Source organism: Nocardioides sp., assembly GCF_044226765.1.
GTDB lineage: Bacteria > Actinomycetota > Actinomycetes > Propionibacteriales > Nocardioidaceae > Nocardioides.
Window position 1 is genome coordinate 54512 of the sequence record NZ_JBGAGJ010000013.1, and the last position, 54483, is coordinate 108994.

Consider the following 54483-nt stretch of genomic DNA (forward strand, 5'->3'; position numbering starts at 1 on the left):
CGGCGAGCAGCTCCTCGACCACCTCGCGGGTGCGGGGGTCGGCGGCCCACTCGTGGTCCGACCGACCGCCGAGCACGGCCTCGCGCACGGAGTGGGTGTCCTCGAGCCGGTCGCCCTGGTGGAGGTAGCCGACCAGCAGGCCGCGCTGGCGCGAGACCCGTCCGGAGTCCGGCTCCTGCAGCCCCGTCATCACCTCCAGCAACGTGGTCTTGCCGTCGCCGTTGCGGCCGACGATGCCGATCCGCTCGCCGGCGCCGATGCCGAGGGAGACATCGGTCAGCAGCGGGCGGATGCCGAACGACTTCGACACCCGCTCGAGGTTGACCAGGTTCGGGCGGACCTCAGGCATAGGAGACCAGATGGGCGCCCGCGACAGGGCCGTTGGCGGCGAGCACGACCGGGTGCGCCGGGTCGGTCAGGTCGGCGGCGAGCGCACGGGCGTGGTCGGCCGACCCGCAGAGGAAGACGCAGGTCGGACCGGAGCCGGAGACGATGCCGCGCAGCGCACCGGCCGCCTCGCCGCGCTCGATGAGCTCGCCCAGCTCCGGGCGCAGGTCGACGGCGGGCGCCTCGAGGTCGTTGTGCAGGGCGTCGGCCAGCGCCCAGGGGTCGCCCTCGGCGAGCGCGCGCAGCAGAGCGTCGGCCGGCACCGGCTCCGCCGGCGCGTCCGGGAACATCTCGTCGAAGTGCCGGTAGACCGACGGCGTCGACAGCCCGGTCTCGGCCGGGACGACCACCCACCACCAGGTGCCGCGGTCGGTGACCGGCTCGACCAGCTCGCCGCGCCCGGTGCCGAGCGCCGTGCCGCCGAGCAGCGCGAACGGCACGTCGCTGCCGAGCTGCGCGGCCAGCGCCAGCATCTCGTCGTCGGGCGTGTGGAGTCCCCACAGCCGGTCGAGCGCCACGAGGGCCGCGGCGGCGTCGGCCGACCCACCGGCCATCCCGCCGGCAACCGGGATGGCCTTGGCGACGTGCACCTCACCGGACCGCACGACGCCATGGTGCTCGGCGAGCAGCGCGGCCGCGCGGTCGACGATGTTGGCGCCCCCGGTGGGTACGACGCCCGCCGGCATCCAGTCCGGCAGGTCGACGCCGAGCGCCCAGCCGGGCGCGGCGCGGACGGTCAGGTCGTCGTACAGGCCGACGGCCTGGTAGACGGTCACCAGCGGGTGGAAGCCGTCCGGGCGCGGAGCACCGACACCGAGGTGGAGGTTGATCTTCGCAGGAGCGCGGACGGTGAGCTCCGTCGTCACCACGGCAGCCCCTCCGCGATCCGCACGAAGTCCTCGATCGCGAGCGACTCCCCCCGTGCGAGCGGGTCCACGCCCGCGGCGGCGAGGGCGGCGTCGACGGCGTCGCCCGGGGCGAGGACCCGCAGGGCGCCGCGCAAGGCCTTGCGACGGTGGGCGAACGCCGCGTCGACGACCGCGAACACCTGCTGTCGGCTGGCAGCCGTGGCCGGGGGCTCGCGCCGGGTCCAGGCCACCAGGCCCGAGTCGACGTTGGGCGCCGGCCAGAAGACGTTGCGGCCGATGGCGCCGGCCCGGCGAACGTCGGCGTACCAGGCGGCCTTGACCGACGGGACGCCGTACACCTTGGAGCCGGGCACGGCGGCGAGCCGGTCGGCCACCTCCGCCTGGACCATCACCAGCCCGCGCTCCAGCGAAGGCAGCAGGGCGAGCAGGTGCAGCAGCACCGGCACCGACACGTTGTAGGGCAGGTTGGCGACCAGGGCGGTCGGCGGCGGTCCGGGCAGCTCCTCGACGCGCATCGCGTCGGCGAGGACGACCTCGAACCGGTCGGCCTGGGCGGGGGCGTGCTCGGCGATGGTGGCCGGCAGCAGCCCGGCGAGCTTGTCGTCGACCTCGATCGCGACCACCCGCCCCGCGACCTCGAGGAGCGCGAGCGTCAGCGAGCCCAGGCCGGGCCCGACCTCGACGACGACGTCCTGCGGCCCCACACCCGACTCGCGGACGATCCGGCGGACCGTGTTGGCGTCGATGACGAAGTTCTGGCCGCGCTGCTTGGTCGGGCGCAGGTCCAGCTCCGCCGCCAGACGACGGACGTCCGCGGGCCCCAGGAGGCGGGGACCCGCGGACGTCGACATGACGCTCAACCTATCGAGGCAGCCCCAGCGACGCCGCACAGGCGGGCCAGGCGCCGTAGCCGCCGGACGCGTCGCGGATCTTCGTCGCGATGGCGATCTGGGTCTCCCGGCTCGCGTTGCTCGGCAGGCCGCTGCCGCCGTACGCCTGCCAGGTGCCCAGGCTGAACTGGAGGCCGCCGTAGTAGCCGTTGCCGGTGTTGGTGGCCCAGTTGCCGCCGGACTCGCAGCCGGCCAGGGCGTCCCACACGGTGCTGCCGCCGGCGAAGTTGCTCGCCGGCGCCTGGGTGCCGACCTTGACGATCTCGGAGACGGGGGCGCGCAGGACCTCCTGGTGCAGCACCTTGCGGACGCTGACCTGGCCGTTGCGGTAGACGATCCGGTAGGTGACGTCCCGCAGGCCGGTGCGGCCCTCGCGGACCACGCTCGTCTCACCCTCGGTCATCGAGTCGTCGTCCTGCTCCTGCGTCGCGTAGTCCACGACCTCGCGCGGGACGCGCTTGGTGACCACCCGGACGTCGGTGAACACCAGCCGTTCACCGTCCTCCAGCACGTGCTTGCGTCCCGGCTTGGTCTGGTCGTCCTGGTCGACGCGCACGCCGAGCTCGCGCAGCGCGTCCTCGGCGGTCAGCGCGGTCACGGTCTTCGTGACCGGCTTGTGCCCGGCGATCACCACGTGCAGCGTCTTGGGGGTGACGACCTTCAGGGTCATGCCCTCACGGTCGATGCTGCCGCCGCGGCTGGCCGAGAGCTCGGCGCCGCGGTAGGTGTCACCGATCGACTCGAGCGCGCGGGAGACGGTCGTCGCGGTGACCCAGTAGGTCTGGCTGCGGCCGTCGACGTCCAGGGTCAGCGGGCGGGCGAAGCGCACCGCGATCTTCGTGCCGTCCTCGACCGGCGTGGCCAGCGTGGGGGCGACCACGTCACGCGACGTCACCTCGACGCCCTGCGCCTCGAGCACGTCGCCGACGGTGCCGCCGAACGCGGTCACCTCCTGCGGCTTGCCGTCCAGCGAGAGGGTGACGGTCTTGCTCAGCGCGCTGTAGCCCCAGGTGCTCCCGGCGACCGCCAGGACGACCACGCCCGCGAGGGCGATCATCAACGGGCGGCTGCGCAGCGCGCGGGCGAGGCGGCCCGGCTCGGCCTGCGGGGGGCCGTCGACCGGCGGCAGCTGCTGCGTGTGGTCAGGGCTGAGCTGGTGGTGCTCCTGCGTGTGCTCGAGGTCGGGCACGATTCTCCGAACGTCGTTCTCCCCGGGCCTCGGGAGCCAGCGCGCCCCGACGCGCGCGGCTGTCACGCTTCGTGCGGGGGATGTCCTGCGGGGCCCAGCGGGCCACCAGCACTGGCGGAATCAGTCCCGATCCCGGCCGTCAAGTCCTTCCAGGGCACCAGCCTTCCCTCTCGATTGCAAACCGAACCTGCCACATCGACCGCCTCCGTGAGCAGGATCTCGTCGGTAAAGTCGCCGCGTGACCGCACCCCGTCGCGCCGACTTCTCCGCTCTGACCTGCGGAAACGGGGTCTCCCTGATGGCGGCCGTGCCCGGTCCAGACCTCGCCGCCCGCGGCTACCTCGAGGAGGAGCTGCGCGCGACCGGCCGCGCCACGGCGTACGACGGCAGCGGGGACGCGCCGTACGCGACCCGGGTCGTCGTGCGCCGCCCGGCCGACGGGGGCAGCGGCACCCTGGTCGTGGAGTGGCTCAACGTGAGCAGCGGCCAGGACGCCGCCCCCGACTGGACCTACCTGGCCGAGGAGGTCGTGCGGCGCGGGCACGCGTGGGCCGGCGTCTCCGCCCAGCGGGTCGGGGTCGAGGGTGGCACACCCCGGGTCGAGACCGGCGTCGCGCTGCAGGGTCTCCGAGCGATCGACCCGGAGCGGTACGGCGACCTGGCCCACCCCGGTGACGCCTGGTGCTTCGACATCTACACGCAGGTCGCGCGCGGGCTGGCCGTCGATCTGGGCGCGACGTGCGTACTGGCGATCGGCGAGTCGCAGTCGGCGTACGCGCTCACGACGTACCTGGACCTGGTGCAGGAGGAGGCGGGGCTCTTCGACGGGTTCCTCGTGCACAGCCGGGGTGGTGGCGCCCTGCACACCGACCGGCCGACGACGATCCGCGACGTCGGCGTGCCGGTCGTCGTGGTGCAGACCGAGGGCGACCTGTTCGGCCGGCTCGCGTTCCTGCCGGCCCGTCAGCCCGACACCGACCTCCTCCGGGTGTGGGAGGTGGCGGGGTCCGCGCACGCGGACCTCTTCCAGATCGGTGCCTTCGAGTCGTTCCTCGGCTGCCCCGACCCGGTCAACCGCGGCCAGCAGGCCTACGTCGTGCGCGCCGCCCTGCGGTGGCTGGAGTCCTGGGCGCGCGGCGGCCCGGCCGCCCCGTCCGCGGCGCGGCTGGAGGTCGACGGCGACCGGTTCGTGCTCGACGAGCACGGCAACGTCCGCGGCGGCGTGCGCACCCCTGTCGTGGACGCGCCCGCCGACGTGCTGTCGGGGTACGCCGCCGCCGGCGCCTCGCCGATCTGCGAGCTCTTCGGCCGGACACTGCCGCTGGCCCGGCCGTGGTGGTCGTCGCCGGAGGAGTACCTCGCGGCGTACGAGCACGCCACCGACGCCGCGATCGCCGCCGGGTTCGTGCTCGCCGAGGACCGGGCCGCGGTGCTGGCGGAGGCGCGGCCGGTGGCGCCCTGACTTGTCGGCCAAAACCGTTGCTTGTCGGCCGAAACTTTGGCCGACAAGCAACGGCTTACCCGGTCGACCGGGTAAACCGACAGCGCCGACCTACCAGCGCCCGCCGAAGGCGACGTCGGTGTTGGCGTCGATCGCCGCGCAGAGCTCACCGAGGTCGTCGCCGCGGACCTCGGCCATCGCGCGGACGGTGAGCGGGACGAGGTAGGACGCGTTCGTCCGGCCGCGGTGCGGCACCGGGGTGAGGTACGGCGCGTCGGTCTCGACCAGCACCCGGTCGCGGGGGGTGAGGGCCAGCGCCTCGCGCAGCGGCGCCGCGTTCTTGAAGGTGACGGTGCCGGCGAACGACAGGTGGGCGCCCCGGTCCAGGCAGCGGCGGCCGAACTCGGCGTCGCCGGAGAAGCAGTGCATGACCCAACGCTCGGGCGCGCCCTCCTCGTCGAGCACGGCCAGCACCGCGTCGTGCGCGTCGCGGTCGTGGATGACCAGCGTGCGGTCCAGCCGCTTGGCCAGGTCGATGTGCCGGCGGAACGACTCGACCTGCACCGCGCGACCCTCCTCGCCCGTGCGGAAGTGGTCGAGCCCGGTCTCCCCCACCGCGCGCACCCGGTCGTGGGCGGCCAGCCGCTCGATCTCGGACATCGCGTCGTCCAGCGACGCCAGCCGGGGCGCCTCGTTGGGGTGCAGCGCGACCCCGGCGACCAGCGCGTCGTGCGCCTGCGCCGCCTCGACCGCCCACCGCGCGCCGGGCAGGTCGCAGCCGATCTGCACGATCCGGGTCACCCCGACCGCGGCGGCCGCGGCGACCGCCTCGTCCACGGCGACCGGGTCGTCGTCGCCGTGGCGCACCACGTCGAGGTGGCAGTGGTTGTCGACGACCGGGTGCGGCAGCGGCTCGGGGGCCGGCGGGCGGGTCATCCGCGCACGCGCGCCAGGATCGCGGCGGACAGCTCCTCGGGCGCCTGGGTGGGGATCCAGTGGCTCACGCCCTCGAGCACGACGAGCTCGTACGGCGCCGACACCCACTGCTCGGTGCCGTCGACCCCCTCGCGGGTGATGGCGATGTCCCGGGTGCTCCACACCATCGTGGTGGGCACCGTCACCTGGAAGTCGGTGCCGCCCCGGCCCGACAGCGGAAGGGCGCGGTACCAGCCCAGGGCGTGTCGCAGCGCGCCGTACTCGACGATCTCGCGACGGAACCGGGCGACGTCGTCCTCGGTCATGCCGGCCTTGAGCATGCTCGTGTCGAACCGGCCGCCGCGGCGGCGGGCGGTGAGCTCCGGCACGAACGGGACGTTGAAGAAGGCCATGTAGCGCGACTTGTGTCGCTGCGCCGGGTTCTTCAGCGCGCGGGCGAACGCGGCGGGGTGCGGCACCGAGACCGCCGTCCAGGTCCGGACCCGGTCGGGGAAGTGCCCCGTCACGGCCCAGCCGACCGCCGAGCCCCAGTCGTGGCCGACCAGGTGTACCGGCCCGCCCACCGCGTCGATCAGCGCGACGACGTCGCCCGCCAGGTGGTGCATCCGGTACGCCGACCGGCCGCGCGGCCGCGCGCCGGGTGAGTAGCCGCGCTGGTCGAGCGCGAGGGTGCGCAGCCCGGCCTGGTGCAGCACCGGGGCGACGTGCCGCCAGGTGGTGTTGCGCTCGGGGAACCCGTGCAGCAGCACCACCGGGTCACCGTCGATCGGCCCCTCGTCGAGCACGTCGAACGTGAGGCCCTCGTTGCGGACGGTGGTGATGCGGTCGGTCATCGGGCTCCTTCAGGAGATCAGGTCGCGGAGTCAGGTTGCGTGGATGAGGTGGTAGACGTCGCGCTTCGGTACCCCCGCGAGCCGGGCGACCTCGGCGATGGCGTCCTTGCGGGTGCTGCCGGTCGCCTCGAGGTCGGCGACCGCCGCGCGCAGGCTGTCGGGGTCGTCGTCGATCGCCGCCCGGGGCTCCGCGCCCTGGACCACGATCGTCACCTCGCCACGCACCCCGTCGGCCGCCCAGGCGACCAGCTCGGCGAGCGGCCCCCGGCGTACCTCCTCGTGGGTCTTGGTGAGCTCGCGGCACACCGCCGCCGGCCGGTCGGCGCCGAACACCTCGGCCATCGCGGCGAGCGCCGCCTCGGTGCGGTGGGGTGCCTCGAAGAAGACCAGCGTGCGCGGGTCAGCGGCGACGTCGGCGAGCCGGCGGGCTCGCTCGCCGGCCTTGCGCGGCAGGAAGCCCTCGAAGCAGAACCGGTCGACGGGCAGGCCGCTGACCGCCAGCGCGGTGAGCACCGCCGACGGGCCCGGGACGGCGGTCACGACGACGTCGTGCTCGACCGCGGCGGCCACGAGGCGATAGCCCGGGTCCGAGACGCTGGGCATGCCCGCGTCGGTCACGAGCAGCACCCGCTCGCCGGCCAGCAGCGCCTCGAGCAGCACCGGGGTGCGCGCCGACTCGTTGCCCTCGAAGTAGGAGACCACCCGGCCGGTGACCGTCACGCCGAGGTCGGAGGTGAGCCGCTTGAGGCGGCGGGTGTCCTCCGCAGCGACCAGGTCGGCGGTCGCAAGCTCCTCGGCGAGCCGGGGCGGCGCGTCCGCGACACGCCCGATGGGGGTCGCGGCGAGGACGAGGACGCCGGTGCGGGAGGCCACGACCGTAGAGTCTCCCATCGTGACGACCGCCGCGCCGCTCGAGGCTCCGTCCCCGGCCCCGCCCGAGCGCGTCGGACTCTCCCGCACGGCCACGGGGCGGCCGGTGCCGTCGGCGTGGGACCGGGCCCGCGCGCGGATGCGGCTCGAGGACCCGGTCGTCGGCTGGACGGCCTGCATCGCGGTCGCGCTGCTGGCGCTCGGGCTGCGGTTGTGGCACCTCGGGACGCCGCACGTCTTCGAGTTCGACGAGACCTACTACGCCAAGGACGCCTGGTCGCTGCTCAACTTCGGCTACGAGCGCGACGGCACCGCCGACGCCAACAAGCTGATCCTGGACGGCACCACGCTGCACGGCGTCTTCAAGGACAGCCCGGAGATGATCGTCCACCCGGAGGTCGGCAAGTGGCTGATCGCGCTGGGGATCAAGGCCTTCGGCATGGACCCCTTCGGCTGGCGGGTGTCGGCCGCGGTGGTGGGGTCGCTGATGGTCCTGGTGATGTGCCGGTTCGCGCGCCGGATCACCGGGTCGACGATGCTCGGCGTGGTCGCCGGCCTGCTGCTGGCCTTCGACGGCCTCCAGTTCGTGCTGTCTCGCCTGGCCCTGCTCGACATCTTCGTCGCGTTCTTCGTGCTCTGCGGCGTGCACTGCATCGTCGCCGACCGCGACTGGCACCGCGGTCGGCTGGCCCGGCTCACCCCGACCCAGGTGAGCCACGGCTGGGGGCCGGTCCGCGGGCTGCTGTTCCGGCCGTGGCTGCTGGCCGGGGGCGTCTGCTGGGGGCTCGCGCTCGGCACCAAGTGGGAGGCGATCTATCCCCTCGGGGCCTTCGGTCTCCTCTGCTGGGTCTGGTCGGCCGGTGCCCGGCGCTCGTTCGGGGTGCGGTGGGCGCTGCCCAAGGCGGTGCTGACCGACGGCGTACCGGCGTTCGTGCACCTGGTGCTGGTGGCGGGCGTCGTCTACACCGCCACCTGGACGGGCTGGCTGATGCACGCGAACCAGTACGAGGAGCACCTCTCGGCCACGCAGTACACCCACTACCAGGGCGGCAAGGACTGGCCGACGCGCACGGAGCCGGACGCCTCCGGGCTGGGCGAGGTCACCCAGTCGCTGCGGTCGCTCTGGTACTACCACCAGGACGTCTACACCTTCCACACGCACTTCCTGAACGGGTCGACGCACACCTACGCCTCGAAGCCCTCGGGCTGGATGTTCCTCAACCGGCCGGTCGGGGTCGCGGCCGACACCGGCATCAAGCCGGGCACGCGCGGCTGCGGGGCGCCGGCCGGCAGCGACTGCCTGCGGCAGGTGCTGCTGCTGGGCAACCCGACGATCTGGTGGGGCGGCTGCGTGGCCCTGCTGCTGGCCTGCGCCATGTGGGTCGGCGCGCGGGACTGGCGCTGGGGGGTCGCCGTGGTCGGCGTCGCCTCGACCTGGCTGCCCTGGCTGCAGTACGACGACCGGCCGATCTTCAGCTACTACATGATCGTGGCGCTGCCGTTCGTCGTGCTGGCGCTGGTGCTCGCGATGGGGACGCTGATCGGCTCGGGGCGCGGCCCGTCGTTCCGCCGTACGGTCGGGGTCGTGGTCTCCGGCGCCTTCTTCGTGCTGGCCCTGGCCAACTTCGCGTGGTTCTGGCCGATCTGGACCAACCAGCTGCTGACCCACGGCGAGTGGCTCGACCGGATCTGGTTCTCCCGCTGGATCTGAGCGCCGTCCTGCCTGAGCCTGCGAAGGCAGGGATCCCGGTGCCAGGTCGAGTAGCCGCGCGGCCGAGGAAGCGAGCCCGCGACCGGGGTATCGAGACCGCGGTCAGGCGCGCGTGGGCGTTCAATTGTCGGCAGAAGTCCCCGGCGGACGCGCGATCAGGGGACTTCTCCCAACAATTGAACGGAATCGGCACCTCGACCGGTCGTCGTCCCAGGAGTCACCGGTGGGACCAGCGACCGTCAGATCTCCGTCTGCGCGACCACCCACGCCCACAGCCGCTGCCGCTCGGCGTCGCCGGTGCGGGTCCGCGGCAGCAGGTGCGTCGGCCGCGGGCGGCGGTCGTGCCAGAGCCGGCCGCCCTCTGGCGGCGGCTGGGTGGCCGCCAGCCAGACGGTCGTGTCCGCGCCGCCGGCGGCGTCGCGCAGCAGCGGCCCGGTGACCCGGCGGAAGGTCGGGAGGGAGTCGGCGACGCCGGGGGTGTCCGCCCACCCCGGGTGCGTCGCGTGCACGGTCACACCGCGGGCACCCCAGCGCCGCTGGAGGATCGGCAGCAGCTCGACCTGGGCGCGCTTGCTGCGGGCGTAGGCGGTGGTCGGCGAGTAGTCCCCGACGAGGTACTCCGGGTCGTCGTCGCGCAGCCGCTGGGCGTGCATCCCGCCCGAGGTCACCAGCACGACGCGCCCGTCGTCCAGGTGCGGCGCGAGCAGCTCGGTCATCAGGACCGGCCCGAGCACGTGCAGCGCCATCGTCATCTCGTGCCCCTGCGGCGACTCGGTGCGCTCGGGCGGCATCGCCCCGGCGTTGTGCACGAGCACGTCGACGTGCTCGTCGACGGTCGCCGCGAAGCGCCGTACGTCGTCGAGGTCGGCCACGTCGCAGCGCGCGACGTCGAGGCGGGCCAGCGGGTTGCGCCCCTGCAGCTGCCGCACGACCCTGGCCGCCTTGTCGGTGTCGCGCACGACGAGCACCACCTCGGCACCCAGCGCCGCCAGCCCCTCGGCGGTCGCCACGCCGAGGCCGCTGCTCGCTCCGGTCACCAGCACCCGCGCGCCCGCCAGCGCCTCCGGCGGCGGGTCGGCCGGCCAGGTCGGCAGGTGCCGGCGCACGGCCGGACCGATGCGGGTGTAGCCCGGCACGACGGTGCGGTCCATGACGGTGTCGACCGCGGAGCCGACGGCGGATCCCAGCGACGCGAGGAGCGGCATGTCTCCGACGCTACCGCTCCCGTGCCAGCATGGTGCCCGTGACCTCGTGGCGACCGGGCTGGGGCGAGTTTCCCCAGGCCCTGCTGGACTTCTGGACCGAGCGGCGGCTGTGCACGCTCACCACGCTGCGCGCCGACGGCAGCCCGCACGTCGTGCCCGTCGGGGTCGTGCTCGACCACGAGGAGCACTGCGCTTGGGTGATCACGTCGCGCGGCTCGCAGAAGGCGCGCGACCTCGGCCGCGACACCCGGGTCGCCGCCTGCCAGGTCGAGGGTCGGCACTGGTCGACCCTGGAGGGCCGCGCGACCGTGCTGGCGGACGCGGGGTCCGTGCGCCGGGCCGAGGAGCAGTACGCGCTGCGCTACAAGCAGCCGCGTCCGAACCCCGAGCGCGTGGCGCTGCGGATCGAGGTGGACCGGTTCCTGACGTCCAGCGGCCTCGTGTGAGGATCGTCCCCGTGCCCGACGACGAGCTGTCCGACCTCGACCGCGAGATCCTCGCGTTCGAGCAGGAGTGGGTCACCCACGTCGGCGCGAAGGACTCCGCGGTCCGCGAGCTCTTCGACCTGACCCCGTCGGACTACCACCGCCACCTCAGCCGGCTCATCGACGAGCCGGCGGCCGAGGAGCACGCGCCACGCCTGGTCCGCCGGTTGCGCCGGCAGCGCGCTGCACGAACCCAGGGGCGCAGCGAGCGCCGCAGCAACGCCTCCTGACTCAGTCACCCACGAGCACCCGGTCCACCACGTGCTCGGCGATCGCGAGGCTCGAGGTGGCCGCCGGTGACGGGGCGTTGCGGACGCTGGTGACGCCGTCGAGCTGGTCGATCACGAAGTCGTCGACCAGCGAGCCGTCCCGCGCCATCGCCTGGGCGCGCAGGCCGAGCCCGCGGCGGCGTACGTCGGCGAGCCCGATGCCGGGCACGTAGCGCTGCGCCGAGCGCAGGTAGGCCGGCACGGACAGCACCCCGCGCAGCTCGTCGAGACCGGTGCGCCAGTGCCGGGCCGAGAACCGCCAGAACCCGGGCCACGCCAGGGTCTCCGCGACGTCGCGCGGCCGCACCGACGCCCGGCCGTAGGACCGGCGGCTGAGCGCCAGGAAGGCGTTGGGGCCGATCTCGAGGGACCCGTCGACGCGTCGGGTGAAGTGCACGCCGAGGAACGGGTAGCGCGGGTCCGGCACCGGGTAGACCATCCCCCGCACCCAGTCCGCCTTCTCGGGTACGACGGCGAGGTACTCGCCGCGGAACGGCACGATCCGGGGCGCCGGGGTGCCGCCGGCCAGCACGCCGAGCCGGTCGGACTCCAGGCCGCCGCAGAGCACGAGGCGGTCGACCCGGTGCCGGGTCGCCCCCGAGACGACGTCGATGCCCGACGCGCGCCGCTCGACCCCGGTGACCGGTGTCGACAGCAGCACGCTGCCGCCGGCGTCGCGCACGTCCTGGGCGAGCCGCTCGGCGACCGCGACGTAGTCGGTGATCGCGGTGTGCGGCGAGTGCAACGCGGCCACGCCGACCGCGTGCGGCTCGATCGCGGCGATGTCAGTGCCCTCGACGCGGCGCAGCCCCGGGACGCCGTTCTCGCGGGCGGTCGCCTCGAGCGCGTCGAAGCGTCCGAGCTCGTCGTGGCCGACGGCGACGACGAGCTTGCCGCACTCGTCGTACGGCAGGGCGTGCTCGGCGCAGTAGTCGCGCAGCAACCCGCGGCCGCGCGTGCACAGCTGCGCCTTGAGGCTGCCCGGGCGGTAGTAGATGCCGGCGTGGACCACCCCGGAGTTGTGGCCGGTCTGGTGCGCGGCCACCCGGTCCTCCCGCTCGAGGACGAGCACCCGGGTGCCCGGCCGCCGCCGGGTCAGCTCGCGGGCGACGGCGAGCCCGACGATCCCGCCGCCGACGACGCCGACCGTCTCCTCGCCCACACCGCCGATCCTGCCAGGTGGGCGACGTGCCCGGCTCGGCCTAGCCCGCTGCCTCGTTCAGCTCGTCGAGCCGCCCGCAGGCCTCCAGGTACTCGCGCACCCAGCGCTCGATGACGGTCGACGTCTTCTCGACCTTGGTGAGCTGGCCGACCACCTGGCCGACCGGGTTGAAGGCGACGTCGACGGTCTGGTCGGGGTACTTGCTGGTGGCGGCCACGGCCATGCCGGAGACCATGTACTGCAGTGGCATGCCGAGCGGCTCGGGGTTGCCGGGCGTCTCCCAGGCCTCGGTCCAGTCGTTGCGCAGCATCCGGGCCGGCTTGCCCGTGAAGGAGCGGCTGCGCACGGTGTCGCGGCTGGTCGCGTCGGCGTAGGCCTGCTGCTGGACCGGGGTGTTGCTCGACTCCTCGACCATCAACCACTGCGAGCCGGTCCAGGCGCCCTGGCAGCCCAGGGCGAGCGCGGCCGCGATCTGCTGGCCGCTGCCGATCCCGCCCGCGGCGAGCACCGGCACCGGCGCGACCTCCGTGACGACCTGGGGCCACAGCACGATCGACCCGACCTCGCCGCAGTGCCCGCCCCCCTCACCGCCCTGCGCGATGACGATGTCCACACCGGCGTCGACGTGCTTGCGGGCCTGGTACGGCGACCCGCACAGCGCGGCCACCTTGAGCCCGGCCTCGTGGATGCGGTCGATCATGTCGGCCGGCGGGGTGCCCAGCGCGTTGGCGATCATGGTGACCTTCGGGTGCCGGAGCGCCACGTCGACCTGGGGTGTCGCGGTCGCCTCGGTCCAGCCGAGCAGCTGCAGCGCGTTGTCGTCGCCCTCCTCGACCGGGACGCCGTGGTCGACGAGCAGCTTGCGCCCGAACTCCAGGTGCTCCTTCGGCACCATCGAGCGGAGCATCTCGGCGAGCTCCTCGCCCGACATGTTCGCGTCCATGCCCTCGTACTTGTTGGGGATGACGATGTCGACGCCGTACGGGTGGTCCCCGATGTGCTCGTCGATCCACTGCAGCTCGATCTCGAGCTGCTCGGGCGTGAACCCGACCGCCCCGAGCACGCCGTAGCCGCCCGCCTTGCTCACGGCGACGACGACGTCGCGGCAGTGGGTGAACGCGAAGATCGGGAACTCGATCCCGAGCTCGTCACAGATAGCGGTGCGCATGGCGGATGTCCTCACGGAGACGGCGGAGTTAGAACCTGTTCTACTTCATCGGGACAGGTCACGCCAGCGTGGCCCACGACCCGGGCCGACCGCGTGGACCACGCCGCACCCGGTGGTGGACCCGGCTTGCGACCGTGACCGGGACCCGACCGTCGCCTCCGTCGCCGATGGGACCATGGGAGACTCCGGGCGTGGAGAAGCGCGTGGACCCGTGGCTGCTGTGGCCGCGCGCGCTCTTCGCGGGCGGCCTCGCCTTCGGGTTCGGCGTCGTCGGCCACGTCACGGCCGACGGGCTCCTCCCGGGCCGGTGGCTGCTGCTCGCGCTCCTCGGAATGTCGGTGATCCTCTCCGCCTCCGTCCTCAACCGTCCGGCCGGTCGCGTACGCCTGGTCGCGCTGCTGGTCAGCGGACAGACCGCCATCCACCTCGCGCTCACGGTCACCGCCGGACACCGCGGCGACCCTGGCCTCGGTACGACGAGCACCCCACCTCTGGCGCCCGCCACCGGACCGCGCGCACTCCCCGTCGTGGACGGGCACCGCGTCGGCTCCCTGCAGGACGCCTACCAGGGGATGTCGGGTCACGCGACGGGCTCGGCGGCCGTGACCCTGCCCGTGGGGCACCTGATCAACGACATGTCGGCCCACGCGCCGATGATGGCCGCCCACCTCCTGGCCGCCGCACTCGTCGGCCTCTGGCTCGCGCACGGTGAGCGATGCCTGTGGGAGCTCCTCGCCCTGACGGGCAGTCGCGTCCTCGCGGCGACGTGGGCTCTCGCGCCGGTCCCGGTGGCCACGACGGTCGCCGCTCCGGCCCCCGTCGCTCGCGCTTTCGTGCCGGTCGCGCTGCGGCAGAGCCGTCCGGCCGCCCGTCGCGGTCCTCCGGCGCTCGCCGCCTGACCGCACCAGTCCCCCGTCCCGCCGTCGTCCGACGTCGCGGGTGATCGGTGGTGCGGTCGACCGCTCCGCGGGCACCTGCCCGACCACCGACACCCAGACAGGACTTCAGCATGCTCATCTCACGACTCTCCGCAGCCGCGGGAGCCGCGCTCCTCGCCGCCACCCTCGGCGCGTGTGGGGCATCCGACTCCGCCGGCGGGACCGCGACGGACGCCGCGCCGACCAGCTCGGCCAGCACCCAGGCGACCTCCCTGACCATCACCGACCCGTGGGTCATGGCCGCACCCAGCGGCATGACGGCTGCCTTCGGGACCCTGGTCAACGCGAGCGACCAGGACGTCACCGTGGTGTCCGCGACCAGCGACATCACCGACACCATGGAGCTGCACGAGACCGTGCAGAACTCCGACGGCACCATGGCGATGCAGCCCAAGAAGGACGGCTTCGTGGTGCCGGCCGGTGGCGAGCACGAGCTCGCACCCGGCGGTGACCACCTGATGGTGATGAAGCTCGACCATGCCCTGGAGCCGGGCCAGGAGGCGACGTTCACCCTCACCTTGGACGACGGCAGCACCATGACCTTCACCGCGGTGGCGAAGAAGTTCACCGGCGCCGACGAGAAGTACCAGCACGGCGACGACACCGGCGGCGACATGGGCGGCATGGACATGGGCTCGAGCGAGAGCCCGTCGGGAGGCATGTGATGCCGGACGCCCCCCGTCGTTGGGGTCGGCGTCAGCTGCTCCAGACCGGCGCCGTCGCCCTCGGGGGCGCCGGCGTCGGCTGGACGGCGGCCACCGTCGTCCAGCCGACCGCCGACGCGAGTCCACCGGCGTCGGCCGGCGTCGGCGTGCCGCCGGGGAACCAGACGGTCCCCTTCCACGGACTCCACCAGGCCGGCGTGACCACCCCGCCGCAGGCCCACCTCAGCCTGCTCGGCATCGACCTCTCCCCCGCGACCGGGACCGAGGCCGTGGGGCGGCTGATGAGCCTGATCAGCGACGACGCCGCTCGACTGACACGAGCGGCGCCGGCCCTGGCGGACACCGAGCCCGAGCTGGCGGCCCACCCGGCACGCCTGACCGTGACGTTCGGGTTCGGGCCTCGCCTGCTGCCCGACCACGTCGCCCCACTACCGGCGTTCAGCACCGACGCGCTCGAGCCGGCCTGGGGTCAGACCGATCTCGCCGTGCAGGTCTGCTCCGACGACCCGCTGGCCGTCGCCCACGCCCGACGGATGATCTCCAAGGACCTGGCCGGCTTCGGGCGGGTCCGGTGGATCCAGGACGGCTTCCGGTACGCGCGCGGGACCGTGCCCGACGGCACCTCGACCCGCAACGTGCTGGGCCAGGTCGACGGGACGGCCAACCCCCAGGAGACCGACGCGGACTTCGACGGCCTCATCTGGTCGGACCGACCCGGCTTCGAGGGCGGCACCGTCATGGTCGTGCGCCGGATCCGCGCCCGGATGGCGGCCTGGGACAGGGTCGACCGTAGCGGGCGGGAGGCGGTGATCGGACGTCGCCTGGACAACGGTGCACCACTGACCGGGAACGCCGAGCACGACCAGCCCGACTTCGCCGCGAAGGACCCGCTGGGCTTCCCGGTGATCGACCCGGCCAGCCACGTCGCCCGGGCCCACTCACGCGACTCGCGTGAGCGGTTCCTGCGCCGGCCGTACAACTACACCGTGCCCGACCCGACCCAGCCCACCGGCGAGGACAGCGGGCTCGTCTTCATCGCGTTCGCCGCCGACGTCGACCGTCAGTTCGTCCCGGTCCAGCGGCGGCTCGCCGAGCTGGACCGGCTCAACCAGTGGGTCACGACCATCGGCTCGGCGGTCTACGCCGTGCCCCCCGGCGCTGCCGAGGGCAAGTACGTCGGCCAACGACTGCTCGGCAGCTGACGTGCGCAGGAAGGAGCACAGATGGCCACGAAGGACGGGAGCGACGCCGGCGTGACCGGTCTGCCGCGACGCGTCGCCACCGCACTCACCGCACTCACCGCGCTCGCCGCGCTCGTGCTGATCGGGCTCCCGGCGCCGGCGTCCGCCCACGCCACCCTGGTCGGGTCCACCCCCACCCAGGGCCAGCACCTCGACGCCCTCCCCGACGAGGTGAGCTTCGAGTTCAACCAGGACATGGCGTCGCCGGCGTACGTCATCGTGACCGCACCCGACGGGTCCTCGGTCGCCGACGGCCCGCCGCAGGTCGATGGTGCGGTGGTCCGTCAGGCCGTCACCGACGGGCCCGAGGGCACCTACACGATGGCCTACCGCGCCGTGTCCGAGGACGGTCACCCGGTGACCGGCGAGATCACCTTCTCGATCGGCGCCGCCGGGACGGCGGCGCCCTCGGCCTCGACCGGTCGGCCGACCTCGCCGAGCAGCACCGCGACCTCCACGCCCGACCCGGCCGCGGCGGCGGACGGCGACGGCCCGGGTCGCCGGGTCGGCCTCCTGGTGGGTCTCGGGATCTTCGCCGCCGCAGGGCTGCTGCTGCTGCTGAGCCGCCGAGCGGGACCGTGACCACCCGGGCGGCACGACTGACGCAGCTGGGGGCCGTCGGCGCGGCCGGGGTCGCAGCCCTGTGGCTGATGCTCGTCCTCGGCGGTGGCGCGCCACAGTCCGAGCCGGCCGGACTGCCGGACCCCGGTCCCGTCACCGGCTGGGGTCTGCCGGCCGTGCAGTACGCCGGCCTGGCGCTCGGCATCGCCGTCGTCGGTGCCCTGCTCGTCCCGCTCCTGACCGGGACCGGCCCGGCCGCCGAGCTCTCGGGTCGGTCCTTCCGCGCCGTCCGCTCCGTCGGCCCGCTGTCAACGGGTTGGCTGCTCCTCGCCCTGGTCACGCTCGCGCTGACCTACTCCGACCAGTTCGCCGTGCCGCTGCGGCACCTGGACGCCGCCGGGCTGTGGGGATTCGCGCGCACGGTCGACCAGGGTCAGGCGCTCGTCGTCCAGGGCGTCCTGATCCTGCTCCTCGCGACAGTCAGCCGCCTCGTCCTCACCCAGCGCGAGTCGTCGTGGCTGCTGGCGCTGGCCGTCGCCGCCCTGCTGCCACCGGTCTTCACCGGGCACTCGGCCGCGGCCGGCAGCCACGACACGGCCGTCGTCAGCCTCCTGCTCCACGTGGTCGCGGTCGCGCTGTGGGTCGGGGGCGTGGTCGCGCTGTGGTGGTTCCTGCGCGAGACCCCGGCGACACGGGCACGGGCGGCGCACCGGTTCACGACCCTGGCGCTGTGGTGCTTCGGCGTCACCGCCGCCTCCGGTGTGGTCAACGCGCTGGTCCGGCTCGGATCGCCGACGGCGTTCCTGACCAGCGACTACGGCCGTGGGGCCCTGGTGAAGATCGGGATCCTGGCGCTCCTGGGCGTCATCGCCGCCCGGACCCGACGGACGTCGCTCGGACGGCTCGACTCCGGTCGCCCAGCATGGGCCGACCTCGCCGTCCTCACGGGGATCGAGGTCCTCCTCATGTCGGCGGCCGTCGGGCTGGGGGTGGGGCTCAGCAGGACGCCCCCACCGGTCGGTCCGATCTACACCTCGGTCGCCGAGAGCCTGCTCGGCGGCCCCCTCCCCCCGCCACCGACGGTCCACGCCTTCCTGACCGAGCTCACGCCGTCGGGGGTCGGGCTCGCCATCGTCGGGCTCGGCGGCGCGGCGTACGCCGTCGGGGTGATCGAGCTGCGTCGCCACGGCTCGGCCTGGCCCGTCGGCCGGACCCTGTCGTGGGCTGCCGGACTGCTGCTGGTCGGCTACGCGACGGTCGGCGGGCTCGGCGCCTACGCCAACGTGATGTTCAGCGCCCACATGACCGCACACATGGTCCTGTCGATGGTCGCACCCATCCTGCTGGTCCTCGGGGCACCGGTGACGCTCGCGCTCCGGGCGCTCCCCGGAGCCGACGTGCCCGGAGGACGCGGACCCAAGCACTGGCTCGCCGGGGTCCTCCGGTCACGCCCGGCGCGGTTCTTCACCCACCCCGTGGTCGCCGCCGTCCTCTTCGTCGCCAGCCTCTATGCCATCTACTTCTCCGGCCTCTTCGACGCGCTCATGCAGAACCACCTCGGGCACGCCTTCATGGAGCTGCACTTCCTCATCGTCGGCGTCCTCTTCCTCGAGGTGCTGGTCGGCGAGGCCCCGGTCCCGCGGCGGCCCTCCCACCTGGCGCGGCTCGCCCTGCTCCTGCTGGTGATGCCGTTCCACGCGTTCTTCGCGATCGCCGTGATGAACGACTCGACGATCATCGGCGGGCCCTACTACGCCCTGCTCGACCGGCCGTACGCCACGGACCTGCACGCCGACCAGTACCTCGGCGGCTCCCTCACCTGGGCGCTCGGCGAGGTCCCGATGGTGATCGTCCTGGTCGTGCTGGTGGCCCAGTGGTACCGCAGCGACACCCGCGAGGCCCGACGTCACGACCGCAAGGCGGCCCGCGAGGGGGACGCCGAGCTGGCGGCGTACAACCGGATGCTGGCGCGGATCGCGGACGCCGACGACGGCAGGTCGGGACGCCCCTGATGCGGGCGCAGTCCCACGACCAGGCCGGCCGGTCGCCGCCTCATCGGTGTGCGACCACCCGCTCGTGACGCCCCCACCCCATCGAACCCAGGAGACCGGTCATGTCCACACCTGCCACCCGCACCACCCCTCCCGCATCCCGTCCCGCCGGCCGCGCGGCCAGGCGCACCCTGGCGGCCGTCGCCGTCGCCGTCGTGACCGTCCTCGGCTCGGCCGGGTGCGGCTCGAGCTCCGGCGGCAGCTCCGACAGCAGCTCGTCCTCGGCGACGAAGGTCATCGACGTCACCATCTCCGGGGACTCCGTCACCCCGAACGGCGACCGCGTCGACGTGGCGGTCGGCCAGCCGATCACGCTGCACATCACCGCCGACGCGCCGGGGGAGATCCACGTCCACTCCAGTCCCGAGCAGGAGCTGGAGTACGACCAGGGCACCACCGACGTGCAGCTGACCCCGATCACGACGCCAGGCACCGTCGACGTCGAGTCGCACGCCCTGGAGAAGGTCATCGTCCAGCTCGAGGTCAGCTGAGGGGCGCAGGAGCGACCGGCTGCGGCGTCCTGCTCAGGGGGACCAACCGGGGGTTGGGTCTGCCGATCCCGAAGAGTCCGCCAGGACGGCCGAAGGCTCGCCCCGTGTGTGTCCGCGGGACGAGCCTTCCTGGTCGGTCGGTGGAGCTGAGGGGATTCGAACCCCTGACCTTCTCATTGCGAACGAGACGCGCTACCAACTGCGCCACAGCCCCAGGATCTTGCAGCCGCGCCTTGCGGCGCGGTGGGAAACGTTAGCACCAGGCCGAGGCGCAGATCGAATCGACCCGAGGGCCCGGTTTCAGGGCACCAGGACCCGCTCCAGCTCCTCGAGGGCCTGGCGCGCGTAGCCGCGCCACATCCGCGCGAACAGCGGCATCGCCGCCCGGCCGAGGGCGCCGCGCGGCTCCACCGTCCAGCCCCAGAGGACCCGGGTGCCGTCACCGGCCGGCTCGAAGAGCCACCGCCCCTCCACCCCGGTCACCAGCGGCTTCATCGGCCCACTGATCTCGCTGAGCCGGTAGCGGAACGCGCGTGGTCGGTCGACCACCGTCAGCGTCTCGCGGATGCTGCCGCCGTCGGCCAGCCGGACCGTGCGCGTCTGCCCGACCGTGCCCCAGGGGCCCTGCTGGTCGCGGACCTCGCGGACGGCCGGGATCGCGGCGTACCGCCGGGAGAAGAGCTGTGGCAGCGGCGTCGGCAGCACCACGTCGAAGGCGCGCTCGACGGCGATCGGGTAGGTGCGGGAGGAGGCGAGCTCGACAGCCATGCACCGAGCCTAGGTGCCGGGCGGGCGGTCAGGAACCGGTGGCGCGCTTGCCCTCGGTGCGCGCCTGGCGCGCGACCTTCTCGGCCTCGTCGGCCTCGCGGGCGATCTGGCTGTCGGACTCGCTGCGGCCCGAGGTCCACACGCCGGTGCCCTCGAGGTCGATCGTGCGGACCGTGCGGCGGGTGGCGGCCGGCTTGCCGACGTACGTCGGCAGGGTGACCGGGACCGGGTCCCACAAGGCCGGGTCGACGACCGCCGCGAGGCCGGCGGAGGTGTCGGCCATCGGGTCGTCGCCCTCGGCTGCCTCGGCCGCCTGGTCCTCGGGAGCCTCGACCGGCTCCTCCTCGATCGGGTCGACCGGGAGCCGACGGGTCGGCTCGAGCCCGCGGCGCTCGCCCTTGACCATGATCCGGCAGGTCGCCAGCCAGGCGACGAGCAGCGTGGCCGGGATCGCGGTGTACCACCAGCTGACGACCGAGAACGCGGCCAGGCCGACGACGACGAGGTTGACGAGGAGCACGAGGGCGAGGACGTTGCGCCGGCGCTTGGTCGCGCGCTTGGCCGCTGCGCGTCGCGCCCGGACCTGGGCCGGCGTGGGAGGAGCCTGCTCTGCCACCTGCTGGACGGTCTGCTCGGCGGCTTGCCGGGCCGGGACCGGGGTCTCGACCGGCTGGTGCCGGGGCTTGGTCACCACCCGCGACTCCGACGCGGGCCGCCCCGGGGTGACCACGAGGCGCGCACTCTTGCGGTTGACCGGCTCGCGGCGGGCCAGCACCCGCATCGTGTGCGAGAACCGCTCGACCGACCGGCTGCGGGCGACGTCGTCGTGGTGACGGAGCGCCTTCGGGACGAGGTAGACGGCCCACGCCACAGCGAGGGCGACGAAGATCAGTGCGCTCAGGTCCACGAGTCAGAGGTTAGGAGCGCTATCGCACTCCACCTCGGATGTCCACAGGTGTGTCGCAAAATCACTCGTGTGGCTGCTGGGACTCCAGCCGCTCGAGCAGGCCGCCCGGGCACTCCTCCACCGTCACGCCGTAGAGCCGGTGGTCGCGCCAGTCACCGTCGATGTGCAGGTACTTCGGGGCGTAGCCGACCTCGCGCAGGCCGAGCTTCTCCACCACCCGCAGGGAGTTGGAGTTCTCCGGCCGGATCGCGATCTCGATCCGGTGCAGCCCTGCGGTCGTGAAGCAGTGGTCGATCACGAGCGCCACGGCACGCGGCATCACCCCGCGGCCGGCGTACCGCTGGTCGAGCCAGTAGCCGATCGACGCGAACTGCGCCGAGCCGCGCACGACGTTGTTGACCGTGACCTGGCCGGCGAACCGGCCGCCGACGTCGACGGCGAAGGGGTACGTCGTCCCGGCGCGGGCCTGGCGGTGCAGCCGCCACACCAGCGATCGGAACGACGAGGGCCGGGTGTCCGACCCGGGCGGCACGGTCGCGTCCCAGGGCCGCAGCCACGCCGCGTTGCGTCGCCGCGCGTCGCGCCAGGGGCCGGCGTCGGAGTAGGTGAGCGGGCGGACGGTGATGTCACCGGCCGTGAGACGGACCGGCCACCCCCTCAACGGTCGCCCCCGACGCTCCGCCTCAATGGTCGCTCCCCACGACCTGCTCCACCGCGTGCACGAGCACCGGGCGCAGCACGGCCAGCCCGTCCTTCACGCCGCCGCGCGAGCCGGGCAGGTTGACGACGAGGCACGACCCGACCACGCCCGCCAGGCCTCGGGAGAGCACCGCGGTCGGCACACCCTGCGCGACGCCGTACGCGCGGATCGCCTCGGCGATGCCGGGCACCTCGCGGTCGAGCAGCGGCCGGGTCACCTCGGGCGTGCTGTCCGTGGGGGTCAGGCCGGTGCCGCCGGTCGTGAGCACGACCCGCGCACCACCCTCGACCGCGGCGGCGATCGCCGCGCCGACCGGCTCGCCGTCGGGTACGACGACGGGCGGGTCGACCGCGAAGCCGAGCTCCTGGAGGAAGTCGACGATGAGCGGGCCGGTGGTGTCCTCGTAGACCCCGGCCGCGGCCCGGTTGGAGGCGACGACGACCTCGGCGCGCAGGCTCATGCCCGGCTCCAGTCGCCGGACTTCCCGCCGGTCTTGGTCTCCACGCGGACGTCGGTGATGACCGCGCCCTTGTCGACGGCCTTGACCATGTCGACGACGGTGAGGGCGGCGACCGAGACGGCGGTGAGCGCCTCCATCTCGACGCCGGTGCGATCGGTGGTCCGGACGGTCGCGACGATCTCGACGCAGGGTGCGGGCTCGTCGGCGAGCGTGAGGTCGACGGTCACGCCCGAGATCGCGAGCGGGTGGCACAGCGGCACCAGGGACGGGGTCTGCTTGGCGGCCATGATCCCCGCGACCCGCGCGACGCCGAGGGCGTCGCCCTTCGGCACGCCCTCGCCCCGCAGCAGCGCGACCACCTCGGGCGCGACCAGCACCCGCCCCGACGCGGTCGCCGTGCGCGCCGTCACGTCCTTGCCCGAGACGTCGACCATCCGCGCGGCGCCGGACTCGTCCACGTGGGTGAGCCGGGCGGGCGGTTCCGACATCAGAACTCCTCGTCGAGCCTCAGGACCTGGACCTGCTCGCCGGCCGCCACCGACGAGACGCCCTCCGGCACGACGACCAGCGCGTCGGACTGTGCCAGATCGCCGATCAGGTGGGAACCGTGCCCGCCCACCGGCGTCACCGCCGGACCGGCCGCGTCGACGGCGTACTGCGCCCGCGCGAGCTGGCGACGCCCGTCGGGCGAGCGGAGCTCGTGGGTGAGCCGGGCCGTCGTGGCCGGGCGGGAGTACGGCGTCAGGCCCATCATCTTGCGCAGCGCCGGGAGCACGAACATCTCGAAGGACACGTACGACGACACCGGGTTGCCCGGCAGCGTGAAGATCGGCGTCTCGTCCTCGCCGAGCCGGCCGAAGCCCTGCGGCTTCCCCGGCTGCATCGCGACGCCCCCGAACCAGACCGTGCCCAGCGGGGCGAGCGCCTCCTTGACCACGTCGTAGTCGCCCTGCGACACCCCACCGCTGGTGACGACGACGTCGGCGCGCACCAGCTGGTCCTCGAGCGCGTCGAGGAAGGCGCGCGGCTCGTCCGGCACGATGCCGACGCGGTAGGCGATGGCCCCGGCGCGGCGCGCGGCCGCGGCCAGCAGGAACGAGTTGCCGTCGAAGATCGAGTCGTGGCCCAGCGAGGTGCCGGGCTCGCGCAGCTCGGAGCCGGTGGAGATGACGACGACCCGGGGCCGCGGACGCGACAGCACGCTCGCGCGGCCGACGGCGGCGAGCAGCCCGAGGTGCCGCGGCCCGAGCACGGTGCCCTCGGAGACCAGCACGTCGCCGACCTGGACGTCGCCGCCGGCGGTCCGCACGTGCTGCCCGAAGGTCGGCGTGCGCGCGATCCGCACCTGGGCGACCCCGCGGTCGGTCCACTCGTAGGGGACGACGGTGTCCGCCCCGGCCGGCATCGGCGCACCGGTCATGATCTTGACGGCCGTGCCCGGCGACAGGGCGAGCAGCTGCGCCTGGCCGGCGCCGATCTCGCCCACCACGGGCAGGTGCACCGGGGCCTCGTCGCTCGCCGTCGCGACGTCGGTGTGCCGGACGGCGTACCCGTCCATCGCCGAGTTGTCGAAGGAGGGCAGGTCGATCGAGGCGACGACGTCCTCGGCGGCTGCGAGCCCGAGGGTCTCCATCAGCGGCTGGGGGTACGCCGGCAGCGGCTCGATCGCCGCGAGGATCCGGGCCAGGTGGTTCTCGACCGAGACCAGGCCGTCCGTGCGGCCCTCAGCCATCAGAGGAGAGGACGGTGTCGCCGGCGACGCGCTGGGCGGCCCTGGCCTGGAGGTCGACGTCGCCGACCACCTGCACGCCGTGGCCGAAGGTCCAGTCGCCGGAGACCTTGAAGGACGAGGCCTTGCGCAGGGAGGGCGCACCGTCGGGGAACCGCTTGTCGAAGTCGCCGACCAGCTTGTAGTAGTCGGAGTCGAGGTCGACGAACGGGACCTCGACCGCCGCCTGGTCGAGCACGAAGTCCTGGCCGATGTCGTAGACGTCGGAGCGCAGCACGAGCAGGTCGTTGGTGGTCTTCACCGGCACGAACCGGTCACGCCCGACCTCGATCAGCCGGGACGCCTCGAAGACCTCGACGGCCGCACCCATCGCGGTCTCGACCTGGACCACCTCCGGCGAGGACTTGTCGCCGGGGTCGACGTTCTTCACGTTGCGGATCAGCGGCAGGCCGAGGATGCCCTGGCGGACGTCGAGCGCGTGCTTCATCGCGGCGAGGTCGAACCAGATGTTGTTGGTCGAGCAGTAGCGGTGCCGCTCGAGGTCGGCGAGCGCCGCCTGGTCGGCGTCCGGGGTCTGCGCGGTCTCGCGCAGCACGATCCGGCCGTCGGTCCGCCGGCGTGCGAAGTGGCCCCCCTTGCGGTCCGAGGGCGTCCGGCGGACGGCCTCGATCGCGAACGGGGCGCCGCTGGTGGCGAACCAGCCGGCGAGCCGCGGGTCGGGCACCGCGCCGAGGTTGTCGGAGTTGGACACGAAGACCCGCTCGTAGCCGGCCTCGATGAGGCGGTCGAGCAGGCCGGTGCCGCGCAGCGCGGTGTAGATGTCGCCGTGGCCGGGCGGGCACCACTCGAGGTCGGGGTCCTTGGGCCAGCTCACCGGGGAGAGGTCCTTGGTGAGGAGCTTGGGCTCCCTGTTCTGCAGGAACTCCAGCGGCAGGCCCTCGACCGGGAGGTCCTCGTAGCGCGCCAGGGCCGCGGAGGTGTCCGCCGAGGTGCGGAAGCTGTTCATGAAGATGATGGGCAAGGTGGCGTCGTACTGCGTGCGCAGGTGCAGCACCTGGCGCGCGATGATGTCGAGGAAGGAGAGGCCGCGGCGCACGCAGAGCAGCGACTTGGCGCGGTCCATGCCCATCGAGGTGCCCAGGCCGCCGTTGAGCTTGATGACGGCGGTGCTGCGGATCGCGGCGGCGGCGTCCTCGTCGGAGACCTCCACGTCGGCCAGCGACTCCATGTCGACCGGGTCGATCGTGGACTCCGGGATCATCCCGGTCTCGCCGTGCTCGAGCAGTCGGTAGTAGTGGGCGAAGGTCTCGATCGCCACCTCGTCCACCCCGGCGGCCGCCATCTTGTCGCGTGCCTTCATCAGGCCAGCACTACCCATGGTCACGATCGTAGGCTTCCCCCGTGACGGCCATGCAATCGCCCGCGAAGATCGCGGTGCGCGACCGCCTGCTGACCTCCCGGAACCGGCGCTCCGTCGCCGAGATCGGGACGGCGGCCCGGGCCGTCGCCGAGCACCTGCTCGCGACCGTCGACGTGCGCCGGGCGGCCACCGTGGCGGCGTACGTCTCGATGAACGGCGAGCCCGGCACCGGGCCGCTGCTCGACGGGCTGCGTGCCGCCGGCAAGCGGGTGATCCTCCCGGTCCTGCTGCCCGACGGCGACCTGGACTGGGCGGTGTACCGCTCGCCCGACGACCTGGTCCGCGCCCGGCTCGGGCTGCTCGAGCCGGTCGGCGAGCGGCTCAGCCCGGACGCGATCGCGACCGCCGACGTCGTGCTGGTGCCGGCGCTGGCGGTGTCCGCGACCGGGATGCGGCTCGGCCGCGGCGGCGGCTCCTACGACCGGGCGCTGGGGCGGGTGCCGGTCGGCACCTTCACCTGCGCCCTGCTCTACGACGAGGAGGTCGGCGTCGACGTCCCCGTCGAGCCGCACGACCGCCCGGTGGGCTGGGCCGCCACCCCGTCCGGCGTCCGCCGCCTGGGGTGAGTGCCCGGCGGTCGAGGTGCGAAGGCGCCCCGGCGCCTGAGCCTCGAGACCACCACTCGGTCGCACGGTGGTGTCGAGGCTCGCTCCGCTCGCACCTCAACCCCCGTTCTGGGCGGGGGCGGGCTCCAGGGTGAGGACGTCGTCACCGGCCGCCTCGACGGCGCCGGAGGTGTAGGGCCACGGGAGGGTCTCGCCGCGGACGTAGAGCTCGGTCTGGTCGGTGTAGTGGTCGTCGAAGGGGTGCCCGGAGACCCCGGTGAGGTTGATCCAGCGCGAGTCGTCCCAGTCGGCCAGCGAGACGACCATCCGCATCGAGGGCGCGCTGACGACGTCGTACCCCGCGGCCGCGTCCCAGCCCGCCGCGTCGACCGCCGACGACCCGCCGCCGACCTCCCAGCCGTCGCGGTTGACCAGCCACTCGACCGGCCCGATGCCGGACTCCCCCAGCGTCGGGTCGTGCAGGTCCAGCCGGTGCAGGTGCCCCCACGTCCAGTCGTCGCTGTCGAGGGCCTGGCGGTGGGTGAGCTCGTCGCGGGCGTCGAGCATCGCCTGGCGCAGCACGTCGTCGCGGGTCTCGTCGACGTCGGTGGTGAGCTTGTCGTCCCACCACGCGCTGTCGGGCTCGCGCAGCAGGCGCGACACCACCGCGAACCACCGGTCGCCGCCGTCGGGCCAGATCTCCTCGGGCAGGTCGTCGTGGAAGGTCAGTGCGAGCAGGTTGCGCCAGACCGCGTTGAAGTACGCCGCGCCGGCGCTGTCGGCGTCCTGGTGGAAGTCCCAGCCGCGCAGCTGCCGCTGGCCGGCGGAGTAGTAGCCGCGCGGCAGGTCGACGTCGAGCAGGTACGGCGTCAGGTCGGCCGCCTCCGGGTTCAGGTCGTCGAGCTGCAGGTCGAGCATGTCGTCGACCGAGACCCGCCCACCGCCGTCGAGCCGCTGCTCGAGCAGGTCGGTGATCCGCTGCGAGCGGTAGCCGTGGTCCCAGTCGTCGGTGAGGAAGTAGGGGTAGTCCGGCCCGGTGACCGCCTGGTTGGCGGTGACGAGGAACCCGCGGTCGGGGTCGAGCACGTCCGGCAGCCCGTCGAAGGGGACGAACTGCCCGCTCCAGTCGTTCTCGGGCCGCCAGCCGGCGCTGGGCAGCAGCCCGTCGTTCCCGGACTTGCGGATCGGCACCAGGCCGGGCGCCTGGTAGCCGATGTGGCCCTGCCGGTCGGCGTACACCAGGTTCTGGGCCGGGACGTCGAACGAGCGCGCCGCCTCGCGGAACTCGTCCCAGTCGCTCGCGGCGTCGATGCCGAGGATCGCGTCCGCGGTGGCGGTCGGCCGGAGGCCGGTCCACTGCAGCGCCACGGCGTACTCCCCGTCCGGGACGCCCGGCGGGTCCTCGCCGGCGTCGGCGACGTCGTCGGAGACGTCGGAGAGCAGCGGCCCGTGCACGGTGGAGCGGACCGTGATCGTGCGGTCGGGACCACCGTCGACCTCGATGGTCTCGGTCCGGGTCCGCAGCGGGCGCCAGCGGCCGTCGTAGAGCCAGCGGTCGCCGCGCACCTTCTCGAGGTAGAGGTCGCTGACGTCCGGGCCGAGGTTGGTGAACCCCCAGGCGATGTCGGCGTTGTGCCCGATCACCACCCCGGGCACCCCGGAGAAGGTGAAACCGGCGACGTCGAGCGGGCAGTCCTCGTCGACCGTGCGGCAGTGCAGCCCCATCTGCATCCACACCCCCGGCATCGAGACGCCGAGGTGCGGGTCGTTGGCGAGCAGCGGGGCGCCGGTGTCGGTGTGGTCGCCGTCGACCACCCAGCTGTTGCTCCCGAGGCCGTCGCCGTGGCCGAGCAGCGCCGGCATCCGCTCCACCCCGGCACGCAGCCGGGCGAGCGCGGCCCGCATGCCCGCGTCGTACGTCGGCGGCCGGGTCGGGTTGCGCGTGCCGGGCGCCGTCGCGTCCTGCTCGAAGACCCCGTCGACCACCGCGCCCTGGCCGACGATCGGCTCGTGAGCCGCGTAGTCGTAGCGCGGGTAGAGGTCGGACACCTCGCGGGCGGTGTGCCCGGCCAGCGCGAGCACCCGGTCGATCTCGTCGGTCATGTTGCCGCGCAGGTCCCAGGCCATCGCCGTGAGCCAGGCGAGCGAGTCGACCGGCGTCCACGCCTCCGGCTCGTAGTCCAGCCCGCCGGCGTTGAGCACGGTGTACTCGACCGCCACCTGGCTCGGCGTGTGCGTGTCGAGGTAGGCGTTGACCCCGTCGGCGTACGCCTCCAACGCCGCCCGAGTCGAGGGCGAGACGATCGCGAGCGCCCGCTCGGCGACGCGGCGCCAGCCCATCGTCCGCACCATCTCGTCGCTCTCCAGGCCGGCCTCGCCGAACATCTCCGCGAGCCGCCCCGCGGTCGCGTGCCGCCGCACGTCCATCTCGAAGAAGCGCTCCTGGGCGTGCACGTAGCCCTGCGCCCGCATCAGGTCCTCGACGGAGTCGCCGTAGAGCTGCGGGATGCCGGCGTCGTCGCGCACGACCTGCACGGAGTGGTCCAGCCCCGGCAGGTCGAGCCGGCCGGTCGTCTGGGGGAACGGCTCGCGCACCAGGTGCACGACGGTCAGCCCGGTCGCGACCAGGAGGACGACCAGCCCGGCGGCGACGTACGTCGCCCACCGCGCGGCCCGCGGCCACCTCCGGAACCCGAAACCGCCAGACATGTCGCCGGCCATTGTGCCGTGTCGTACCATTGGCACTCGTCAGGGGCGAGTGCCAGACGAGTCACGAAGGAGAACCGTGCCCACCTACCAGTACGCCTGCACCGAGTGCGGCCACGCCTTCGAGCAGGTGCAGAGCTTCTCCGACGACGCGCTGACCGTGTGCCCGGAGTGCACGGGCCGGCTGCGCAAGGTCTTCAACGCCGTGGGCGTCGTGTTCAAGGGCTCGGGCTTCTACCGCACCGACAGCCGCTCGGGCTCGTCGGCGACGGACACCCCGGCCAAGGCCACGAGCGACACCAAGGCCGACACCAAGGCCGACACGAAGACCGAGACCAAGACCGACTCGAAGCCGGCCCCGGCGGCCGCCGCGTCGAGCTCCTCGGACTGACCTGACACGGTCGCGCCGACCGACCCCTGTGGAGGGCCGGCGCGCGGGCCGCTGATCCGGCCTAGCGTCACGGCATGCGCCGTCTCGCCGCCCTCCTGCGTCCCGTACGACGTGCCGTGCTCGCCCGGCGCCGGGTCCTGGCAGCCCTCCTGGCTGCCCTCGCCGTCGCGTCCGGCGTGCACGCCGCGACCGCGGCTCCCCCGGCGACCGTGCCGGTCCTCGTCGCGGCGCGCGACCTCCCGTCGGGCGCGGTGCTGACGGTGGACGACCTGCGCACGGTCGGGTTCGCTCCGGGGTCCCTGCCCTCGGGCGCGGTCGCCGACCCGGTCGGCCGGACGCTGGCGGCCCCGTTGCGGGCGGGCGAGCCGCTGACCGACGTACGCCTGGTCGGACCGGCGCTGACCGACGGCTACCCGGGGCTGGTCGCGGTCCCGGTCCGGCTGCCCGACGCGGGGGTCGCGGCGCTGCTGGCGGTCGGCGACGAGGTCGACCTGGTCTCCGCCGACCCGGAGGGCGGCGCCGCCGTCGTCGTGGCCGCGGACGTGCCGGTGCTGGCGCTGCCCCGCGAGGACCCCGCGAGCAGCGGCCTGTCCGCCACCGGGCTCGGCGGCCGGTTGGTCGTGGTCGGCGCGCTGCCGACCGAGGCCGCCCGGATCGCGGACGCCTCGGTCCGCACGTTCCTCACCGTGACGTTCGGCGACTAGCGTGCCGGTATGACGGGATTCAAGAACTTCATCCTCCGCGGCAACCTGGTCGAGCTGGCGGTCGCGCTGATCATGGCGCTCGCGTTCACGGCGGTCGTGACCGCCACGGTCGACCTCATCATGGGCCTGATCGGGAAGGTCGGCGGTCAGCCGGACTTCTCGGCCTGGACTCCGGGCGGGCTGCTCGTCGGCGCGTGGATCACGGCGGTGATCAGCTTCGTCATTATCGCGGCCGTCGTCTACTTCCTCATCGTGAAGCCGTACACCGTGGCCAAGGAGCGCTACTTCCCCAGCCCCGAGCCGGGGACCCCGGAGGACGTCCAGCTGCTCGAGGAGATCCGCGACCTGCTCGCCGCGCAGCAGGGCAGGACCCCGCCGACGGTCTGAGCGACACGCTCAGGAACCGTGGTGCGGGGGCACCTGCTCCTGCAGCCACTTCTCCTGGGCGGAGCGGTCGGCGGCCGGGGCGGTCTCGGGGTCGCGCTCGTCCCGGGTCGTCTCGGGCAGGGCGTCGCCGAACACCTCGGCGAGCCGCTTCCGCCGCTCCCAGTCGGTCTCGGGTCGCTCGCTCACGTGCACAGCCCGGCGTCCTCCAGGGCCTGCTTGTCGGCCTCGGAGGAGCTGCCCTTGCCGCCGTTGCCCGACGACGAGGAGGAGCCCGACCCCGGCAGGTTGCCGGCGCTGATCACGTCGTCGCTGAGCTGCTTGGTCAGCGGCTCGTCGTTGGCGATCTTCTCCCACACCTGCTTGGCCTGCGGCTGCTTCCACACCAGGCGGTTCGGGTCGGCGGGGTCGGGGATGTTCGGGATGGTGATGAACTGGATGTTGTCCAGCCCGATGTCCTTGAACTGGATGCCGAGCTGGGCGATCTTCACGACGTTCTCGAGGCCGTTGTCGACGGTGAGCGACTTGGTCGCGGAGTCGAGGAAGCGGACCAGGTGGTCGGGCCGGGCGAGGGTGCCGGCAGTGACGACCTGGTGGGCCATCGAGGCGATGAAGGCCTGCTGGCGCTTCATCCGGCCGATGTCGGAGCCGTTGCCGACGACGTACCGCTCGCGGACGTAGTTGAGGGCTTCCTTGCCCTTGATCTTGCGGGTGCCGGCCTCGATGTTGATGCCGTGGGCCGGGTCGACGATCGGCTCGGGGATGCACACCTCGACGCCACCGATCGCGTCGACCATCCCCTGGAAGCCCTCGAAGTTGACGACCACGAAGTGGTCGAGCCGGATGCCGGTGAGCTGCTCGAACTGCTGGATCGTGCACGCCGGACCGCCGACGCTGAACGCCTCGTTCCACATCACACCGTCCCCGCCGGGGATCGTGGAGCCGTCCTTGGCTTTGCAGTCGGGCCGGTTGACGATCAGGTCGCGCGGGACGCTGATGCCGTAGGCGCGCTTCCGGTCCGCCGAGAGGTGGAACAGGATCGTGGTGTCGGAGCGCTGGCCGCCGCCGGTGAGGTTGTCGATGTTGCAGCCGGCGCAGTCGCGGCTGTCCGAGCCCATCACCAGCACGTTCAGCGGCTCCTGGGGGCCGGCCACGTCCACCTTGTCCGGGCGGTTCTCGAGCTGGCTGGTCACGTCGAGCACGTTGAGGTTGCCGTTGAGGTGGCGGTAGAGCCAGATCGTGCCGAGGCCGCTGACCATCGCGATCACCAGGACGCTGGCGAGCAGCACCTTGCCGACGGTGTGCCGCTTGCGGACCTTGCCCCGCCGCTTGGGCGCGCTCGAGTCGCGCTCGTCGCGCTCAGGCGCAGCGTCGGACATCGACGAACCTCGGGATCGGGGGTCAGGGGCGCGGCCGAGGGTACGGCTCGAACCTTAAGTGTCCCTGTGACCAGCGCGGATAAACAAAACGCCGGTATGGAGGGGGCCGGTGCGCGCGGACCCCGTCCGCCCCTCGTGACACACTGTGCGCCGACGTCCCACGGGCGTCCCCGCCCCAGTAGCTCAGTGGATAGAGCAGCCGCCTCCTAAGCGAAAGGTCGCCAGTTCGACTCTGGCCTGGGGCACCCACGACCCCGCTCGAGGAGCGGGCGACGCTCCCCACCTCGGTGGCTGCACGAATGCCGATTGCGGTCGATCGCCGACCACAGAGCGATCGCGAAGTTACGATCGCCTGCATGCGACGTGTCTCTCTCGGGAAGTCAACCGCGGCCGGACTGGCGACACTGGCGGTCCTGGCCGTCCCGGCGGCCGCCGCCGCCGCGACCATCACCGGCGACAACGGCGCCAACAACCTGCACGGCACGGCCCAGGCCGACACCATCGACGCGCGGGGCGGCAACGACCGTGTCGCCGCCCGCGGCGGGGACGACAAGGTGATCGGCGGAGGCGGGGACGACCAGGTGGTCGGCGGTAGCGGGAGCGACGACCTGAACCTCGGTCCCGGGAACGACCAAGGGTCGGGCGGCGAGGGTGACGACAGCGTCATCGGCGGCGGCGGCAACGACGTGGTGGACATGGGCGCCGGCGCCAACGACGCGAACCTCGGCCCCGGCAACGACCAGGCGACCGGGGGCGAAGGCAACGACGAGGTCCTCGGCGGAGGCGGGAACGACGTGGTCGACGCGGGCGCGGGCACCAACTTCCTGATGTTGGGCCCGGGTGACGACACGGGTACCGGCGGCCCGGGCACCGACGAGGTGATGGGGGCGGCCGGCGACGACGAGCTGACCGGCGGCGAGGGCGACGACCACGTCTCCGGCTCGGACGGCACCGACCAGGTGTACGGCGACGCCGGCGACGACGAGCTCGACGGCGGCGACGGCGACGACGTCCTCGACGCCGGGCCGGGCGACGACCAGGTCACCGGCGACCCCGGGGACGACACGATCTACCCGGGCGACGGGGCCGACCGCGTCTACGCGGAGGAGGGCGACAACCACGTGATCGCCTACGACGACGGCGTGAAGGACAAGATCTACTGCTCGCTCGACGACGGCCAGCAGGCTCCGGGCCTGCTCACCTACATCAACCAGGTCGACCCGCTCGACTTCGTCCGCGACTGCGTCGTCGAGGTCGTCCAGCAGCCCCGCTGGGCCGCCTTCCGGGCCGTCCGGTAGCTAGACACCGCGGGCTCGGAGATTGGCCTCCTCGGCCGGGCCCCCCTAGTGTCGAGCCCGATTGTCGTCACCTGGAGGGACCTCCCTGATGCGCCTGTTCGGCATCGTCACCACGCTTTTCCTCGTCCTCGTCGGCGGCCTCACGGTCGCCGCGGGCCCGGCCGTGGCCGGTCACCCGCCGCTGATGCTCGGACCCGGCGACGCCGGCGTCTCCGGCATCGGGCACGAGGCGATCATCCGGAAGTCGAAGTACGGCTACGTGTACATCTCGGGCAAGCACTCCAGCCACCTGCGGATCAAGTACGTCGAGCGCCTCGACGCGCTGCGCTACCGCGACACCCGCACGTCCAAGGTCCGGCTCCCCGAGCACAGCTGCCGGCGTGAGCAGGTCAAGACCGGGATCTCGGCGGTGTGCACCATCCCCAAGGCCTTCCACCACAAGCAGATGTTCGTGCAGGTCTGGCCGCGCCTCGGCAACGACTACACCGACGGCAGCACCCTGCCGCACCGCTTCCGCCTCTGGGTGCTCACCGACGCCGGCAACGACGTCGTGCTCGGCGGCGCCGGCGCCGACTTCGTGAACGGCGCCAAGGGCAACGACCGGATGTGGGGCGGCCCCGGCAACGACTGGCTGCGCGGTGGCCCCGGCTACGACGCCATCCACGCGGGCAAGGGCCACGACCGGGTCGCCCAGGGCTGAGCCCCTCACGTACGCCGGCCCGCGGGCCGCGTCGCTCCGGCCTAGCCGGTCCGGCGCGGCTCGGGCACGGCGACCAGGCTGCCGCGCAGTCGGCCGATCTCGGCGTCGGTGACGGCAGCGGCCGGGACCAGCGGGTCGAGGCCCGCCTCGGCGAGCACGTCCTCGACGGCGCTGCGCGGGATGCCGACCACGTCCACCAGCGCGTCGGCCACCGGTCCCCGGCGGACCTCGAAGAGGTCCCGCAGGCGGTGGACGTCGGGCACGGTGGTCATTCCTCTCCGTGACCGAGGCCGAACGACGACAAACTCACCCGAAGGGGTCGTTCGGGGTCCCCGTCTACCCCGACGTCGGGTGCGGGTGTCCGAGGTAGGGGAACACCTCGAGGGTGTCCTGGTGGGGCGCCAGACCCGGTGGCGGGACGTCACCCTTGGACAGGAACTGCAGCCGGTGGTCGATGACGTCGTCGGTGAAGACCCGGCCGTTCGGGTAGCGAGCCGGCCTCGTGGGGTCGAAGGTCAGCACGTCGGGGAGCAGGCCCTCGGCCTCGATGGCGGCGACCGCCTCCTCGCGGGTGTAGCCGCCGGTGTGCCCCATCAGGTGGACGAAGAGGTCGGTCCACCGCTCGCGGTCGTGCACCGGCTCGCTCGCGTTGTACTCCTCCTTGGTCTCGTCGGTGTTGAAGAAGCTGCTCACCGAGGGGTGCCCGGCCCGGTCGACGTGGACCAGGCGCCCGTCGCGTCGCACGCTGCACCGTCCCCAGACGTGCAGCTCGCGGCCACCGCCGAGCAGTGCTTCCGTGGGGGCCTCGACCGCCATCGAGAACACGTTGGCCTCCGCGTTGGAGTCGATGCCGGTCCACGGCGCCTCGCCGCCGAACCGGGGAGCGGTGAAGTTCCGGTTGCCCCGGATGTCGAAGAGGTTCTTGATCCCGTCGAAGTCGAAGAAGAACGCGTCGCTGCGGGCGCCCGCGGAGAACGTCCAGCCGTCGGCGCTGACGATCTCGGGCTCCGGGCCGAACGAGGCCCGGGCTCCGGCGACGACCTTCGTGCCGACGGGCTCGGCGGAGCGCGCCTCGGCCCCCGTGGCGACGTGGACGTCGTAGGACTGGGCGCCGTCGACCGGCGGCGCGAACACGAAGCTGATCGCGACGTCGTCGAGGAGGTCGCCGTCGTTGTCGATCCCCAGGCGGTAGACGGCGTCCGGGTGGAGCGCGTCCGCCTGGGGGTTCGCGTTCAGGATGAGCACGGTCCGGGTCGGGTCGCCGGGCGCCTGGAAGGCGTACAGGTCGCACAGGTCCAGGCGCTGGTCGCCCAGTGGTGGTCCGAGACTCAGCCCGGTGAAGTGGTTCGACATCGCGGCACTCCCTCCGTCCCGACGACGGTAGCGGCTCCGCGGCCCGGTCGACGAGCCCTCTAGTCGACGACCTCGAACCGGATCCCGGCGGCCTGCAGCCGGGCGATCAGGTTGTCCCCCATCGCCTGGGCGGTGGTGACCTGGCCGGCCGACGGCGGGTTGTCGTCGAGCGCCAGGCTCAGCGCGGACTCGGCCAGCATCTTCGCGGTCTCGTCGTAGCCGGGGTCACCGCCGCTGACCCGGGTGTGCACGGTGCGGCCGTCGCCCTCCCCGATGAAGTCCACGTGGAACCACGACTTCGACCGGCGCCGCTCGTCGGGCCCCTCGCCCTGCGGCACCTTGCGGAGCAGGAAGCTGCGCAGCGGCGGCACCTGGGCGGCGCCGAAGACCAGACCGGCCCCGACGACCCCGCCCACGGCGTACCGGAGCGTCTTGGTGCCGGCGTAGTGGGAGTAGCCGAAGTCCGGCCCGTACGACGCCAGCGCGGCGCCGCTGCGCGCGACGACGAACGGGTCGATCGTGGGCAGCGGCACCAGCCAGTAGCCGAGGACGTCGTCGCGGTGCGGCTTGCCGCCGATGGCCCGGGACCGCCGGCCCTCCGGGCGTGGCTCGACCCGGCGCCGCTCCTGCATCGCGGCCCGCATCTGCCGGGCCCGCGAGAACTGGCCGAGGGCGGAGTGGAAGGTGCCGCCCGAGAACGTGCCGCCGGAGCGCACGACGCCACGGACCCGCACCGGACCGGAGGCGGCCAGCTGCTGCACGGTGTAGAGCGCACCGAGGTCGTGCGGGATGGAGTCGAACCCGCACGCGTGCACGATCCGGGCGCCGGTGCGCTCGGCGGTGGCGTGGTGCGCGAGGTACATCCGGTCGACGAACTCCGGCTCGCCGGTGAGGTCGACGTAGTCGGTGCCGGCCTCGGCGCAGGCCGCGACGAGCGGCTCCCCGTGCTCGAGGTAGGGCCCGACCGTGGTGATCACGACGCGGGTCGACGCGGCGACGTCGGCCAGCGAGGCGGCGTCGGTGGCGTCGGCGTGCAGCAGCGGCAGGTCGGCCGCCGCCGGGTCGATCGCGGCCAGCCGGCTGCGCACGGCCTCGAGCTTCTCGGCGTTGCGTCCGGCCAGCGCCCACCGCAGCCCCGCGGGCCCGTGACGCAGGAGGTACTCGGCGGTCAGGCCGCCGGTGAACCCGGTCGCGCCGAAGAGGACGATGTCGTGGTCGCGCTGGCCGCTGGGCCGGCCGCTGGGCTGGTGGCTGGGCATGAGCCCATGCTGGCAGGTCGCTCCACGACGTACGCTCGGGGGCATGTGCCGGAACATCCGCCCGCTCAACAACTTCGAGCCGCCGGCCACCAGCGACGAGGTCGCGGCGGCCGCCCTCCAGTACGTCCGCAAGGTGAGCGGCACGACGAAGCCCAGCCAGGCCAACCAGGAGGCGTTCGACCGCGCGGTGCGCGAGGTCGCGCACATCACCCAGCACCTTCTCGAGGACCTGGTCACCACGGCCCCGCCGAAGAACCGCGACGTCGAGGCCGCCAAGGCCCGCGCCCGGGCCGAGCTGCGGTACGCCCGTTGACCGAGCCGCTCGGCCTGCTGGCCGGTCGGCCGCTGGTCGTGCTCACCGGGGCCGGCCTGTCGACCGACTCCGGGATCCCCGACTACCGCGGGCCGGGCTCGCCGGCCCGGACGCCGATGACCTACCAGGAGTTCGTGTCCGGACCGGCCGCCCAGCAGCGCTACTGGGCGCGCAGCCACCTCGGCTGGGGCCGGATGCGGCACGCCGAGCCGAACCCGGGCCACCTCGCGCTCGCCGAGCTCGACCCCGAGCTGCTCATCACCCAGAACGTCGACGGCCTGCACGAGCGCGCCGGCTCCGCACGGGTCGTCGCCCTGCACGGCCGGATCGCCGACGTCGTCTGCCTCGCCTGCCGGGCCACCTCCTCGCGCGCCGCGCTCCAGGCCCGGCTGAGCGCCGCCAACCCCGGCTTCGCCGAGCGGTACGCCGACGTGGCGGTGCGCCCCGACGGCGACGTCGACCTCGACGAGACCGCCGGGTTCGTCGTGCCCGGCTGCGAGGACTGCGGCGGGGTGCTGAAGCCGGACGTCGTGTTCTTCGGCGAGAACGTCCCCGCGCCTCGGGTCGAGCGTTGCTACGCCGCCGTCGACGCCCTCGCCGGCGACGGTGGCGCGCTGCTGGTCGCGGGGTCGAGCCTGACCGTGATGTCGGGGTTCCGGTTCGTGCGCCGGGCGGCGCGCGAGGGGGTCCCGGTCGTCATCGTCAACCGGGGTCCGACGCGGGGCGACGAGCTGGCGACGTACAAGCTCGAGACCGGCTGCTCCGAGTTCCTCGGCGCGCTCGTGGCGGCGCGGCGGGGCGCTAGAGCCTCTTGACGAAGATGTGGTCGGCCGCCTCGGGGAAGATCTCGGCGGTCTCCCCGGCGGAGCCGACCAGGACGCCCGCCTGCGTGGTGACGACCGTGATCGTCTTGTCGGGCAGGGCGCCGACCCGGCGCAGGGCGCTCATCAGGGCCTCGTCCTTCTGCATCTCCTCGGAGATCCGGCGCACCAGGACCCGGCCCTCGTCGGCGCCGGCGGCGCTCGAGAGCGGCTCGACCCCCTCCATGAACTGCTCGCCGACCTCGACCTCGCCGAGCTCGTCGAGCCCCGGGATCGGGTTGCCGTAGGGCGACTCGGTCGGGTGGTCGAGCAGCTGGAGCAGCCGGCGCTCGACGGTCTCCGACATCACGTGCTCCCAGCGGCAGGCCTCGTCGTGCACGAGCTCCCAGTCCAGGCCGATGACGTCGGTGAGCAGCCGCTCGGCCAGCCGGTGCTTGCGCATCACCCGGGTGGCCAGGCGCAGGCCGTCGTCGGTCAGCTCGAGGTGCCGGTCGCCCTGGACGGTGAGCAGCCCGTCGCGCTCCATCCGGGCGACGGTCTGGGACACCGTCGGCCCGCTCTGGTGCAGCCGCTCCGCGATCCGCGCGCGCAGCGGCACGATGCCCTCCTCGACCAGCTCGTAGATGGTCCGGAGGTACATCTCGGTCGTGTCGATCAGGTCGCTCACGTCGGCCATTCTGTCCCATCGACCTCCGGGGTGGCAGGCTGGCAGAGATGGCTCGGACAACGACGCAGCAGACGACGCCCGGCACGCCCTCCGTCCTGTGGTTCCGGCGCGACCTGCGGCTGGGCGACAACCCCGCCCTGCTCGAGGCGGCGGCCGACGGGCCGGTCCTGCCCCTCTTCGTGCTCGACCCCGCGCTGTGGGGGCCCGCGGGCCCGGCCCGGCGCGCCTACCTCGGCGCCTCGCTCCGCGCGCTGGACGGCTCGCTGCGCGAGCACGGCGGGCGGCTCTCGGTGGTGCGCGGCGACCCGGTACGCCGGGTGGTGCTGGCCGCGCGGGAGGTCGGTGCCGAGCGGGTCCACGTCGCGGCCGACTACGCGCCGTACGGCCACCGGCGCGACCAGGCGGTCGAGGAGGCGCTCGCCGAGCACGGGATCGAGCTGGTGCGCACCGGGTCGCCGTACGCCGTCGCCCCGGGCCGGGTGACCAACGGCAGCGGTGCCCCCTACAAGGTCTACTCGCCGTTCCAGCGCGCGTGGGCCGAGCACGGCTGGCGGGGGCCGGCCGACGACCCGCGTGACGTCGACTGGCTGCACCTGGACCGGGACACCACCGACGTCCCGGACCCGAGGCTGCCGGCCGATCTCGAGCTGCCCGAGGCGGGCGAGGCGGTCGCCCGGCGCCGGTGGGCGGAGTTCCTGGACCGGGTGGGCGACTACGACGGCGAGCGCGACCGCCCCGACCTCGACACCACCTCGCGGATGTCGGTGCACCTCAAGTGGGGCGAGATCCACCCGCGCACCCTGCTCGCGGACCTGGCCCGGCTGCGCAGCGACGGCGCCGCGACCTACCGCAAGGAGCTGGCCTGGCGCGAGTTCTTCGCCGACGTGCTCTTCGCGCGACCGGAGACGGCGCGGGAGTACCTCCGGCCCGAGTACGCGAGGATGCGCTACGACGAGCCCGACGACCGGCTCGAGGCCTGGCGGGAGGGCCGCACCGGGTTCCCGGTCGTCGACGCCGGGATGCGCCAGCTGCGTGGTGAGGGCTGGATGCACAACCGGGTCCGGATGGTCGTGGCCAGCTTCCTGGTCAAGGACCTGCACCTGGAGTGGCAGCACGGTGCCCGGCACTTCATGCACTGGCTGGCGGACGCCGACCTCGCCTCCAACCAGCAGAACTGGCAGTGGGCGGCCGGCAGCGGCGTCGACGCCGCGCCGTACTTCCGGGTCTTCAACCCGACCAGCCAGGGGCGCAAGTTCGACCCGCGCGGGACCTACGTGCGCCGCTGGGTGCCCGAGCTGGCCGACGTCGCCGACCCGCACGACCCCAGCCCCGAGGACCGGGAGGCGGCCGGCTACCCGGCACCGATGGTCGACCACGCCGCCGAGCGTCGCGAGGCGCTGGACCGCTGGGAGCAGATCCGCTGACTTTGGTAGGGCCCGGTCCCTACCCCGGTCCGTTCCGCGGGCGCGGACCGGTCCCTAGCGTCGAGGGGTGCGCACCGCCTGGTGGCCCGCCCTCGGGCTCTTCGTCCTGGCGCCGGTCTGCGCGGAGTACCTCTGGGGGTACGACGACAGCACCGGCCACCCCGCCACGCTCGTCGGCAACCTGGTCGTGTTCTCCCCGCTGTACGGCGCGCCGGCGCTGCTCGTCCGCGAGGCGGCCCGCCGCCTCGGGCTGGGGTGGCCCGGGATCGTGCTGATGGCGGCGGCGTTCGGCGTGGTCGAGGCCGGGTTCGTGGACCAGTCGATGTGGAGCACCGACTACCGCGACATCCCCTACTGGCAGGACATGTCGGTGCCCACCTTCGTGGCGCCGATCGGGTTGAGCATCTACCTCGCGGTGCTGTTCGTGGGCAACCACGTCATGCTCAGCATCTGCTCCCCCGTGGCCGTCGTGGAGACCCTGGCCCCGCGCCGCCGGACCGAGCCGTGGCTCGGTCCGGTCACGGTGGTGGTCGTCGCCCTGCTCTATCTCGCGGCCAGCGCCCTGGTGATGTGGGACGCCTATGACACCGGCGAGGCCACCGCCACCTGGGGCCAGCTGCTCGGCTCGGCGGTCGCGGCGCTCGCCCTGGTGGTGGCGGCGGTGGTCGTCGGGCGGCGACCGGCGCTCATCGTGCCGGGGGCGGTCCCCCGACCGCTCGTCGTCACCGTGGCGTCGTACCTCGCCGTGGTGGCCTGGGGGACGATCCCGCCGAGCCGGCTCGGCACCACGCTCGTCGTCCTGCTGGCCGCGGGTGCCGTGGTCACCGTCTGGAGGCTGTCGCACCGGGGCGACTGGGGCCAGGCGCACGTGCTGGCCCTGGCCACCGGCGCCCTCCTCGCGGGAGCGACCTCCGGCTTCCTCGCCACGCCCATCGGCGAGGTGAGCACGGCCGAGAAGTACGGGCACAACGTGGTCCTGCTCCTGCTGGTCGCCGCGCTCGGTGCCTGGGGTGCGCACCGCGCCGCGCCGGGGTGGACCTGAGCCGGTCCGCGTGCCAGCGTGAGGCCTTCACACCCGAGGAGACGTCGCCGATGACCGAGCTGTTCGTGCCGCACCGGTTCTGCGGCCCGCCCTCCAGCGGCAACGGCGGCTGGACGGCCGGAGCGCTGGCCGCGCTCCTGGCGCTGGCCTCCGACCACGCCGAGCCCTGGCCCGCGGTCACGGTCTCGCTGCTGCGTCCTCCGCCGCTCGACGTCGCGATGCCGGTGGTGCCGTCCGACGACTCGCTGCAGGCGATGGACGGCGAGGAGGCGGTCGCGACGGCCCACGTCAACGCCGAGGAGGTGGCGGTCGTCGAGCCCGTCCCGGCGGAGGAGGCCCGGGCGGCGGAGGCGTCGTACGCCGGGCACCTGTTCCACCCGTTCCCGACCTGCTTCGCCTGCGGCACCGGCCGCGAGCCCGGCGACGGGCTGCGGATCTTCCCGGGCCGGGTGACCGACCAGGACGGCGCGGCCCGGACCGCGGCGACCTGGACCCCCGACCCGAGCGTCGCCGAGGGCTACCGCGACACCGAGGGCACCCAGCGCGCGACTGTCCCCGTCACCTGGGCCGCCCTCGACTGCGTCGGCGGGTGGGCGGGCGACCTCGACGAGCGGCTGATGGTGCTCGCCCGGATGACCGCCCAGATCGACGCCCTCCCGGCGGTCGGCGAGGAGCACGTCGTGGTCGGGCTGGCCCGCGGCAGCGAGGGCCGCAAGACCCGGACGGCGTCGGCGATCTACGACCCCGACGGCCGCGTCGTCGCCCGCGCCGAGCACCTGTGGGTCGCCGTGAACCCGGCCGACTTCGCCTGACCCGCGCTCGACCTTAGGATGTCCCCCATGGTTTTGAACGATCCAATCCACGTCCACGGCCAGGAGTGGTGGCGCCACGCGGTGACCTACCAGATCTACCCGCGCAGCTTCGCCGACGGCAACGGCGACGGGGTCGGGGACGTGCCCGGCATCACCTCGCGGCTGCCCTACCTGCGCGACCTCGGCGTCGACGCGGTCTGGATCTCGCCCTCCTACACCTCCCCGCAGAAGGACCACGGCTACGACGTCGCCGACTACTTCGACATCGACCCGCTGTTCGGCACCCTGGGCGACGCGGACGAGCTGCTGGAGCGCGCGCACGAGCTCGGGCTCAAGGTGATCGTCGACCTCGTCCCCAACCACACCTCGAGCGACCACGCCTGGTTCCAGGCGGCGCTCGCCGCCGGTCCCGGCAGCCCGGAGCGCGCCCGCTACCTCTTCCGCGACAGCGAGGACGGCCCGCCCAACAACTGGATGTCGGTCTTCGGCGGCCCTGCGTGGACGCAGGTCGAGGACGGCCAGTGGTACCTCCACCTCTTCGACTCCAGCCAGCCCGACCTCGACTGGCGCAACCCGGAGGTCGGCGACATGTTCGTCGACGTGCTCCGGTTCTGGCTCGACCGCGGTGCCGACGGCTTCCGGGTCGACGTCGCCCACGGCCTGCTCAAGGAGGAGTCCCTGCGGGACCAGGTCGTCGAGCACGGGAAGACCGCCAGCAGCGACGCGCGTGACCTCGCCGACGTCCCGCTGGTCGAGCGCACCGAGCGTGACGAGCCGATGTGGGACCAGCCCGAGGTCCACGACGTCTACCGCCGCTGGCACGAGGTGCTGAGCAAGTACGACGGCGACCGGATGCTGGTCGCGGAGGCCTGGACGCAGTCCCCGGAGTCGATGGCCCGCTACATCCGCGAGGACGAGATGAGCCAGGCGTTCAACTTCGCGTGGCTGCTCGCGCCGTGGTCGGCCTCGGAGTTCACCGAGGTGATCACCGGGACGCTCGCGGCCACCGAGGCCGTCCACGGGTCGCCCACCTGGGTGCTCTCCAACCACGACGTCGACCGGCACGTGTCCCGCTACGGCGGTGGCGCGACCGGGCTGGCGCGGGCCAAGGCGGCCACCCTGGTGATGCTGGCCCTGCCCGGCTCGGCGTACCTCTACCAGGGCGAGGAGCTCGGCCTGGAGCAGGTCGACGTCGCGCCCGAGTTCCGCCAGGACCCGTTCTGGCTGCGCACCGGTGAGCCCGGCCGCGACGGCTGCCGGGTGCCGATCCCGTGGAGCGGGGACGAGCCGCCGTTCGGCTTCGGACCCACCGCCGGTCAGCCGTGGATCCCGCAGCCGACCGAGTGGGCCGCGCTCACCGTGGCGGCCCAGGAGGGCGACCCCGGGTCGACGCTGAGCTTCTACCGCGCGGCCCTGGCGGCCCGGCGCACCTTCGCGACCACCTCGGGCGACGAGATCGAGATGCTCGACCTCGGTGCCGACGTCGTGGCGTTCCGGCGCGACGCGGTCACCGTGGTGCTGAACTGCGGCGCCGAGCCGGTCGACCTGCCCGCGGGCGAGGTGCTGATGGCGAGCGGCGCGGTGGGGGCGACCCTGCCCGCCGACACCGCGGTCTGGCTGCAGTAGCCGCTCAGGCGCGCTCGTCGAGCGCAGCGTTGTAGCGGCCCAGGAGCTCGACGACCGCCGTCAGGTCCTCCTCGGACCAGTCCCGCAGGCGGTCGTCGAGCCAGCGCCGCCGCTCGCCGGCCACCGCGGCCATCCGGGCCGACGCCTGCTCGCTGACCGACACCAGCGTCGCCCGACCGTCCGCGGGGTCCGGCGCCCGGTCGACCAGGCCGAGGTCGACCAGGTGCTGCACCTGCCGGCTGATCGCGCCCTTGTCGATGCTGAACGCGTCGGCCATCGCCGACGCGCGCTGCGGGCCGTGCTGGTCCAGCCAGGTCAGCATCAGGTACGACGAGGACTGCAGCTCGGGGTGCACGGCGTGCGCACGCTCGGCGATCACCCGGCGGATGCGCCGGATCATCACGCCGACCTCCTGCTCGAGACCGCCCAGCAGCTCGTCGCGGGGGATGCGCGTCCGCGTGCTCATCTCAGCGCTCGCTCGTCACGATCGCGTGGTGCAGCTCGGCGGCGACCTCCGGCGAGGCCTCGGCCTCGGCCTCGAGGTTCGTCGTCCGCAGCGGGACCTCGTGGATGAGCATCACGCAGACCAGGGCCACCAGGGCGAAGGGCACCGCGACCAGGAAGATGTGGCCGAAGGACTCACCGAACGCCGCCTCCCAGACCGCCCGCTCCCAGCCGGGCAGCGCCGGCACGTCCGGCACGGCGTGGCTGTCGGCCGAGAACGTCGGCGGACGGCCCGCGGCGACGTACCCGGTGGTGACCCGCTGGGCGACCTGGTGGCTGAGCAGGGCGCCCAGGACGGACACGCCGATCGAGCCGCCGAGGGTGCGGAAGAACGCGACCACGGAGCTGGCGGAACCCATGTCGGACATGGTGACGTTGTTCTGCACCGAGAGCACGAGGTTCTGCATGGTTGCTCCGAGGCCGACGCCCAGGATCGCCATGAACGCGCCGATGACGGCCAGGTTCGTGGTCTCGTCGATCGTGCCGAGCAGCGTCAGGCCGACCACGACGAGCACCATGCCGCCGACGAGGAAGCGCTTCCACCGGCCGGTGTCGCTGATGATCCGACCGGTCAGGAGGCTGGAGAGGAACAGACCGCCGACCATCGCGATCGACATCAGCCCGGCCTCGGTCGGGGTCATGCCGCGCGCGGTCTGGAAGTACTGGCTGAGGTAGACCGTCGAGCCGAACATGGCCACGCCGATCATCACCGAGGCGATGGTCGCGAGGGTCATGGTGCGGTCCTTGAACAGGCGCAGCGGGATGACCGGCTCGGTCGCGACCCGGGCCTCGACGTAGACGGCCGCGGCGAGCAGGACGGTCCCGAGGACGACCAGGCCGGCGGTGGTGGTGGAGGCCCAGGCGAACTGGTTGCCGGCCAGGCTGACCCAGATGAGCAGGGTGGAGACGCCAGCGACCAGCAGGGTGGCGCCGAGGTAGTCGATGTGCACCGGGCGCTTGACCACCGGCAGGTGCAGGGTCTTCTGGAGCAGCACGAACGCGACGAGCGCGAACGGCAGGCCGATGAAGAAGCAGCCGCGCCAGCCGAGCGCGGAGTCGACGACGACGCCACCGATCAGCGGTCCGCTCACCGTGGCGAGCGCGAAGGTCGCCCCGAGGTAGCCGGAGTAGCGCCCGCGCTCACGCGGGGCGATCATCGTCGCGATCACGACCTGGACCAGCGCCGTGAGGCCGCCGACCCCGATGCCCTGCACGACGCGGGCCCCGATCAGGACCTCCATCGAGGGCGCGAAGGCCGCGATCAGCGAGCCGCCGATGTAGACGACCAGCGCGAGCTGCACCAGCAGCTTCTTGCTGAACAGGTCCGAAAGCTTGCCCCAGATCGGGGTCGTCACGGTCATCGCGAGCATGGTCGCGACGACGACCCAGGTGTAGCCGGTCTGGCTGCCGTGGAGATCGCTGACGATGCGCGGGAGGGCGTTGGTGACGACGGTGCTCGACAGCATCGCGACGAACATCGCCAGCAGCAGCCCGCTGAGGGCCTCCATGATCTGGCGGTGCGTCATCGGTGCGGCCTCCTCGGTGGGAGGGGCCGGGGGCGCCTGGGTCACGAGAGCTCGATTCACGACGGGTACAAGGTTGACGACGACAACTTTATTCCGAACTGGTTGCCGAGGGCAACCGATGCGACGTACCTCACCCGGACATGGGACGACCCGCAGGCGTGGACTCCGGACGGAGCCCGCTCCGGGGGACGTGGTCCCGGATCGCCTGCGGGTCGGGTGACTGCCTGGGATTCACCAGCAGCCGTCCCGGAGTGGTTCCACCCCGGGTGATGCCAGTGGGCTGCTAGCGAGCAGCCACCTCACGCGTCCATGAAGAAATCATTCCTCGGACCACCTCCTTTCCCGTGTGCGAACACGCTAGGTCGGCACGCCGGGGCGTTCAAGGGATTAAACGAGGTCCCGGAGGGACGGTCGCGGCCCGACCCGGGAGGGCGGGCCAACCTAAAGCCAACGGGGCAGGGCGGACGGTGGCGTGACGGAGGTCACCCGTTCGTTCTCGAGGAGGAACCATGCACACACGCGGCGCGGTCATCAAGCAGGCACCCGGCACCTACGAGGTGGTCGACCTCGAGGTCGACGACCCGCGGCAGGGAGAGCTGCAGGTCCAGATGACGGCCTCCGGGCTCTGCCACTCCGACGACCACATCGCGACCGGCGACATCCCGGTCGGCGTCTACCCGTTCTGCGGCGGGCACGAGGGCGCCGGCGTCGTCACCGCCGTCGGGCCGCACACGCCGGGCTGGTCGGAGGGTGACCACGTGGTGTTCTCCTTCCTGCCCTCCTGCGGGCGGTGCACCTGGTGCTCGCGCGGCATGCAGAACCTCTGCGACCTCGGCGCGACCCTCCTCAACGGCTCGCGGTGGGACGACGCGACCAGCTTCCGGCTCACCCACGAGGGCCAGCCGGTCGGCCAGATGTGCGGCATCTCCACCTTCGCCGAGGTCACCACGGTGGCCGTCGACTCGGCGGTGAAGGTGCCGGACGAGGTGCCGCTGGACAAGGCGTGCCTCGTCGGCTGCGGCGTCGGCACCGGCTGGGGCTCGGCGATCAACTCCGCCGACGTACGCCCCGGCGACGTCGTCGTGGTCATGGGCGTCGGCGGCATCGGCATCAACGCGGTCCAGGGGGCGGCGTTCGCCGGCGCCTCGATGGTGATCGCCGTCGACCCGGTGGAGTTCAAGCGCACCAAGGCGCTGGAGCTCGGCGCCACCCACGCCGTCGCCTCGATCGAGGAGGCGACCGAGCTCGCCCAGTCGGTCACGAACGGCCAGGGCGCGGACTCGGCGATCGTCACCGTCGGGGTCACCAAGGGCGAGCACCTCGGCCAGGCGATGGGCGCGATCCGCAAGGCGGGCACCGTCGTCGTCACCGGCCTCGGCAACATCGCCGACGTCGGCGCCCCGATCTCGCTCGCCGACATCACGTTGTTCCAGAAGCGGATCCAGGGCTCGCTGTTCGGGGCGTCGAACCCCAAGACCGACATCCTCACGCTGCTGCGCCTCTACGCCGAGGGCCACCTCAAGCTCGACGAGCTGGTCACCCGAACCTACAAGCTCGACGAGGTGGCGCTGGGCTACGAGGACATGCACGCCGGCACCAACCTGCGCGGGGTGATCGTCTACTGACGCCCGCCCCTGCAGGTTCACCATGGTCTGCAGCCGAACCTGCACTTCCCACGGCGAGCACATCGGGGGAAGTGCGGGTTCGCCCAGGTCCCATGGTGAACCTGCGGCGGCGCGCACACCCCCGGGGCTAGGCGACGTCCTCGACCGGGGCGGTGAACTGCGAGCGGTAGAGCCGGGCGTAGGCGCCGTCCCGGTCGATCAGCGCGTCGTGGGTGCCCTGCTCGACGATCGCCCCGTCCTCCATCACCAGGATCAGATCCGCGTCACGGATGGTGGAGAGCCGGTGGGCGATGACGAACGAGGTGCGGTCGGTCCGCAGCGCCGCCATCGCGTGCTGGACGAGCAGCTCGGTGCGGGTGTCGACCGAGGACGTCGCCTCGTCGAGGATCAGCAGCGCCGGGTCGGTGAGGAACGCGCGGGCGATCGTCACCAGCTGACGCTCACCGGCTGACAGGTTCGACCCCTCCTCGTCGATCACGGTGTCGTAGCCGTCCGGCAGCGAGTGCACGAACCGGTCGACGAACGTCGCCCGCGCGGCCTCGAGGACCTGCTCCTCGCTCGCGTCGGGGCGGCCGTAGGCGATGTTGTCGCGGATGGTCCCCGAGAAGAGCCAGGTGTCCTGGAGGACCATCCCGATCTGCCCGCGGAGCGCGGCCCGGGGCATCCCGACGATGTCGACCCCGTCGAGGGTGATCCGCCCGGCGTCCACGTCGTAGAACCGCATCACCAGGTTGACCAGCGTGGTCTTGCCCGCGCCGGTCGGGCCGACGATCGCCACCGTCTGGCCGGGTCGCGCCACGAGGGACAGGTCGGTGATGAGCGGCCGGTCCTCGTCGTACCGGAACGACACGTGCTCGAAGGCGACCTCGCCGCGCCGCTCGGCCGGCTGCTCCAGCGCCGGCGCGTCGACCGGCTCCTCGTGCGCGTCGAGCAGCTCGAAGACCCGCTCGGCCGACGCGACGCCGGACTGCAGCAGGTTGGCCATCGACGCGACCGTGGTCAGCGGCTGGGTGAACTGCCGGCTGTACTGGATGAAGGCCTGCACGTCGCCCAGCGACAGCTGGCCGCTCGCGACGCGGAGGCCGCCGATGACCGCGACCAGCACGTAGTTCAGGTTCCCGATGAACATCATCGACGGCATGATCAGGCCGCTCACGAACTGCGCGCCGAAGCTGACCTTCAGCAGCTCGTCGTTCTCCTCGGCGAAGACCCGCTCGACCTCGGCCTGGCGGCCGAAGACCTTGACCAGCGCGTGCCCGGAGTAGGCCTCCTCGACCTGCGCGTTGAGGGCACCGGTACGACGCCACTGCGCGACGAACTGGCCCTGCGACCGCTTCATGATCTGCGCGGTGACGACCAGCGAGAACGGGATCGTCACCAGGGCCACGAGCGCGAGCAGCGGCGAGATCCAGATCATCATCGCCAGCACGGCGATCACGGTCATCACCGACGTGAGCAGCTGGCTCATCGTCTGCTGGAGGGTCTGGCTGACGTTGTCGATGTCGTTGGTGACCCGGGACAGCAGCTCGCCACGGGGCGAGCGGTCGAAGTAGCCCAACGGGAGCCGGTTGATCTTCGTCTCGACGTCCTCGCGCAGCTGACGGACGGTGTTCTGGACGACGGTGTTCAGCACGAAGCCCTGGAGCCAGCCGAGCAGCGACGCGGCCGTGTAGATCGCGAGGACGAGCAGCAGCACGTGCGCCACGGCGGTGAAGTCGACACCCTGCCCGGGCACGACGTCCATGTCCTGCACCGCCGCCGGCCACAGCGCCCGCGGCGTGCCCGGCGGGATCTTGGAGCCGATGAATCCGTTGAACACCAGGTCGGTCGCGTGGCCCAGGATGCGGGGTCCGATCGACATCAGCAGGACGCTGGCGACGCCGAGCACGACGACCGCGATCGCCTTGCCGCGGTCCGGCCGCATCCGGCCGACCAGGCGTCGTGCGGACGGCCCGAAGTCCATCGCCTTCTGCCCGACCATGCCGCCGCCCATCGGGCCGCGGCCGGGGCCGCCCATCGGCGCCTCGATGCGCTCGGTCTCGGCGAAGGCCTTGCCCTTGCTGCCCTTGCTGCCCGGGCCCGGGCTGCCCGGGCCGCTCGCGCCGCCGGCGGTCTGGGTGGCGCTCATGCCGCCTCCTCCGCCGTCATCTGCGAGGTCACGATCTCCTGGTACGTCGGGTTGCCGGCGAGCAGCTCGTGGTGGGTGCCGCGGCCGACGATCCGGCCGTCCTCGAGCACCAGGATCAGGTCGGCGTCCTTGATGGTGCTGACCCGCTGCGCCACGATCACCACCGTCGCGTCACGGGTCTCGGGACGCAGCGCCGCGCGGAGCCGGGCGTCGGTGGCCAGGTCGAGCGCGGAGAAGGAGTCGTCGAAGAGGTAGATGCCCGGCTTGCGCACCAGCGCCCGGGCGATCGCGAGCCGCTGCCGCTGGCCACCGGAGAAGTTGGTGCCACCCTGGCTGACCTTGGTGTCCAGCCCGTCGGGCAGCTCCTCGACGAAGTCGCGGCCCTGCGCGACCTCGAGCGCCGCCCACATCTCCTCGTCGGTGGCGTCCGCCTTGCCGTACTGCAGGTTGCTGCGCACCGTCCCGCTGAAGAGGTAGGCCTTCTGCGGGACCAGCCCGAGCTGGGCCCAGAGCAGGTCGGGGTCGAGGTCGCGGACGTCCTGCCCGGCGACCCGGACGGTCCCCGAGGTGGCGTCGAACAGCCGCGGCACCAGGTTCACCAGGGTGCTCTTGCCGGAGCCGGTCGAGCCGATCACGGCGACGGTCTGGCCCGGCCGGGCCTCGAACGAGACCTCCGACAGCACCGGCTCCTCCGCGCCGGGGTAGGAGAAGGTGACCCCCTCGAGCTCGAGGTGGCCGCGCCGCTCCGGGTCGGGCGCGACGGGCTCGCCCGACGGTACGACGGACGAGTCGGTGTCGAGGACCTCGGCGATGCGGTCGCCGCACACCGAGGCGCGCGGGATCATCATCAGCATGAACGTCGCCATCATCACCGACATCAGGATCTGCATCAGGTAGGTGAGGAAGGCCGTCATCGCGCCCGGCAGCATCTCGCCGTCGTTGATGCGGTGACCGCCGAACCAGATCACGGCGACGCTGGAGACGTTCACGACGAGCATCACGATCGGGAACATGGTGGCCATCCACCGACCCGCGCGGACCGCGACCTCCGTGAGGTCGTCGTTCGCCTCGCCGAAGCGGGCCGCCTCGTGCGGCTCGCGCACGAACGCCCGGACGACGCGGATGCCGGTGATCTGCTCGCGCAGCACCCGGTTGACCTCGTCGATGCGGGCCTGCATCGCGCGGAAGCTCGGGACCATCCGGCTGACGACGAAGCCGACGCTGAGGAACAGCGCGGGGACGACGACGGCGAGGATCCAGCCCAGGCCCATGTCCTCGCGGAGCGCCATGAACACACCGCCGACCATCATGATCGGGGACGAGACGGCGATGGTGCAGGCCATCAGCACCAGCATCTGCACCTGCTGGACGTCGTTCGTGCTCCGGGTGATCAGCGACGGGGCGCCGAAGTCCTGCACCTCCCGGGTCGAGAACGTGCCGACCCGGGCGAACAGCGCGGCGCGGAGGTCGCGACCGAGCGACATCGCCGTGCGGGCGCCGAACCAGACGGCGGTGACCGAGCAGACGATCTGGACCACCGAGATGGCGAGCATCTCGCCACCGGTGCGCAGGATGTAGCCCGTGTCACCGGTGACCACGCCGTAGTCGATGATGTCGGCGTTCAGGCTCGGCAGGTAGAGCATCGCCACGACGCCGACGAACTGGAACAGCACGACGAGCGCGAGCGGGCGGCGGTACGGCGCGAGTCGCTCGCGCAGCAGGCGCAGGAGCATCAGGGGTTCTCCTTCAGGAGTCCGTGCAGCAGGGTGTCGACAATCTGCTCGGGCGTGAGCAGCCGACCGTCGGCGATGTGCTGGTGGCTGCCGGCGAAGGTCAGCAGCCGCAGGACGTGGACGAAGTGGTCGGGCGGGACCGCCAGCTGGTCGGCGTCGGGGCCGACGACGGCGGCGAGCAGGCTTCCCAGGCGCGCCCGCCAGGCGTCGGCGGCCGCGCTGTCGTGCAGGTGCCGCGGCGGGCCCACCAGGCCGACCTTCTGCATCAGCTGGAAGGTCGCGCGGAAGCGCTGCTGGAGGATCGAGACCAGCTGGACCAGGCGGTCGCGCAGCGGCAGGGTCGGGTCGATCTCCTCGATGCGGCGCTCGAGGTCGCCGGGCTCGAAGGCCCGCTCGATCGCGGCGTCGACGAGCTCCTCCTTGGACTCGAAGACCCGGAAGATCGTGCCTTCGGCGACGCCGGCCGCCTCGGCGATCTGCCGGGTCGTGACCGCGCGCCCGTGCTCGTGGAGCAGGGGGCGCGTCGCCGCGATGAGCGCGTCGCGGCGCTCCTCCGGCGACATCGGTCGCGCGCGTTCCCGTCGGGTGTCCATGACGGACGAGAATAAGTGAGTGAGCACTCACTCACAAATGCTTTCCGACGAGCCGACAAGCTACGGGGCCAGGCGCTCGGTGACCCACCCGTCGGTCACGTGCCGGTACACGAGCCGGTCGTGCATCCGCCCGGGTCGGCCCTGCCAGAACTCGACGACGTGCGGTCGTACGACGTACCCGCCCCACTGCTCCGGGACGGGCACCTCGTCGGGATACCGGATCTCGGCCTCCTCGTAGGCGCCGGCCAGCTCCTCCTTGGTGGTCACCCGGGACTGCGGCGACGCCCAGGCACCGAGCCTCGACCCGCGCGGCCGCTTCGCGAAGTAGGCCTCGACGTCCGGGCGGGGCAGCGGCGTCGCCACGCCCTCGACGCGCACCTGGCGCTCGAGCGGGTGCCAGGGGAAGAGCAGGGCGCACCGCGGGTTCGCGGCCAGCTCCTCCCCCTTCCGTGACCCGGTGTTGGTGAAGAACACGAAGCCGTCGTGGCCGACGCCCTTGAGCAGCACCATCCGCGACGACGGCGCCCCGTCGGCAGCGACGGTCGCGAGCACCATGGCGTTCGGGTCGTGCAGGCCGGCGTCGAGCGCGTCGCGCATCCACCGCTCGAACATGCTCACCGGGTCGGGCGCGAGATCGGTCTCGTCGAGCCCGGCCCGGCCGTACTCCTGACGCAGCGCTGCGAGGTCAACCGTGCGGTCCATGCTCCCGACCCTAGCCACCGGTCGTGCGCCGGCGGCCGTGCGCCGGCGGCCGCGCCCCGGCGACGAGAAACCGGCCGCGGCGCCGCCGCGGGGAGTCGCGACCCTAGACTGCGCTCCGTGACTGACGTACACCACGGATTGGAAGGCGTCGTCGCCTTCGAGACGGAGATCGCCGAGCCGGACAAGGAGGGGTCGGCACTGCGGTACCGCGGCGTCGACATCGAGGAGATCGTCGGCCGGGTCCCGTTCGAGAACGTGTGGGGCCTGCTCATCGACGGCAGCTACACCCCGGGCCTGGCGCCGGCCGAGCCGTACAACCTGCCCGTGCACACCGGCGACGTCCGCGTGGACGTGCAGGCGGCGGTGGCGATGCTGGCCCCGGCGTTCGGGTTCGGGCAGACCTACGACATCAGCGACGAGCAGGCCCGCGACGACATCGGGCGGCTGGCCGTCATGGTGCTCTCGTACGCCGCGCAGTCGGCCCGCGGCCTGCAGCAGGCCGTGGTCCCGCAGCGGGTCGTCGACGAGGGCAAGACGCTCGCCGAGAAGTTCCTCATCCGGTGGAAGGGCGAGGCCGACCCCAAGCACGCGCACGCGATCGACGCCTACTGGTCGTCCGCCGCGGAGCACGGCATGAACGCCTCCACGTTCACCGCCCGCGTGATCACCTCGACCGGCGCCGACGTCGCCGCCGCGTTCTCCGGCGCGATCGGCGCGATGAGCGGTCCGCTGCACGGCGGGGCGCCCTCGCGGGTGCTGGGCATGATCGAGGAGGTCGAGCGGCGAGACGGCGACGCGTCGTCCTACGTCAAGGAGCTGCTCGACAAGGGCGAGCGGCTGATGGGCTTCGGGCACCGCGTCTACCGCGCGGAGGACCCGCGCGCCCGGGTGCTGCGTCGTACGGCGCGCGAGCTGGACGCACCGCGCTACGAGGTCGCCGAGGCGCTCGAGCAGGCGGCGCTGGCCGAGCTGCGCGAGCGCCGGCCGGACCGCGTGCTCGAGACGAACGTCGAGTTCTGGGCCGCGATCGTCCTGGACTTCGCCGAGGTCCCGGCGAACATGTTCACCTCGATGTTCACCTGCGCCCGCACCGGCGGCTGGTCGGCACACATCCTCGAGCAGAAGCGCACGGGTCGCCTGATCCGGCCCTCCGCCGTCTACACGGGCCCGTCCTCGCGGCCGGCCTCCGATGTCGACGGCTGGCGCACCGAGTGGGCCGGGTGAGGGCGGAGCCCTTCCTCGGGGAGCACTTCAGCGGCCGGTCCGCCATCGTCACCGGGGGCGGCTCGGGCATCGGCGCCGCACTGACGCGCGCCCTGGTGGCCGCGGGCGCCCGCGTCGTGTGCGCCGACCTCGACGAGGCGGCCGCGCAGCGCGTCGCCGAGCCGATCGGGGCCCGGGCGGTGGCCCTCGACGTGACCGATGCGGCAGCGGTGCGGTCGCTCGTCGACGAGGTCGACCCCGACCTGATGTTCAACAACGCCGGCATCACGTTCGGCGGCGAGACCGAGGACCTCACCCTCGAGCAGTGGGACGCGATCATCGACGTCAACATCCGCGGCGTGGTGCACGGGGTCGCCGCGGCGTACCCACGCATGGTCGCCCGAGGATCCGGCCAGATCGTCAACACCGCCTCGATGGGCGGGTTGATGGCGGCCGGCCTGATCACGTCCTACGTGATGACCAAGCACGCCGTCGTCGGGCTCTCGCTGGCGCTGCGGTCGGAGGCCGCCGCCAAGGGCGTCGGGGTGACCGTCGTGTGCCCGTCGGCCGTGGACACCCCGATCCTGGACAAGGGCCACCTGGGCCGGTTCCACGGCCGCGACTACTACCTCAAGGGCCAGGGCGTGCGACACCCGCTCGACCCCGACGTGTTCGCCACGCAGGTGCTGGAGGCGGTGGCCGAGGACCGGGCGATGCTGGTGACGCCCCGGACGGCGCGCGTGGCGTGGCGGCTCGGTCGGTGGTTCCCGGGCTTCGTCCAGCGCTCGTCGATCCGGTTCATCGAGAAGCAGCGTCGGCTGCAGGACCGGCGGGCGTCCGCGTCCGCCGCCCGCTGAGGCGCTCGTGGAGTTCCTCTGCTACCACCGCGACCGACCAGGGTCGACGCCGCTGCGGGCCGAGATGGTCGAGGACCACTGGTCCTACATGGACCGGTACGGCGCCGCGCTGGTCGCGCGCGGCCCGACCTTCCTGGACGACGGGACGCTGACCGGGAGCCTGCACGTGGTCGACCTCGCAGATCCCGCGGCGGCCCGGGCGTTCGCCTTCGACGAACCCTGCTACCAGGCGGGCGCCTACCGCGACGTGCTGGTCCGCCGGACGCAGTGGCAGCGCCCGACCGGCACGGGCACCGCCGGCGTCCTCGCGCTCGGGTTCGCCGACCCCACGCCGTACGCCGCGTTGCCGGCGCCCCGGGCGGACCTGCTGGGCTTCGGCCCGCTGCTCTCCGACGACGGCACGCGGCTGCTCGGCGCGGCGGTGCTGGCGCCCTCCGACGCCGCCGCCCGCGAGTGCCTCACCGGGTTCCCGGCGGTCGAGGTGCACCGCTGGGAGCAGGGCGGACGACGCTAGGGCCGGCGGTCGTACCAGCTGGTGAGGCCCTTCGCGCCCCGCCGGCTCAGCGACACGTGGACGTGGTCGCGGTGCCGCAGCGTCGCCGAGCACCTCTTGCGCGTCGGGCAGGACGAGGACAGGTAGGGCTCCGGGTCGAACCGGGTCCAGGCCGGGTACATCCGGTCGTTCCAGATCACGTACATGACGCCCATGCGTCGCGCCCACGCGTCGCGGTGGCCACGGGCGTCGGTCGCGAGGATCCGGTCCAGGAAGGCCTGCGCCCGCTTCCGGTCGGCGCGCTTGCGCGCGTCGAGCGACCAGTCGAAGGCGCGCCCGGTCTGGTGCT

Annotated in this window: 57 protein-coding genes and 2 tRNA genes (2 of these 59 only partly in view); 27 read left to right on the top strand and 32 right to left on the bottom strand. The window is 73.0% G+C overall.

Features of this window, described 5'->3' with window-relative positions; genetic code table 11:
- The 4 genes in view from ACILRH_RS20500 to ACILRH_RS20515 are tightly spaced (at most 10 nt apart) and all read right to left on the bottom strand, a layout consistent with a single transcriptional unit that may run on beyond the window.
- A protein-coding gene (locus ACILRH_RS20500; RefSeq protein ID WP_395695926.1) for an ABC-F family ATP-binding cassette domain-containing protein crosses the window boundary here: on the bottom strand, positions 1 to 349 show its beginning. Its footprint begins 1469 nt before the window's first position; only the first 349 of its 1818 coding nucleotides appear in the window; the start codon lies at positions 347 to 349; the stop codon falls past the left edge of the window.
- A complete protein-coding gene (locus tag ACILRH_RS20505; protein WP_395695927.1) occupies positions 342 to 1256 on the bottom strand; it encodes a 4-(cytidine 5'-diphospho)-2-C-methyl-D-erythritol kinase in 915 nt (304 codons plus the stop codon). The genes ACILRH_RS20500 and ACILRH_RS20505 overlap by 8 nt, the downstream gene beginning before the upstream one ends.
- Complete coding sequence (gene rsmA / locus ACILRH_RS20510) at positions 1250 to 2107, bottom strand: 16S rRNA (adenine(1518)-N(6)/adenine(1519)-N(6))-dimethyltransferase RsmA (RefSeq protein ID WP_395695928.1); 858 nt, start codon at positions 2105 to 2107, stop codon at positions 1250 to 1252. The genes ACILRH_RS20505 and rsmA overlap by 7 nt, the downstream gene beginning before the upstream one ends.
- Positions 2108 to 2117: 10 nt before the next feature.
- Entirely contained in the window at positions 2118 to 3335 is a 1218-nt protein-coding gene (locus tag ACILRH_RS20515; protein ID WP_395695929.1) for a transglycosylase family protein, read from the bottom strand.
- 238 nt (positions 3336 to 3573) lie between these two features.
- Between ACILRH_RS20515 and ACILRH_RS20520 the strand changes: the two genes are divergently transcribed.
- The gene (locus ACILRH_RS20520; RefSeq protein ID WP_395695930.1) at positions 3574 to 4797 is read left to right on the top strand and encodes an alpha/beta hydrolase domain-containing protein; all 1224 of its coding nucleotides are present in this window, start codon (positions 3574 to 3576) and stop codon (positions 4795 to 4797) included.
- A gap of 90 nt (positions 4798 to 4887) precedes the next feature.
- On the opposite strand, the gene ACILRH_RS20525 is transcribed toward ACILRH_RS20520, so the two are convergent.
- Genes ACILRH_RS20525 through rsmI form a run of 3 tightly spaced genes read right to left on the bottom strand, consistent with a single transcriptional unit; the run spans position 4888 to position 7436 of the window.
- Positions 4888 to 5712 carry a TatD family hydrolase gene (locus ACILRH_RS20525; protein WP_395695931.1) on the bottom strand — a complete coding sequence of 275 codons (825 nt, stop codon included), beginning with the start codon at positions 5710 to 5712 and terminating at the stop codon, positions 4888 to 4890.
- Positions 5709 to 6545 carry an alpha/beta fold hydrolase gene (locus ACILRH_RS20530; protein WP_395695932.1) on the bottom strand — a complete coding sequence of 279 codons (837 nt, stop codon included), beginning with the start codon at positions 6543 to 6545 and terminating at the stop codon, positions 5709 to 5711. The genes ACILRH_RS20525 and ACILRH_RS20530 overlap by 4 nt, the downstream gene beginning before the upstream one ends.
- Before the next feature lie 30 nt (positions 6546 to 6575).
- Positions 6576 to 7436 carry a 16S rRNA (cytidine(1402)-2'-O)-methyltransferase gene (rsmI, locus tag ACILRH_RS20535; RefSeq protein ID WP_395695933.1) on the bottom strand — a complete coding sequence of 287 codons (861 nt, stop codon included), beginning with the start codon at positions 7434 to 7436 and terminating at the stop codon, positions 6576 to 6578.
- A 1-nt stretch (position 7437) separates the two neighbouring features.
- On the opposite strand from rsmI, the gene ACILRH_RS20540 reads away from it, so the two are divergent.
- Complete coding sequence (locus ACILRH_RS20540; RefSeq protein ID WP_395695934.1) at positions 7438 to 9126, top strand: dolichyl-phosphate-mannose--protein mannosyltransferase; 1689 nt, start codon at positions 7438 to 7440, stop codon at positions 9124 to 9126.
- Between the two features lie 239 nt (positions 9127 to 9365).
- On the opposite strand, the gene ACILRH_RS20545 is transcribed toward ACILRH_RS20540, so the two are convergent.
- A complete protein-coding gene (locus ACILRH_RS20545) occupies positions 9366 to 10331 on the bottom strand; it encodes an SDR family NAD(P)-dependent oxidoreductase (RefSeq protein ID WP_395695935.1) in 966 nt (321 codons plus the stop codon).
- A 38-nt stretch (positions 10332 to 10369) separates the two neighbouring features.
- Between ACILRH_RS20545 and ACILRH_RS20550 the strand changes: the two genes are divergently transcribed.
- Positions 10370 to 10777: a PPOX class F420-dependent oxidoreductase gene (locus ACILRH_RS20550; protein ID WP_395695936.1), complete on the top strand. Its 408-nt coding sequence runs from the start codon at positions 10370 to 10372 to the stop codon at positions 10775 to 10777.
- Between the two features lie 11 nt (positions 10778 to 10788).
- A complete protein-coding gene (locus ACILRH_RS20555) occupies positions 10789 to 11046 on the top strand; it encodes a DUF3263 domain-containing protein (RefSeq protein ID WP_395695937.1) in 258 nt (85 codons plus the stop codon).
- A 1-nt stretch (position 11047) separates the two neighbouring features.
- On the opposite strand, the gene lhgO is transcribed toward ACILRH_RS20555, so the two are convergent.
- Positions 11048 to 12247, bottom strand: coding sequence for an L-2-hydroxyglutarate oxidase (gene lhgO, locus ACILRH_RS20560; protein ID WP_395695938.1), 1200 nt, complete (start codon positions 12245 to 12247; stop codon positions 11048 to 11050).
- Between the two features lie 40 nt (positions 12248 to 12287).
- On the bottom strand, positions 12288 to 13415 hold the full coding sequence (locus ACILRH_RS20565; protein WP_395695939.1) for a nitronate monooxygenase: 1128 nt from the start codon (positions 13413 to 13415) through the stop codon (positions 12288 to 12290).
- 191 nt (positions 13416 to 13606) lie between these two features.
- Between ACILRH_RS20565 and ACILRH_RS20570 the strand changes: the two genes are divergently transcribed.
- The 6 genes from ACILRH_RS20570 (at position 13607) to ACILRH_RS20595 (ending at position 19362) form a co-directional block, all read left to right on the top strand.
- Positions 13607 to 14314 (top strand): hypothetical protein, encoded by a 708-nt coding sequence (locus ACILRH_RS20570; protein ID WP_395695940.1) that lies wholly within the window; start codon positions 13607 to 13609, stop codon positions 14312 to 14314.
- 110 nt (positions 14315 to 14424) lie between these two features.
- The gene (locus tag ACILRH_RS20575; protein WP_395695941.1) at positions 14425 to 15018 is read left to right on the top strand and encodes a copper chaperone PCu(A)C; all 594 of its coding nucleotides are present in this window, start codon (positions 14425 to 14427) and stop codon (positions 15016 to 15018) included.
- The gene (locus ACILRH_RS20580) at positions 15018 to 16220 is read left to right on the top strand and encodes a Dyp-type peroxidase (protein ID WP_395695942.1); all 1203 of its coding nucleotides are present in this window, start codon (positions 15018 to 15020) and stop codon (positions 16218 to 16220) included. The genes ACILRH_RS20575 and ACILRH_RS20580 overlap by 1 nt, the downstream gene beginning before the upstream one ends.
- 21 nt (positions 16221 to 16241) lie before the next feature.
- Positions 16242 to 16841: a copper resistance protein CopC gene (locus tag ACILRH_RS20585; protein ID WP_395695943.1), complete on the top strand. Its 600-nt coding sequence runs from the start codon at positions 16242 to 16244 to the stop codon at positions 16839 to 16841.
- On the top strand, positions 16838 to 18832 hold the full coding sequence (locus ACILRH_RS20590) for a cytochrome c oxidase assembly protein (protein WP_395695944.1): 1995 nt from the start codon (positions 16838 to 16840) through the stop codon (positions 18830 to 18832). Before ACILRH_RS20585 ends, ACILRH_RS20590 begins: the two co-directional genes overlap by 4 nt.
- A 101-nt stretch (positions 18833 to 18933) precedes the next feature.
- Entirely contained in the window at positions 18934 to 19362 is a 429-nt protein-coding gene (locus tag ACILRH_RS20595; RefSeq protein WP_395695945.1) for a hypothetical protein, read from the top strand.
- 141 nt (positions 19363 to 19503) lie between these two features.
- Here the strand turns inward: ACILRH_RS20595 and ACILRH_RS20600 are convergent.
- The 8 genes from ACILRH_RS20600 to ACILRH_RS20635 all read right to left on the bottom strand — a co-directional run bounded on the left by ACILRH_RS20600 (position 19504) and on the right by ACILRH_RS20635 (position 25304).
- Positions 19504 to 19576: transfer RNA gene (locus tag ACILRH_RS20600), tRNA-Ala, on the bottom strand.
- Between the two features lie 86 nt (positions 19577 to 19662).
- Entirely contained in the window at positions 19663 to 20130 is a 468-nt protein-coding gene (locus ACILRH_RS20605; protein ID WP_395695946.1) for an SRPBCC family protein, read from the bottom strand.
- A 28-nt stretch (positions 20131 to 20158) separates the two neighbouring features.
- Positions 20159 to 21037 carry a hypothetical protein gene (locus ACILRH_RS20610; RefSeq protein ID WP_395695947.1) on the bottom strand — a complete coding sequence of 293 codons (879 nt, stop codon included), beginning with the start codon at positions 21035 to 21037 and terminating at the stop codon, positions 20159 to 20161.
- Positions 21038 to 21098: 61 nt separating this feature from the next.
- Positions 21099 to 21698, bottom strand: coding sequence for a GNAT family N-acetyltransferase (locus tag ACILRH_RS20615; RefSeq protein ID WP_395695948.1), 600 nt, complete (start codon positions 21696 to 21698; stop codon positions 21099 to 21101).
- Positions 21699 to 21720: 22 nt separating this feature from the next.
- Complete coding sequence (locus ACILRH_RS20620; protein WP_395695949.1) at positions 21721 to 22197, bottom strand: molybdenum cofactor biosynthesis protein B; 477 nt, start codon at positions 22195 to 22197, stop codon at positions 21721 to 21723.
- The gene (gene moaC, locus ACILRH_RS20625; RefSeq protein WP_395695950.1) at positions 22194 to 22685 is read right to left on the bottom strand and encodes a cyclic pyranopterin monophosphate synthase MoaC; all 492 of its coding nucleotides are present in this window, start codon (positions 22683 to 22685) and stop codon (positions 22194 to 22196) included. Before moaC ends, ACILRH_RS20620 begins: the two co-directional genes overlap by 4 nt.
- Complete coding sequence (gene glp / locus ACILRH_RS20630) at positions 22685 to 23929, bottom strand: gephyrin-like molybdotransferase Glp (RefSeq protein ID WP_395695951.1); 1245 nt, start codon at positions 23927 to 23929, stop codon at positions 22685 to 22687. The genes moaC and glp overlap by 1 nt, the downstream gene beginning before the upstream one ends.
- Complete coding sequence (locus tag ACILRH_RS20635) at positions 23922 to 25304, bottom strand: UTP--glucose-1-phosphate uridylyltransferase (RefSeq protein WP_395695952.1); 1383 nt, start codon at positions 25302 to 25304, stop codon at positions 23922 to 23924. The genes glp and ACILRH_RS20635 overlap by 8 nt, the downstream gene beginning before the upstream one ends.
- A 32-nt stretch (positions 25305 to 25336) precedes the next feature.
- On the opposite strand from ACILRH_RS20635, the gene ACILRH_RS20640 reads away from it, so the two are divergent.
- Entirely contained in the window at positions 25337 to 25912 is a 576-nt protein-coding gene (locus ACILRH_RS20640; RefSeq protein WP_395696010.1) for a 5-formyltetrahydrofolate cyclo-ligase, read from the top strand.
- Positions 25913 to 26008: 96 nt separating this feature from the next.
- Here ACILRH_RS20640 and ACILRH_RS20645 read toward each other — a convergent pair whose 3' ends face one another.
- Positions 26009 to 28600, bottom strand: coding sequence for a penicillin acylase family protein (locus tag ACILRH_RS20645; protein WP_395695953.1), 2592 nt, complete (start codon positions 28598 to 28600; stop codon positions 26009 to 26011).
- Positions 28601 to 28676: 76 nt separating this feature from the next.
- On the opposite strand from ACILRH_RS20645, the gene ACILRH_RS20650 reads away from it, so the two are divergent.
- The 3 genes from ACILRH_RS20650 to ACILRH_RS20660 all read left to right on the top strand — a co-directional run bounded on the left by ACILRH_RS20650 (position 28677) and on the right by ACILRH_RS20660 (position 30079).
- Positions 28677 to 28988, top strand: coding sequence for an FmdB family zinc ribbon protein (locus ACILRH_RS20650; RefSeq protein WP_395695954.1), 312 nt, complete (start codon positions 28677 to 28679; stop codon positions 28986 to 28988).
- Between the two features lie 74 nt (positions 28989 to 29062).
- Positions 29063 to 29692 (top strand): SAF domain-containing protein, encoded by a 630-nt coding sequence (locus ACILRH_RS20655; protein WP_395695955.1) that lies wholly within the window; start codon positions 29063 to 29065, stop codon positions 29690 to 29692.
- Positions 29693 to 29701: 9 nt separating this feature from the next.
- Positions 29702 to 30079, top strand: coding sequence for an MscL family protein (locus ACILRH_RS20660; RefSeq protein WP_395695956.1), 378 nt, complete (start codon positions 29702 to 29704; stop codon positions 30077 to 30079).
- 9 nt (positions 30080 to 30088) lie between these two features.
- Here the strand turns inward: ACILRH_RS20660 and ACILRH_RS20665 are convergent, their stop codons facing one another.
- Both ACILRH_RS20665 and ACILRH_RS20670 read right to left on the bottom strand, forming a co-directional pair.
- Positions 30089 to 30265, bottom strand: a complete 177-nt coding sequence (locus ACILRH_RS20665) for a hypothetical protein (protein ID WP_395695957.1) — start codon at positions 30263 to 30265, stop codon at positions 30089 to 30091.
- Positions 30262 to 31455: an LCP family protein gene (locus tag ACILRH_RS20670; RefSeq protein ID WP_395695958.1), complete on the bottom strand. Its 1194-nt coding sequence runs from the start codon at positions 31453 to 31455 to the stop codon at positions 30262 to 30264. The genes ACILRH_RS20665 and ACILRH_RS20670 overlap by 4 nt, the downstream gene beginning before the upstream one ends.
- Before the next feature lie 172 nt (positions 31456 to 31627).
- Here ACILRH_RS20670 and ACILRH_RS20675 point away from each other — a divergent pair.
- From ACILRH_RS20675 to ACILRH_RS20685, 3 genes are all read left to right on the top strand, one after another.
- Positions 31628 to 31700, top strand: a tRNA-Arg gene (locus ACILRH_RS20675).
- A 111-nt stretch (positions 31701 to 31811) separates the two neighbouring features.
- Complete coding sequence (locus ACILRH_RS20680) at positions 31812 to 32753, top strand: calcium-binding protein (protein ID WP_395695959.1); 942 nt, start codon at positions 31812 to 31814, stop codon at positions 32751 to 32753.
- Between the two features lie 88 nt (positions 32754 to 32841).
- Positions 32842 to 33453, top strand: coding sequence for a calcium-binding protein (locus ACILRH_RS20685; RefSeq protein ID WP_395695960.1), 612 nt, complete (start codon positions 32842 to 32844; stop codon positions 33451 to 33453).
- Between the two features lie 41 nt (positions 33454 to 33494).
- Here ACILRH_RS20685 and ACILRH_RS20690 read toward each other — a convergent pair whose 3' ends face one another.
- The 3 genes from ACILRH_RS20690 to ACILRH_RS20700 all read right to left on the bottom strand — a co-directional run bounded on the left by ACILRH_RS20690 (position 33495) and on the right by ACILRH_RS20700 (position 36065).
- Positions 33495 to 33716, bottom strand: coding sequence for a hypothetical protein (locus ACILRH_RS20690; protein WP_395695961.1), 222 nt, complete (start codon positions 33714 to 33716; stop codon positions 33495 to 33497).
- A 73-nt stretch (positions 33717 to 33789) separates the two neighbouring features.
- Entirely contained in the window at positions 33790 to 34806 is a 1017-nt protein-coding gene (locus tag ACILRH_RS20695) for a DUF4331 family protein (RefSeq protein ID WP_395695962.1), read from the bottom strand.
- A 59-nt stretch (positions 34807 to 34865) separates the two neighbouring features.
- Positions 34866 to 36065, bottom strand: a complete 1200-nt coding sequence (locus ACILRH_RS20700) for a saccharopine dehydrogenase family protein (protein ID WP_395695963.1) — start codon at positions 36063 to 36065, stop codon at positions 34866 to 34868.
- A gap of 43 nt (positions 36066 to 36108) precedes the next feature.
- Between ACILRH_RS20700 and ACILRH_RS20705 the strand changes: the two genes are divergently transcribed.
- Together ACILRH_RS20705 and ACILRH_RS20710 are read left to right on the top strand one after the other, a co-directional pair.
- Positions 36109 to 36378 carry a DUF2277 domain-containing protein gene (locus tag ACILRH_RS20705; protein ID WP_395695964.1) on the top strand — a complete coding sequence of 90 codons (270 nt, stop codon included), beginning with the start codon at positions 36109 to 36111 and terminating at the stop codon, positions 36376 to 36378.
- Positions 36375 to 37193, top strand: a complete 819-nt coding sequence (locus ACILRH_RS20710) for an NAD-dependent protein deacetylase (RefSeq protein WP_395695965.1) — start codon at positions 36375 to 36377, stop codon at positions 37191 to 37193. Before ACILRH_RS20705 ends, ACILRH_RS20710 begins: the two co-directional genes overlap by 4 nt.
- On the opposite strand, the gene ACILRH_RS20715 is transcribed toward ACILRH_RS20710, so the two are convergent.
- Complete coding sequence (locus ACILRH_RS20715) at positions 37180 to 37866, bottom strand: metal-dependent transcriptional regulator (RefSeq protein ID WP_395695966.1); 687 nt, start codon at positions 37864 to 37866, stop codon at positions 37180 to 37182. The two genes, ACILRH_RS20710 and ACILRH_RS20715, sit on opposite strands and share 14 nt — an antisense overlap.
- A gap of 47 nt (positions 37867 to 37913) precedes the next feature.
- Between ACILRH_RS20715 and ACILRH_RS20720 the strand changes: the two genes are divergently transcribed.
- From ACILRH_RS20720 to ACILRH_RS20735, 4 genes are all read left to right on the top strand, one after another.
- The gene (locus ACILRH_RS20720; RefSeq protein WP_395695967.1) at positions 37914 to 39290 is read left to right on the top strand and encodes a cryptochrome/photolyase family protein; all 1377 of its coding nucleotides are present in this window, start codon (positions 37914 to 37916) and stop codon (positions 39288 to 39290) included.
- A 67-nt stretch (positions 39291 to 39357) separates the two neighbouring features.
- Complete coding sequence (locus ACILRH_RS20725; protein ID WP_395695968.1) at positions 39358 to 40332, top strand: hypothetical protein; 975 nt, start codon at positions 39358 to 39360, stop codon at positions 40330 to 40332.
- Between the two features lie 50 nt (positions 40333 to 40382).
- A complete protein-coding gene (locus ACILRH_RS20730) occupies positions 40383 to 41144 on the top strand; it encodes a hypothetical protein (RefSeq protein WP_395695969.1) in 762 nt (253 codons plus the stop codon).
- A gap of 27 nt (positions 41145 to 41171) precedes the next feature.
- Positions 41172 to 42770 (top strand): glycoside hydrolase family 13 protein, encoded by a 1599-nt coding sequence (locus tag ACILRH_RS20735; RefSeq protein ID WP_395695970.1) that lies wholly within the window; start codon positions 41172 to 41174, stop codon positions 42768 to 42770.
- 4 nt (positions 42771 to 42774) lie between these two features.
- Here ACILRH_RS20735 and ACILRH_RS20740 read toward each other — a convergent pair whose 3' ends face one another.
- Together ACILRH_RS20740 and ACILRH_RS20745 are read right to left on the bottom strand one after the other, a co-directional pair.
- Positions 42775 to 43236: a MarR family winged helix-turn-helix transcriptional regulator gene (locus ACILRH_RS20740; protein WP_395695971.1), complete on the bottom strand. Its 462-nt coding sequence runs from the start codon at positions 43234 to 43236 to the stop codon at positions 42775 to 42777.
- A gap of 1 nt (position 43237) precedes the next feature.
- Positions 43238 to 44800: an MDR family MFS transporter gene (locus ACILRH_RS20745; RefSeq protein WP_395695972.1), complete on the bottom strand. Its 1563-nt coding sequence runs from the start codon at positions 44798 to 44800 to the stop codon at positions 43238 to 43240.
- A 509-nt stretch (positions 44801 to 45309) separates the two neighbouring features.
- On the opposite strand from ACILRH_RS20745, the gene ACILRH_RS20750 reads away from it, so the two are divergent.
- Positions 45310 to 46425 carry an NDMA-dependent alcohol dehydrogenase gene (locus ACILRH_RS20750; protein WP_395695973.1) on the top strand — a complete coding sequence of 372 codons (1116 nt, stop codon included), beginning with the start codon at positions 45310 to 45312 and terminating at the stop codon, positions 46423 to 46425.
- A 127-nt stretch (positions 46426 to 46552) separates the two neighbouring features.
- On the opposite strand, the gene ACILRH_RS20755 is transcribed toward ACILRH_RS20750, so the two are convergent.
- Genes ACILRH_RS20755 through pdxH form a run of 4 tightly spaced genes read right to left on the bottom strand, consistent with a single transcriptional unit; the run spans position 46553 to position 51581 of the window.
- Positions 46553 to 48553 (bottom strand): ABC transporter ATP-binding protein, encoded by a 2001-nt coding sequence (locus tag ACILRH_RS20755; RefSeq protein ID WP_395695974.1) that lies wholly within the window; start codon positions 48551 to 48553, stop codon positions 46553 to 46555.
- Complete coding sequence (locus ACILRH_RS20760; RefSeq protein WP_395695975.1) at positions 48550 to 50286, bottom strand: ABC transporter ATP-binding protein; 1737 nt, start codon at positions 50284 to 50286, stop codon at positions 48550 to 48552. Before ACILRH_RS20760 ends, ACILRH_RS20755 begins: the two co-directional genes overlap by 4 nt.
- On the bottom strand, positions 50286 to 50879 hold the full coding sequence (locus tag ACILRH_RS20765) for a TetR/AcrR family transcriptional regulator (RefSeq protein ID WP_395695976.1): 594 nt from the start codon (positions 50877 to 50879) through the stop codon (positions 50286 to 50288). The genes ACILRH_RS20760 and ACILRH_RS20765 overlap by 1 nt, the downstream gene beginning before the upstream one ends.
- Before the next feature lie 60 nt (positions 50880 to 50939).
- Positions 50940 to 51581, bottom strand: coding sequence for a pyridoxamine 5'-phosphate oxidase (pdxH, locus tag ACILRH_RS20770; RefSeq protein ID WP_395695977.1), 642 nt, complete (start codon positions 51579 to 51581; stop codon positions 50940 to 50942).
- 117 nt (positions 51582 to 51698) lie between these two features.
- Between pdxH and ACILRH_RS20775 the strand changes: the two genes are divergently transcribed.
- The 3 genes from ACILRH_RS20775 to ACILRH_RS20785 are packed head-to-tail and all read left to right on the top strand — an operon-like array spanning position 51699 to position 54155.
- Positions 51699 to 52805, top strand: coding sequence for a citrate synthase 2 (locus ACILRH_RS20775; protein ID WP_395695978.1), 1107 nt, complete (start codon positions 51699 to 51701; stop codon positions 52803 to 52805).
- The gene (locus tag ACILRH_RS20780; RefSeq protein ID WP_395695979.1) at positions 52802 to 53641 is read left to right on the top strand and encodes an SDR family NAD(P)-dependent oxidoreductase; all 840 of its coding nucleotides are present in this window, start codon (positions 52802 to 52804) and stop codon (positions 53639 to 53641) included. The genes ACILRH_RS20775 and ACILRH_RS20780 overlap by 4 nt, the downstream gene beginning before the upstream one ends.
- Before the next feature lie 7 nt (positions 53642 to 53648).
- Entirely contained in the window at positions 53649 to 54155 is a 507-nt protein-coding gene (locus ACILRH_RS20785) for a YciI family protein (RefSeq protein ID WP_395695980.1), read from the top strand.
- Here ACILRH_RS20785 and ACILRH_RS20790 read toward each other — a convergent pair.
- Positions 54152 to 54483 carry the 3' portion of a hypothetical protein gene (locus tag ACILRH_RS20790; RefSeq protein ID WP_395695981.1) on the bottom strand. It continues 244 nt past the right edge of the window, so 332 of the gene's 576 nt are visible here — the last part of the coding sequence; its start codon lies beyond the right edge, outside the window; its stop codon occupies positions 54152 to 54154. The two genes, ACILRH_RS20785 and ACILRH_RS20790, sit on opposite strands and share 4 nt — an antisense overlap.

Excerpts from the sequence above, each read along its gene's own strand:
- ACILRH_RS20730 (WP_395695969.1), top strand. The coding sequence starts at position 40,383 with ATGACCGAGCTGTTCGTGCCGCACCGGTTCTGCGGCCCGCCCTCCAGC.
- ACILRH_RS20745 (WP_395695972.1), bottom strand. The coding sequence starts at position 44,800 with ATGACGCACCGCCAGATCATGGAGGCCCTCAGCGGGCTGCTGCTGGCG.
- ACILRH_RS20700 (WP_395695963.1), bottom strand. The coding sequence starts at position 36,065 with ATGCCCAGCCACCAGCCCAGCGGCCGGCCCAGCGGCCAGCGCGACCAC.
- ACILRH_RS20545 (WP_395695935.1), bottom strand. The coding sequence starts at position 10,331 with ATGCCGCTCCTCGCGTCGCTGGGATCCGCCGTCGGCTCCGCGGTCGAC.
- ACILRH_RS20565 (WP_395695939.1), bottom strand. The coding sequence starts at position 13,415 with ATGCGCACCGCTATCTGTGACGAGCTCGGGATCGAGTTCCCGATCTTC.
- ACILRH_RS20655 (WP_395695955.1), top strand. The coding sequence starts at position 29,063 with ATGCGCCGTCTCGCCGCCCTCCTGCGTCCCGTACGACGTGCCGTGCTC.
- ACILRH_RS20575 (WP_395695941.1), top strand. The coding sequence starts at position 14,425 with ATGCTCATCTCACGACTCTCCGCAGCCGCGGGAGCCGCGCTCCTCGCC.
- ACILRH_RS20735 (WP_395695970.1), top strand. The coding sequence starts at position 41,172 with ATGGTTTTGAACGATCCAATCCACGTCCACGGCCAGGAGTGGTGGCGC.
- ACILRH_RS20670 (WP_395695958.1), bottom strand. The coding sequence starts at position 31,455 with ATGTCCGACGCTGCGCCTGAGCGCGACGAGCGCGACTCGAGCGCGCCC.
- ACILRH_RS20635 (WP_395695952.1), bottom strand. The coding sequence starts at position 25,304 with ATGGGTAGTGCTGGCCTGATGAAGGCACGCGACAAGATGGCGGCCGCC.
- ACILRH_RS20620 (WP_395695949.1), bottom strand. The coding sequence starts at position 22,197 with ATGAGCCTGCGCGCCGAGGTCGTCGTCGCCTCCAACCGGGCCGCGGCC.
- ACILRH_RS20685 (WP_395695960.1), top strand. The coding sequence starts at position 32,842 with ATGCGCCTGTTCGGCATCGTCACCACGCTTTTCCTCGTCCTCGTCGGC.
- rsmI (WP_395695933.1), bottom strand. The coding sequence starts at position 7,436 with ATGGGAGACTCTACGGTCGTGGCCTCCCGCACCGGCGTCCTCGTCCTC.
- ACILRH_RS20765 (WP_395695976.1), bottom strand. The coding sequence starts at position 50,879 with ATGGACACCCGACGGGAACGCGCGCGACCGATGTCGCCGGAGGAGCGC.
- ACILRH_RS20605 (WP_395695946.1), bottom strand. The coding sequence starts at position 20,130 with ATGGCTGTCGAGCTCGCCTCCTCCCGCACCTACCCGATCGCCGTCGAG.
- ACILRH_RS20750 (WP_395695973.1), top strand. The coding sequence starts at position 45,310 with ATGCACACACGCGGCGCGGTCATCAAGCAGGCACCCGGCACCTACGAG.
- ACILRH_RS20595 (WP_395695945.1), top strand. The coding sequence starts at position 18,934 with ATGTCCACACCTGCCACCCGCACCACCCCTCCCGCATCCCGTCCCGCC.
- ACILRH_RS20760 (WP_395695975.1), bottom strand. The coding sequence starts at position 50,286 with ATGCTCCTGCGCCTGCTGCGCGAGCGACTCGCGCCGTACCGCCGCCCG.
- ACILRH_RS20640 (WP_395696010.1), top strand. The coding sequence starts at position 25,337 with ATGCAATCGCCCGCGAAGATCGCGGTGCGCGACCGCCTGCTGACCTCC.
- moaC (WP_395695950.1), bottom strand. The coding sequence starts at position 22,685 with ATGTCGGAACCGCCCGCCCGGCTCACCCACGTGGACGAGTCCGGCGCC.
- pdxH (WP_395695977.1), bottom strand. The coding sequence starts at position 51,581 with ATGGACCGCACGGTTGACCTCGCAGCGCTGCGTCAGGAGTACGGCCGG.
- ACILRH_RS20695 (WP_395695962.1), bottom strand. The coding sequence starts at position 34,806 with ATGTCGAACCACTTCACCGGGCTGAGTCTCGGACCACCACTGGGCGAC.
- ACILRH_RS20755 (WP_395695974.1), bottom strand. The coding sequence starts at position 48,553 with ATGAGCGCCACCCAGACCGCCGGCGGCGCGAGCGGCCCGGGCAGCCCG.
- ACILRH_RS20705 (WP_395695964.1), top strand. The coding sequence starts at position 36,109 with ATGTGCCGGAACATCCGCCCGCTCAACAACTTCGAGCCGCCGGCCACC.
- ACILRH_RS20530 (WP_395695932.1), bottom strand. The coding sequence starts at position 6,545 with ATGACCGACCGCATCACCACCGTCCGCAACGAGGGCCTCACGTTCGAC.
- ACILRH_RS20680 (WP_395695959.1), top strand. The coding sequence starts at position 31,812 with ATGCGACGTGTCTCTCTCGGGAAGTCAACCGCGGCCGGACTGGCGACA.
- ACILRH_RS20645 (WP_395695953.1), bottom strand. The coding sequence starts at position 28,600 with ATGTCTGGCGGTTTCGGGTTCCGGAGGTGGCCGCGGGCCGCGCGGTGG.
- glp (WP_395695951.1), bottom strand. The coding sequence starts at position 23,929 with ATGGCTGAGGGCCGCACGGACGGCCTGGTCTCGGTCGAGAACCACCTG.
- ACILRH_RS20525 (WP_395695931.1), bottom strand. The coding sequence starts at position 5,712 with ATGACCCGCCCGCCGGCCCCCGAGCCGCTGCCGCACCCGGTCGTCGAC.
- ACILRH_RS20740 (WP_395695971.1), bottom strand. The coding sequence starts at position 43,236 with ATGAGCACGCGGACGCGCATCCCCCGCGACGAGCTGCTGGGCGGTCTC.
- ACILRH_RS20720 (WP_395695967.1), top strand. The coding sequence starts at position 37,914 with ATGGCTCGGACAACGACGCAGCAGACGACGCCCGGCACGCCCTCCGTC.
- rsmA (WP_395695928.1), bottom strand. The coding sequence starts at position 2,107 with ATGTCGACGTCCGCGGGTCCCCGCCTCCTGGGGCCCGCGGACGTCCGT.
- ACILRH_RS20585 (WP_395695943.1), top strand. The coding sequence starts at position 16,242 with ATGGCCACGAAGGACGGGAGCGACGCCGGCGTGACCGGTCTGCCGCGA.
- ACILRH_RS20660 (WP_395695956.1), top strand. The coding sequence starts at position 29,702 with ATGACGGGATTCAAGAACTTCATCCTCCGCGGCAACCTGGTCGAGCTG.
- ACILRH_RS20580 (WP_395695942.1), top strand. The coding sequence starts at position 15,018 with ATGCCGGACGCCCCCCGTCGTTGGGGTCGGCGTCAGCTGCTCCAGACC.